This window comes from Cloacibacillus sp., from assembly GCF_020860125.1.
GTDB lineage: Bacteria > Synergistota > Synergistia > Synergistales > Synergistaceae > Cloacibacillus.
In genome coordinates, this window is sequence record NZ_JAJBUX010000002.1 from 1 (window position 1) to 40,570 (window position 40,570).

Sequence of the window (40,570 nt, forward strand, 5' to 3'; positions counted from 1 at the left end):
GCGCTACTACCGAGGCCATCTCATAACGGGTCGCGGGCTGTGCACCTTTGAATGCTAAATATTTATTTTAAGTTATTAGTTTCCTTTTATTCTATCTAATTGTAGTCTAATGTGATTATTATTTGTATCTTTATGTATGTTTACATATCTGAATAAGCTGCTTCTTCTACCACTTGTTACACAGCAACTATACCCCGCCGCCGAATTTAATCGGTTACCCCCACGACTATACAACGGATATCACCCGAGGTATCTTTTATCGCTCTCAGGCTCTTTGTATAGGTATAAGCGGCGTTTTTGTTTTCAGCTGGTGTTACGGTGACTTTTTGTATGTAGGCTCTCTCTATGGCGCCGCCTGGCGTCTCTGTCGGCGGGATGCGCGGAACGCGCAGTTTGTCGGCGGAGGCGGTGAATTTATCGGCATAGTGAAGGTCTATTGTCTGACAGGAAAAGTTATAGTTCGGATATTCCTCCGTCATTATTTGAAAGAAACCCTTAGGGATATCCAAGACGGGGATCTCCGCCGGCTCGGCGGAGATGGCGAAATAGTTTCCTTTGGCGATATCTTTTATATTTACCCGCAGCCATTCTTCGGCCAGCGCCGAAGCTTGCGCGGTAGCGTTTTCAATTCTCGACCGTCCGGCAACAGAGGCATTTTCCTCAAACATTGCCGTTGCCGCTTGGAAGGCAAGCGACGCGCAGATCATAAGTACGCCGCCGAAGATAAGCACGGTGACGATTACGAAGCCTCGTTTTCCGTTAGCTGACTTTTTAACCTCCGTCACTGGATATCGACCATACGGGATATCCCCTACTCGTGTATTTTTTCCAGCGCGATTTCCGCGGCTTTGAATTCGGCCTCTTTGGTCGACGCGCCCCAGGCTTCGGCGAGGATTTTATCTCCCGCCATGAGCCGCACTTTGAAGTTTGAGGCATGGTCCGGACCGACGCGCTCCAGCATTTCGTAGCGCGGCACGTCCATCCCCTGCTGCTGAAAGTATTCCTGGAGTTCGGTCTTGGGGTCTTTGACGACGGCGGCCCCAGATATCTCCGGCTTGGTTTGCAGGAAGTTTGAGACGGCTTCAGCGGCATTCTGAAATCCGCCGTCGATAAATATCGCCCCAAAGAGCGCCTCGACGCAGTCGGCGGCAATGGAATCCGTCGGTCCCGACTTTACGAGGCTTTTGCCTATCCTAATGAGGCCTTTGACGCCCATCTCGGCGGCCCAGAGGCTCAGGCTGTTTTTACAGACTATCTGAGCGCGCAGGCGCGTGAGCTGGCCTTCGTCGTAGTCGGGATAGGAAAGGAAAAGTCTGTTTGAGGTAACGAGCTCTAGAACGGCGTCGCCGAGAAATTCCAGACGCTCGTTGAATTTGACGCCGTTTTCATTCGCGTAGGAGGAATGGGTCAGCGCCTCTTGAAGGAGGTCTATATCGCTGAATTGGTAGCGCAGTTTTTTTTGAAAGGCGCGAAGAAGTTCTTCGCGCCCTTTGTCTGTCTTCATTATCAGTCTTTGCAGCTCTGGATGGCAAGTACTCCGTTATGTCCGCCGAAGCCGAAATTATTTATTATCGCCCGGTCGACCCTGGTCTCTACCGCTTTGTTGGGAACGGTGTTGAGGTCGCAGTCAGGGTCGGGCGTTATCTGGTTTATCGTCGGATGGACTATGCCTTTGTCTATCGCAAGGAGCGTGGCAATCGTCTCAATGGCGCCGGCGGCGCCAAGCGCGTGGCCGACCATCGATTTCGTAGAGTGGACGAGAACTTTTTTCGCGTTATCTTCGCCCAGCAGGCGCTTGATCGCCATCGTCTCCATTTTGTCGTTGAGCGGCGTCGAGGTGCCGTGAGCGTTTATGAGATCTATTTCCTCAGGCTGCCAGCCCGACTTTCTGACGGCCATCGCCATCGCGCGGTATGCTCCGTCGCCGTCGGGATCTGGAGCGGTGATGTGGTGCGCGTCGCATGAGAGGCCGTAGCCGGTCACTTCGGCGTATATATGCGCGCCGCGGGCCTTGGCGTGCTCATATTCTTCAAACACGAGTATTCCCGCGCCCTCGCCGATCACAAAGCCGTCGCGTTCGGCGTCGAAGGGGCGCGAGGCATGCTTGGGGTCATCGTTTCTGTTCGAGAGAGCTTTAAGCGAGGCAAATCCGGCTGTGGCAAGCGGCGATACGGCCGCCTCAGCGCCGCCGGTGAGCATCACGTCGGCGTCGCCGCGCGCGATGCAGTTGTAGGCCTCGCCCATGCTGTTTATCGAGCTCGCGCAGGCTGTTACAACCGCCATGTTCGGCCCTTTAGCGCCAAAGCGGATGGCGATGTAGGCGGCGGGCATGTTGGTGATCATCATCGGCACCATGAAGGGGCTGACCCTGTTGGGGCCTTTTTCGTAGAGTACGCGGGAGTTTTCTTCGAGCGTATGAATGCCGCCCTCTCCGCTGCCCACATAGACGCCGAATAGGTTCTTATCAAGTTTCTCTATGTCAAGTCCTGAATCTTCCACCGCCAGGTCTGCCGCCGCCGCCGCGAAATGGATGATGCGGTCAGTACGGCGAACCTCTTTTTTATCCAGCCAGTTTTCCGGATTGAACTCTTTTACTTCGGCGGCTATTTTCGTAGTATGCTGGGCTGTATCGAATAATGTTATGAAATCGGCGCCGTTTTCCCCGCGCTCAAGGGCGTTCCAGAATGCTTCTTTTCCGATTCCGATTGGGGTGACAGCACCGCAACCTGTGATTACCACTCTTCTGTTGTTCATTGGCGTCATAGGCTCCCTCCTGAGTAAGAGGGGGGACTACAGAGCAGTCCCCCAATGCTTTTCTTAGTCTTCGACTGCAAGCTTCGTCTTAACGTATTCCATCGCCTCGCCGACGGTCGTCAGCTTTTCGGCGTCTTCATCGGGGATCTCGATGTCAAATTCTTCTTCGATTCCCATGATGAGCTCGACGATATCGAGCGAGTCGGCGCCGAGGTCTTCAACAAACGAGGCTTCCGGCTTGATCTGATCCTCTTCCGCGTTAAGGCGGTCCATTACGATTTCCTTAAGTTTGCTCTGTACTTCTTCCATTTTCATAGCATATCTCTCCTTTACGAGTATTCGTTCTCTGATTTTTTTGTTTATGTCAAAAGCCTATTATGGCTTTATAACCGTTTTACTACATTGTAATGCCGCCGTCAACCGCTATGACCTGTCCCTGTATGTATGAGGCGTTTTCAGAGGCAAGGAAGGCGACGGCTCCGGCCACGTCCTGCGGAGTTCCCACACGGCCCGCCGGTATCGATTCGACAAATTTTTCTTTTAGTTCGTCAGAGAGCATGGAGGTCATATCCGTATCGATGAACCCCGGCGCGATCGCGTTGGCGGTGATGCCTTTCGCGGCAACTTCGCGCGCAAGGCTCTTTACGAAGCCGATCATGCCGGCCTTCGCCGCCGCGTAGTTGCACTGCCCCGCGCTTCCGCGCAGCGCGTTTACGGAGGTAATGGCGATGATGCGCCCCCAGCGCCCCTTGAGCATTGGACGCACCGCCTCTTTAGCGCAGTAGAATAGCGAGTTGAGGTCGGTGTCTATCACGTCATCCCATTCGGCCTCCTTCATGCGCATGAGGAGGTTGTCCCTCGTAATGCCCGCGTTGCAGACCAGGATGTTTACGGCGCCCAGCTGTTCCGACACCGTCTTGAACATCTCTTTCACCTCGGCGGCGTCGCCGACGTTGGCCTTGACGGCCACAGCCTCGCATCCCATCGCCCTTATTTCAGCGGCGACTTCGTTCGCGGGGCCTTCGGAATGGCTGTAGTTGGCGGCCACGGAACAGCCGTTCTTAGCAAGCTCCAGGGCGATGGCACGGCCTATGCCGCGTCCCGCTCCGGTCACCAGCGCTACTTTCTTATCCATTGTTCATGCCTCTAAGGTAGTCGGCGGCGATCATGAGCTCTTCCGAGGTTGACACCGCATAGGGACGCTTGCCTTTGCATATCTTTCTCACAAGCCCCGAGAGGACGCTGCCGGGGCCTAGTTCGATATATCCCTCGACACCCTCGCCCTCCATCTCAAGAACAGACTGAGACCACATTACGGGCGAGAAGGTCTGGTTGTAAAGGGCCTCGCGCACCGCGGGGATCTTCTGAACAGGGCGGGCGTTCACGTTCGCGATAATGGGGAATTTTGGTTCGTGCCACTCAATACTCTTGAACGCCTCTTTGAGCTTATCCGCCACCGGACGCATCAGGTCGCAGTGGAAGGGCGCGCTTACCCGCAGCGGCACCACTTTAGCGGTGTATTTCTGCTCGATGAGGGAGACTGCGCGTGCTACCGCTCCGGCATGTCCGGAGATAACGATCTGCGTAGGCGCGTTGATGTTAGCCGCCTGACATACCTCTCCCTTCGCCGCCTCGGCGCAGATGGCGCTGACGTCGGAGAGTTCCATTCCGATGATGGCCGCCATCGACCCCACTCCAAGCGGGACGGCGTCCTGCATGAGGCCTCCGCGCTTGTGTACGAGACGCACGCCGTCAGCCAGCGACAGCGCGCCGGAGGCTACGAGCGCCGTGTATTCGCCCAGGCTGTGCCCCGCCATGCAGTAGGGTTCTACGGCTGTACCGAACTCCTGCTCAAGCGCCCTGAACATCGCTACGCTGACGGTGAGGATCGCCGGCTGGGTGATCTCCGTGTGGGCCAGCTCCTCAGGAGTTCCGTTGAAGATGATGTCGCTGAGCGAAAATCCAAGTGCCTCGTCGGCTTCGTCGAAGATCCTCTTCGCCGAGATGTATCGTTCGTAAATGTCCTTTCCCATTCCGGGACGCTGTGCGCCCTGGCCGGGAAATATCATGGCATATTTCATCTGTTATACCTCGCCATTTCTGAAAGAATGTTGTTCATCTGAGAGATAACGCTCTCTATAATGACGGCCGCCGGTTCAATGGCATGGACGAGTCCCGCGGACTGTCCCGCCATCAGGGAACCCATCTCGGTATCCCCATCAACGACGGCAAGGCGCAGCTTTCCAGCTCCGAGAGCCTCCAGCTCCTCAGCAGAAGCGCCCCTCTTTTCAAGTTCTTCGTACTGTTTGATGAATTTATTTTTTATCGCGCGCACCGGATGCCCAAGAGAGCGTCCCGTCACCGCGGTGGCGCGGTCGTTGGCCTTGACTATTTTTTGTTTATAATTTATGTGTACGTTACACTCTTCGGCGCAGACAAAGCGCGTACCCATCTGAACGCCCGCAGCCCCGAGCACAAATGCCGCCGCCGCGCCGCGTCCGTCAGCGATGCCGCCCGCGGCGATCACGGGGAGATTTACGGCGTCCGCAATTTGCGGCACGAGGTTCATGGTCGTGATCTCTCCTATATGTCCGCCCGCCTCCATGCCTTCGGCGATCACCGCGTCCGCGCCCTGCTTGGCGATGCGCTCGGCATGCGAAACGGAGGCGACGACGGGAATGACGGTCGTGCCGAGCGGCTTGAGCTTGTCAAGCACTTTGCCGGGCATACCCGCGCCTGTCGTCACTACGGGGACACTATGCTTCGCGGCAAGCTCCAGCGCGTCGTCGGCCGTCGGCGACAGCAGCATTATATTAAGCCCGAAGGGCTTATCGGTCAGAGTCCTGATCTTTATCAGCTGTTGCTCCAGAAGGTCGGCGGGCATGTTAGCCGCGGCGATTATTCCAAGACCGCCGCCGTTGCTGACCGCCGCCGCGAGGTCCGCGTCCGCGACCCAAGCCATTCCGCCCTGTATGATGGGATATTTGATTTTCAGCAGGTTCGTTACCGGATTTTGTTCAAACATCGTATCTCTCCTTACGCCTCGTAGAGCAGCGCTCCAAGGGTCATACCCGCGCCGAAAGCAGTGAACATTACCTTCTCCCCTCTCTTTAAGCGGCCCTCTTTCATCGATTCGTCGAGGGTCACTACCAGAGATGCGGCGGATGTATTTCCATAATTTTCCAGATTGACGAGGGTACGGTCGGTGGAGACGCCGAGACGCTTGAAGAGGCCGTCAATGATTCGCGTGTTGGCCTGATGCAGCACCCAGAAATCCACCTCCGCCGGAGTTATCCCCGATTTTTCACAGAAATTCTTGAGGAAAGGAGGCAGGTGCGTATTGACGAAACGGAACACTTCAGAGCCTTTCATACGCAGAACCGGCGAGGGAATGCCCTCTTCTTTGTCTATCGTTATCAGGTCATATTTGTTGCCGTCAGCCACTATTTCGCCGGAGACAAAGCGGGGGCCGCCCTCCTCCGAACGCGTAAGGATGCACGCGCCCGCGCCGTCGCCGAAGAGAATGCAGGTCGAACGGTCATTCCAGTCAAGAACGCTCGTGAAATCCTCCGCGCCAATGACAAGCACGTTGTTCCAAACGCCGCTCGCAACGCCGCCGATCGCCGTCAGCATCGCGGTGAGGCTTCCCGTACATCCAGCCAGGACGTCATAGGCACCGGCGTTATTAGCGCCCAGCTTGCCCTGCACCTTCGCCGAGGTACATGGACAATAGGTGTCGGGAGTATCCGTAGCGACAATTATAAGGTCCAGATCGTCCGGCTGCAGCCCGGCGTCCGCCAGCGCCGCCAACCCCGCCTTGTAGGCCAGGTCGCTGCATCTTTCGTCATCCGCGGCGATGTGGCGCTTTTTGATGCCGGTGCGGCTCTGTATCCATTCGTCGCTGGTGTCAAGAAACTTCTCAAAATCAAAATTAGTCATTACCTTTTCCGGGATATATTTCCCGGTTCCCGCGATTTTCACGGGGTATCCATTAATTATTGCCATTTTGTACTCCTCGCGCTATTTCTTCTCTTATTCTGTCAACACCGTTACGTTCTATAAAATTGGCCGCTCCCGTAAGGGCGTGCGCTATGGCGTTTGCCTTGGAGCGTCCGTGTACCTTGACAACGCTTCCGTTTACGCCGAGCACGGGGGAGCCGCCGTATTTCTCCCAGTCAAAACGGCCCATCACCCGTTTCATCGCGGGCCACATAAAGAAAAGTCCAATCTTCGGCAGTGTGTGGTGTATATATTCCTCTTTAAACTGGCTCTTCAACAGCTCTCCAAGCCCCTCGCCGAATTTGATTATCACGTTGCCGGTGAAACCGTCGCAGATGACGACGTCGGATACGCCGTTGGGAATATCCTTGCCCTCCGCGTATCCCTGGAAGTTAAGGCTGCTGGCCTCTATCAGCTCCCGCGCCGCGGAGATCACGTCGTCCCCCTTCGTCATCTCCTCGCCGTTGCTGAGCAGACGGATAGAGGGATTTTCAACATTCTGAAAAAGCTTCATATATATAGAACCCATCTGCGCGAAATGCAGCAGGTTGATCGGCTTGCAGCGTACCGTTCCGCCTACGTCCATAAGCAGCGTTGAGCGGTTGAGCACCGGCAGCACCGCGCCAAGCCCGGGGCGGTCTATTCCAGGAATGCGTCCGAGAAGGAGCACCGCGCCCGCCGCGATCGCTCCGGTATTGCCGGAGGAGACGATGCCGTCTGCCTCCTTGGAGCGGACCATTTCAAACCCTACTACGAGACTGGAGTTTTTCTTCCTCCTGATCGAAAGAGAGGGAGAATCACTGCCGCTTATCACCTCGTCGGTATGAACTATATTAAGCCTGGAACGTACGTTTCTCTCCGCCTTTTCAATGAGCGGCTTTATCTTTTCGCTGTCGCCTACAAGCGCGATCGAGAGGTGAGGCTTTTCTCTGCAGGCAAGAATCGCGCCTTTGCACGGTTCCTCGGGCGCGTGGTCTCCGCCCATTGCATCCAGTGCTATCAGCATATTTCGTCCCCCAATTTTTCGTTATTGTGAGCGTCTATCGCGGCGACCACAAAGCGTCCGACAAATATCTCCCTGTCGCCGCTGCGCGAATGGACGCTGACGACATATTTGTTTCCCTTATGCGTGCCGACCTTCGAACGGGCGATGATTTTGTCTCCCAAATAGGCGGGCTGGCAATATTTGAGGCGCGCCGTCGCAATTACCACCATTTCGGCATCTATCGTCGCGATCGCCAGCAGCGCGGCCTGCGCGTAGATATAATAATCGCTGACCATTTCCGTCTGCCGAAAGGCCATCTCCGGATTTGTCGAAAGCATCGAAAGGGCCCATTTATTTGGCTCAAGCCCCACAAGCTCCCCGACGACCTCATCCGCGCAGAGCGATTTCAGGCGGCTCGTGGCGTGCTCCGCCATCGAGCGCATCCGCTCGCGCAGCTCGGGAATCGCAAGCAGCACCCGGTCGAGGCGCACAGTACTCAGGCTGACGCCAAGCGCCGAGGATATCTCCTCGTCCGTCATCAGAGGATTTGACTCTATCAGTTTTATAAGCTGCCTGTGCCTCTGTTTTCTGCCTTCCGAACGCATTTGCTTCTCCTTAAAGAAACAGCCTTGATCAATAAACTTATAAAATCTACCGCTCAATTAAGAGCTGATCATAACACCAGACAAGATATTATATCTTAGGATTGTTGTCAATAGGAAATTTTATAATTTACTGAGTATGAGGCATTTCTTTTATGAAAGTTTTCTATATTTTCGTTAACGGCGAAAACCATTGTACTTCCTAGTAAAAACAGGAGGGCGTGACAAATAGAAAGCGGCTATTCCGCCACCCGCAGTTTTTAGTTTGGCGCTGCAGGCATGGCGAAAAGGATTGATTTCGTAATCCGATCCGGCCATCGTTTCGCGGCTGCGCTTACGGCCGAAGGAAAACCGTACAAAAATCGGGACGACTGACCGCCGTCCCGTCTGGCTGCCAAACAGAAAGCCACCTCTCCGCCGCGCTAAAACACGGCGACAGGCGCTCCTTAATCTGTTGTCTTTTCTTCAGCGATCTTAACGACCTGGCGGCCTTTGTAGTAGCCGCACGCCGGGCAGGCGCGGTAGGTCTGGATCATTTCGCCGCAATGCTTGCAGGCCGTAAGGCTGGGGGCCTCGAGCTCACCGAGCCAATGGGCCTTGCGGTTGTGTGTGCGGGCATGGGATACTCGCCTCTTAGGTGTTGCCATCTTCTATTCCCCCCTTAAAATAAGCCACTGTTTATATACGCCCTTGATGAACAAACTAAGTTCAATATATGAAAATCAAAGATTTTCTATCTCACTTACCGCGTCACAGGCAATTCCGCCGGTGGCTACAACGTAATTGATTATACGCTTCGCCCAACCGGAACCTTAACGGCAACAACGTCTAACTCAGCGAAATAAGCGCCGGACATCAGACGAGACGAAAGCGGTTTAACCAGTAAACACTAAAAACTCCGTCGGAACACTTTTCCAATTGAATAATTTTATCACTAATTTCGTTTTTTTGCAGTACTATTTGCCGCTATCTTCCACAAAATTTCTCAGAACATCGAAACGCGGGTCACGGCTCTCCTTTTTGCATCCGCAGGGACCCAAGTTGAGGTTGGCGCCGCACTGGGGACATAACCCCAAGCAGTCCGGCGAGCAGAGTACCGCGCCGGGCAGCGCGGTGATAAGGACCTCCCAGATGAGCTGTCCCAGATCGATCTCATCCTCCCATGAATCAAGGATGATGATCTCCTCTTCTCCGTCTTTGTTTTCCTCAGCCTTTTCCCGCTGCTGCTCGTCACGGCGCAGAGAGAAAATGTACCGCAGCTCTCCGCCAACCTCAGCGCGGGCGGGCTCCAGGCAGCGCGCGCAGGGCACGCTGACCTCCGTCCGAAGGGAGACGGTGACAAGCACGCGCCCCTCCGAACGGTAAGCCTCCACCCGCACCTTCGGGTCGGAGAGGAATGTGTATATCTGGTCCCAGTAGCTCACCGGCCTGTCAATGTGCACAGAAAAGCTGTCCTCGTACGGAGCGCCGTCCTTGGGAACGGCGGCGAGCACGAGCCGGTACTTCCAGCTTTTGGGAGCCTCTTCCAGATATTTTTCCATTATTTTCTTACTTCGCTTCCTCCGCGCATCTCTTGGTATCGCGCGCGATCGCCATCTCTTCGTCCGTCGGGACGACCATCACAGTGACCTTTGAATCGGGGGTGCTGAAGACGACCTCTTTGCCGCGGCAGTTATTCTTCTCGGGATCGATCTTGATGCCCATGAATTCCATCTGCTCGCAGACCTCTTTACGGAAGCCGATGCCGTTCTCGCCAATGCCGGCGGTGAAGACAACTACATCCACGCCGCCCATCTCAGCCGCGAAGGAACCGATATACTTTTTCACGCCGGTGATGAGGATATCCTGCGCGATCTTCGCGCGCTCGTTGCCGTTGGCCGCCGCCTCTTCAACGTCGCGCAGGTCGCTGGAGATACCGGAGACGCCGAGGAGCCCGGCCTGCTTGTGGACGATGTCGCTGACCTTCTGCGCGTCGCCGTAACGCTCCATGAGGTATATCATGACCGAGGGGTCGATATTGCCGCTTCTGGTGCCCATCAGGACGCCCTCCGCCGTACCGTAGCCCATCGAGGTGTCGACCGATTTGCCGCCGTCCACCGCAGTGATCGAGCTGCCGTTGCCGAGATGGCAGGTGATTATCTTAAGGTCTTTGATGTCCTTGCCGAGGATCTCCGCGGCGCGGTGCGCCACATAGCCATGGCTGGTGCCGTGGAAGCCGTAGCGGCGGACGCGGTCTTTCTCATAGCAGTCATAGGGAGTGCCGTAGATGAAGGCCTTCGGCGGCATCGTCTGATGGAAGGCGGTGTCGAAGACGACGACGTTCGGCTTTCCGGGAAGGACATCCATGACGGCCTTGAGTCCCTGAAGGTTGGCGGGATTGTGAAGCGGCGCGAGGGGGATGACCTCTTCGATGCCCTTGACGACTTCGGGCGTGACAAGCACCGACTTGGTGAATTTTTCGCCGCCGTGAACTATACGGTGGCCGGTGGCGTAAAGCTCGTCGAGGTTCTTGAGCACGCCGAGCTCAGGATCGACGAGAATGTCGAGGACGTATTTGATGGCCGCCGAGTGGTTGGGGAACGGAACTTCGCGCGTTACCGCGTCCATACCGGTCTTGGTGTGCTTGATGCGCGAGCCTTCGATGCCGATACGCTCGACGAGCCCCTTCGCAAGGACCTTTTCGCCGTCCATTTCGATGAGCTGATACTTCAAAGACGAGCTGCCGCAATTGAGAACAAGAATTTTCATTAGAACCGAATTGCCTCCCTTAATCTGATTGTACCGCCCCTTTATGGTATCCTAATGCACAGTAAAGGACGGTGAATCTCTATGCTCTACCCCGTCGCCGGGATTGTTGCCGAATATAACCCGCTCCACAAGAGGCACCTCTATCACATACAAAAGGCCCGCGAGCTCTGCTCCGCCGAGGCCGTGGCCGCCGTTCTCTCCTCCGATTTCGTTCAGCGCGGCGAACCGGCCCTGCTGGATAAATGGACAAGAGCGGAGGCCGCCCTCCGCTGCGGCGTCGATCTCGTTATCGAGCTGCCCGTGATATTCTCCTCGCACAACGCCGGCGTATTCGCAAACGCCGCCGTGGACATACTCGCCGCGACCGGCGTGGTGACGCACCTCTCATTCGGCGTGGAGAATCCAGACTGCCTTGTGGATAGTATTGTTGATATTCTACTAAAAGAACCCGAACCTTTCAAGCCGTTACTGAAAAAACATCTGGCGTGCGGCCTCTCCTATGTCGAGGCGCGCGCGCGCGCGGCGGAAGAGATGCTCCCCGGAAGCGCCGCGCTGCTTGCGGGCAGCAACAACACGCTGGCGCTCTCGTATATAAAGAGGATAAAGGAAAAAAGCTACGACATGCGAGCCGTGCCGGTCAAACGCCTCGGCGCGGCCTACAACAGCACGGAGCTCGAAGAGTTTGCCAGCGCCACGGCAATACGCGCGGCGCTGAGAGCCGGAGAAAAAGAGGCGGCGCTTTCACAAATGCCGACGGCGGCGAAGGATATTCTCGCAGACGCGCTGAAAGATGGCCGCGCCTGCGTCGGCCATAACACATTATGGAGGCTGCTGCGCGCCCTGCTGCTGCGGACGGCCCCCGAAGAGCTGGCAAAATACGCGGAGATCAGCGAGGGGCTCGAATACAGAATGCGCGAGGCGGCAAGAGAGGCGGCGAGTTTCGCCGAATGGTGCTGTGCCTGCACCTCCAAACGTTACCCCGCGGGACGCATCCGGCGCTCGGCGATACATACGCTGTTGGGACTCAGCCACTGGACGAACCGCGCCGCCCAGCGCCTGGGACCGCCGTACATCCGCGTGCTCGGCATGAACGAAACGGGCCGGCGTCTGCTCCACAAGATGCGGGATGGCGCGGCGCTGCCCGTCGTGACGACATACGGCAAGGCGGCGCGGCTTTCGCGGTACACCGCGGAGACCGCGCGCTACGAGGCGCTGGCCTGCGAATTATGGGAAGAGCTGATACCTAACGGACGTTTCGGAGAGGAGCATAAAAGAAAGGTAATAATGGTATAAACGACCGGAGCAAGGATAAAACAGGGCTAAAAATATAGGCGCCTGCCCCCAGCAAATTTACCTCCGCAGCATACGGGCTAAATCACGGCACTTAATCATGGAGCGCCACGGCAAAAAACAAACAGACGAGTCCGCGCACAGCGCGGGCTCAGTCTGTAGTTTTTTATTTTTAAATGTTCATTACAAATTCCGCGGCGGTATCCTCTCGCGCAGGCGGCGGTAGACCCCAGGAGGAACCATGTCGCGCACCGCGCCGCCGAACTGGAAGGCGTCTTTGATCGCGCGGCTGGAGAGGTAGGAGTATTTCGCGTCGGTGACGATGAAGAAAGTCTCTATCTCGGGAGCGAGCTGCCGGTTCATCTGCGCTAGCTGGAATTCGTACTCAAAGTCGGAGAGGGCGCGCAGACCACGGATGATGATACGGCTCTGCTGCTGGCGCATAAAGTCGACGAGCAGGCCGTTGAAGTATTTGACCTTGACGTTCGGCAGATGCACAAGCGCCTCGCGCGCCATGATCTGCCGCTCCTCCTCGCTGAAGGTGGAGCGTTTCTCCGGGTTCACGAGCACGGCGACGATGAGTTCGTCGAAGAGAGCCGCGGCCCGTTCGGAGATGTATATGTGACCATTGGTTATCGGGTCGAAGGACCCGGGATATACTGCCCTAATCATCGTTATTCCTCCTGCTGTAGAAGCTGAGCACGGTGCCGCCGTATCTTCTGTCCTCGCGCTCCCACTTTGTCTCGTCCATCGCGGCGGGCTCTTCCTCTTCGGAATGTTCAAAGATTATAACGCCGCCGGACGCTAAGATACTCTCGTTCGCCGCCATCAGTTTGGGAAATTCCTCTCCCCAGCCCAAATTGTAAGGCGGGTCGGCGAATATTATATCGAATTCTTCGCCGTTTTTCGCAAAGCGCGCGACGGCGCGCCGTACGTCAAAGCAGAGGCATTTCACGGAGGACGGCGCCTTTTTCACGATCTCCGCGTGGCGCTTCCGTTCAGATTCGACGGAGACCACCGACCCCGCACCCTTTTTCGCCGCCATCAGCGCTATCTGGCCGCTGCCGGAGAAGAGGTCGAGAAAGCTCCTGCCGTGAATGTTTCCCAGTATATTGAAGAGCGCCAGCATCACCTTGCCGGTCGTCGGTCTCATTTCTTTCACGGTCATCCCCCCACAACGGCTCATGCAAAGAGTATAATAGTGAACATGTTCACTGTACATAGAGATATTGGAGGAAATTTTACATTATGAGCACCGCACGGACAAACACTTCCATTTCGGACCAGAATAAGAGAACGCTTTTCGGCGTGATTTTCCTGTACGGCCTGAACGATATGCATTCTACGGCCCTGCCCACGGTGATCCCGATGCTCGCTAAGTCTATCTCCCTGACGATGAGCCAGGCCGGCTTTCTCAACGCCCTCTTCGGCCTCACGAATATATTCGGGCAGCCGATGTTCGGCTTTATCGCGGATAAGCTGCGGCGTCCCTGGCTCGCAGTATGGGGGCCGCTGCTCTCTGTGGCCGGCGCCTCATTGCTGCCTCTGGCTCCGAGTTACGGTACGGCCTTTATCTTCGTAGGCATGATGAGCGTGGGAACGGCGCTCTTTCACCCCCAGGGTACCGGCAGGTGCGGCGCGGCGGCAGGAGGTAACGCCCTCGCCTTTTACCTCTCGCTCTTTCAGGCCAGCGGCAGCTTCGGCAGCGCCGTCGGGCCGATATATGTCGTCTTCATGATCTCAATGCTGGGCAAGCCTCTTTTCCCCCTTACAATCATTCCCGCGGTGGCGCTTATCTGCCTCTATATCTGGCGGCACATGGAGGCGCGCACGGAGGACGAGATACGGGAGATGAGCGCCAGACCACGCCAGCATTTTTTTGAAAATCTGCGCTATCTGATCTCCAAGGTAGGATGGATCGTCTCAATAACGAGCATGCGCGACGCCGTTTTCCAGTCGATCAAAATATTCCTGCCGACGCTTCTCATTACACGCGGCAGCAGCATCGCGATGGGCGGCATGACGCTTTTCGCCGCCACTCTTTCGGCCACGCTAGCGGGCGTGGTGGGAGGAAAGCTCGCCGATGTGATCGGCGACGAAAGGGTGCTATTGGGGGCGCTTGCCATTTCTCCCGTCTTTCTCATCGTCGGCCTTCATGACTCAAGCCTCCTCTGCCTGATTTCGTTGATGGTGGGATTCGCCTTTTTGCAGGCCAGTACGCCTGTCACGACCGCGATGGCCCAGAGGCGCTGTCCCGACTCCCGCAGCATGGTAAGTTCGCTTTCCAACGGAGTCTCATGGGGTATCGCGAATCTCTTCGTCACTCCCGTAGGCATCATCGCCGATATCGTCGGGCTGCAGGCTACGCTGAACGTCGTCGCCTTCCTGCCGTGGATCGTCACCATCCTGTACACAGGCAGGCGGCTGCTCAAAAAATAGAAGAATGATGATAATAATAAGAAAAAGATAGGGCGCGGCCTTGGTGCCGCGCCCTATCTTTTTTGATATGCCAATAAACTGGGAAAAGGTTACTGCTGCTCCGCGGCGGCTAACGCCTTAAGCAGCGCCGCCCTCATCGCGGGCGTCCGATAGGGATGCCCTACCGAGTCGACCTTTATCGTAACGCCGCGCGGGTTCGGGATCACCTTGAGGTAGAAGTGCTGTTCAAATCCCTCGTCAGACGTAATCACCAGCAGCAGGCCGACGCCTCCGTCGGAGAGAAAGGCGTCGCGGAAGACCCAGTGGCCCCTGCCGCCGACGCCTTCGCCCTCGCGGTCTTTCAGCGAATCTATAACTTCCTTCACGCTTTTTTTTGTCGACGCTTCACATTCCATCGGCCAGTCATCCTCTCCCTCGGGCTTTTCCGTAATTTCCGTATCCTTGTATATCGTCAGATGCCAGGTATCTTTTCCCATCGCCTTCCACTTCCGCTCGTACTTGGTCACGTAGGGGCGGAGTGGATTTATCTCCACCGGGTCGGCGCGGAAGGCCGGATTGACTGAGAACACTTCGGCCGTCTCCTGCGCGTACCAGTCAACGTCGGTGGCAAGCTCAAAGCTCCCGCCGGGGCAGATGAGGTAGTTCATCAGGTCGGAAAATGAGGGCACCGTGACGCGGCGCGAGGCGTGCCTCGTCTTCGGCCAGGGGCAGGGGAAATTCATGTAGACGCGCTCCACGCTCTCCGGCGCAAAACAGTGCCTCAACAGGAAGCGGGCGTCCCCGTGCATCACGCGCGCGTTTTCGTATCCGGCGGCGAGTATCCGGCGCGCGCCCTTCGCGGCGCACCACTGAGAGACCTCGATGCCGACGATGAGCACTTCAGGGTTGCTGCGGGAAAGATATTCGAGGAACTCTCCGTTGCCAAAACCGATCTCGACAAATATGCGCCCGGAGGGTGACATTTCGCGCCAGTCGACGGGCAGTCCGTCGTTTTGGCTGACGATGACTTTGCTAAGATTCCATGACATATTTACACACCTATTCTCCGCTGTTTTTGTTTTTCAGGCGAAAATCAGGGACCTCCGCCAGCTCGAACCACTTATCGAGAGGAAGCTCCTCCGCGCGCGTCGTCGGCTTCAGGCCGTGCGCCGCCAGTATCTCGAAGGCCCTTTCGCGCGTCACGCCGCTTCCGCTGTAACCGACCGCCCAGTTGTTCGCGAGCGTCTTGCGGCGCTGGGTGAAGGAGCGCGAGAGCAGCCCGCGCCAAGTCCTGTCGTTCGCCAGCTCCCTGTTTTTCTCTATTTTTATTTCGATGAGCGCGGAGTTCACACGCGGCTGTGGGTTGAAGGCCGTGGGGGGGATCTTTCTCACGACCTCGGCGCTGCCCATCGCCTCGACGGTGATCCCCAGCGGCGAACGTTCGCGGTGCCCGGCGGGCGATACGATGCGCTCCGCCGATTCGAGCTGCACCATCAGCAGCATGTAATCCGTCTTCGCGGGAACCAGCTGTTCGAGGAAGGCCCACATCAGCGGCGTCGTTATATGATAGGGCAGGTTCGCGATGATCTTGGTCGGCGGCTCCGGCAACTCGCGCACGTAGTCGAACTGCACCGCGTCGCCCCAAAAACAGGTGCAGCGCCCGTCGCGCGCGGCGATCTTATCGAGCCCCTCGCGCAGCCGTTCGTCCACCTCGACGGAATAGAGCGCCTTAAGCGGCGTTGAAAGCAGGCCGCGCGTGAGGACGCCGTCGCCGGGTCCGATCTCCAGCGCCACATCTTCCGCCGTCGGCTCCGACCGCTTCAATATAAATTCGACCACGCCTCTGTCGATCAAAAAATTCTGTCCAATATCGGTGTTATGTATAAAGTGCCGTTTATCCGTCATCTGCAGTCCATGCTTTCGTAGGAAATTTCGCGGTACGGGAAAATGCTGATCCAGTCACAGATGTTCAGCAAAACCAGAACGTATGTTCCGCCGATCAGACGTGCCAGGGACGCGGTAAATAAGATGGAAAATACCTGTTTTTCATTATTGAACTTAGTTTGTCCATCAACGGCGCGCACGACCAGCGGCTCCCTCATGCCGCCTTTGTATTTTATCATCTATGTTGAGAAAATTATACATTGCCCTGCACCGCCATTATCGGATAAAATACAGTGTGAATTTGAGGGAGTGAATTTACGCGAATGAAATTGGAAAATATCAGGAACTTCAGCATCATCGCCCACGTCGACCACGGGAAGTCCACGCTTTCGGACCGGCTGCTCGAGGCGACGGGCACGATAGAAAAACGCAACATGAAGGCGCAGCTGCTTGACAGGCTCGACATCGAACGCGAACGCGGCATTACGATAAAGTCCGTTCCCGTGCGAATGAACTACAGGGTGCAGGACGGCGGCGAATATATCATGAACCTTATCGATACTCCGGGACACGTCGACTTCTCCTACGAGGTCTCACGCTCTCTCGCAGCTTGCGAAGGGGCGATACTGGTGGTCGACGCGGCGCAGGGCGTAGAGGCCCAGACGGTGGCCAACAGCTACCTTGCCACGGACCTTGACCTCGAGCTGGTACCGATACTAAACAAGATAGACCTGCCGTCGGCCCACCCCGAACAGGTGAAGCGCGAGCTGGAAGAGATCATCGGCATCAACGCCGACGACGCGATCCCCGTCTCCGCCAAGACCGGCGAGGGCATCCCCGAGCTGCTGGAGCGGATCGTGCGCGACGTGCCGCCGCCCTCCGGCGAGGCCGGAGCTCCGCTGCAGGCGCTCATCTTCGACTCCGTCTATGACAACTATAAGGGCGTCATCTGCTACGTGCGCGTGATGAATGGCACGCTGGAGGCGGGGAAAAACGTCCGCTTCATGGCGACCGGGCGCGATTATCAGATCGACGAGGTCGGCGTATTCAAACCAGATATGGTAAAGGTCGAACGGCTCGGCCCCGGAGAGGTCGGCTTCATCTGCGCAAGCATCAAGACCATCGACGAGGCGCACGTGGGCGACACGATAACCGACAGCGCGAAGCCCGCCGCCACGCCGCTCGCGGGATACAAAAAGGTCAAGCCCGTCGTATTCTGCGGCTTCTACCCCGTAGAGCGTGAGGACATCAACCAGCTCCGCGAGGCACTGGAAAAATTACAGATAAACGATTCTGCGATCAGCTTTGAGCCGGAAAACTCCGCGGCGCTCGGCTTCGGCTTCCGCTGCGGCTTCCTCGGACTGCTGCACATGGAGATCGCGAAGGAACGGCTGAACCGCGAGTTCGGCGTCGACCTTGTGGCGACCGCGCCTAACGTCGTCTACCAGATCGTACAGACGGACGGCTCGATCATTGAGGCGCACCGCCCCTCCGACTTTCCGGACCCCGTCCGCATCGAGGAGATACGCGAGCCATATATAAAACTTTCGATCTTCATGCCGGAGCAGTTCGTCGGCGCGGCTATGCAGCTCTGCCAGGACAAGCGCGGCACCTATGTGTCGATGGATTACATCACGCCGGAGCGCGTGCGACTCACCTACGACATGCCGCTCGCGGAATTCATCCTCGACTTCCACGACCGCCTCAAGTCCTGCACGCGCGGCTATGCCTCGCTGGATTACGACCATACCGGCTTCCGCGCCGCGAATCTCGTCAAGGTGGACGTGCTGCTCCAGGAGGAGCCGGTCGACGCCTTCTCCTTCATCTGCCACGCCGATCAGGCCTACCACCGCGGACACGCGGTTGTTGGCAAGCTCAAAGAGCTGATCCCGCGCCAGCTGTTCGAGGTGCCCGTGCAGGCGGCGGTCGGTAAAAAGGTCATCGTCCGCATGAACATCAAAGCGGTGCGTAAGGACGTCCTCGCGAAATGCTACGGCGGCGACATCACCCGCAAACGCAAATTGCTCGAGAAGCAAAAAGAGGGAAAGAAGCGCATGAAGCAGGTGGGACGCGTCTCAATACCGCAGGAGGCCTTCCTCGCCTTCATGGACGTCACCAAGGCGGAAGACAAATAGGGCGGCTCCGTGCCTGTTTTCAGCGAAAGATGCCGCCTTCCTCTCTTTATATACACGTACCCTTCTGCGAGCGCAAGTGCAACTACTGCGCCTTTGAGAGCGCCGTGCCGCGGGAGGGTGAGGCAGATCTCTGGCTGGAGATGCTGGAACGCGAATTCGCGATCCGACTCTCGGCGGCGGGACGACCGCGGCTTGCGATCTGCTACTTCGGCGGCGGCACCCCGACGGTGCTCAGCGGTCCGCAGTGGCTTTCGCTCACAAAGCTCATCGAGAGATACTTTGACTTCCTGCCGGAGGCGGAGGTCACCGTGGAGGCGAACCCCAATTCACTAGCGGCGGAACACCTGCTCACTTGGCGCGACTGGCGCGTGACGCGCGTCAGCATCGGCGTACAGAGCTTTGACGACGCCGAGCTCTCGCAGATGGGACGGCTCCACAGCGCGCGTCAGGCGTACGGTGCGGTTTCGGCGGCGCTCGCCGCGGGATTTTCGGTGAGCGCGGACTTCATCTTCGGGCTGCCGCACCAGGGCTTCGCCAACTGGGGGCGCACACTGCGGGAGGCGGTGCGCTGCGGCCTCAGCCACATTTCGCTCTACCAACTGTCGCTGGAAGAGGGCACGCCGTGGGCCTCGCTCGATAAAGACACCCTCGGAGACGGCTACGCCGCCTACCGTTGGGCGCAGTGGTATCTGCCGCGCAAGGGCTACCGTCAGTATGAGGTCGCCAACTTCGCAAAGCCGGGACGCGAGAGCCGTCATAACATCAATTACTGGCGCGAGGGCGAATACCTCGGCGCGGGGCCGGGAGCCGCCGGTTACCTGGCAGGGCTGCGCTACAAGAACTTCGGCAGCCTGCGGCGCTGGGCGGCGGCGCTGGCAAATGGTGAGCAGCCGGTCGCGGAGAGCGAACGGCTGCCCTTTGAGCGCAGCGCCCGCGAAGCGGCTGTGTTGGCGCTGAGAATGACCCGCGGCCTTGACCGGAGAGAGTTCGCCGAACGGTACGGGCGGCAGGCTCTTGACTCCCTGAGCGCGTCGCTGCAAAAATTTCCAAGAGATCTCTACGAAGACGACGAGCGGGGAATCCGGCTGACGAAAAAGGGCATGAGGGTCGCAAACCTAATTTGGGCGGAATTGGTATAACTTTTCCCTGATTTTCATATACAATTATAAGGTCAGTATCAATATAATAATAATAGGGAGGACTTCCCTTGGACGCGAACATTCAGAAGATAATGAGAAACATCCCCTCCATGGACAAGCTGTTGGCTCTGCCGTGGGTAGCGGCCTATGAGGAAAAACTCGGCCGCGAGACTGTGAAGCTGCTGCTGACGGAGCTGCTCGCCGCGCAGCGCGCTAAAATATTGAAAGACCCGGACACCGCCTTTGACTTTGAATCCATAGAAAACGACGCCCGTCGGCTGCTGGCGAAAAAATCGACCCCCAGCCTGCGCCGCGTCGTCAACGCTACGGGCGTCGTCATCCACACGAACCTCGGACGCTCCCTGCTCGCAAAAGAGGCGGTAAAAGAGGTCCTCGACATCGCCGGCTCATATAACACTCTCGAATATTCGCTGGAGGAGGGCGCGCGCGGCCACCGCAACAACCATGTCGAATGGCTGCTCTGCCGCCTAACCGGCGCCGAGGCTGCGCTTGTCGTCAACAATAACGCGGCGGCGGTGATCCTCGCTCTTTCGGCGCTCGCGAAGGACAAAGAATCCATCGTCTCGCGCGGCGAGCTCGTGGAGATCGGCGGCTCCTTCCGTATCCCGGACATCATGGCCCTCTCGGGCACAAAAATGGTCGAGGTCGGCACGACAAACCGTACACACCTTAAAGACTATGAGGAGGCAGTCACCGAAGAGTGCGCGATGCTCCTCAAGATACATCCATCCAACTACCGCATCACTGGATTCCATTCCGCGGTGCCGCGTGAGGAACTCGCGGCGCTCGCCCACTCCAGGGGGCTCATCTTCATGGAGAACCTCGGCAGCGGCATGCTGATCGACACCTCCGCAGCCGGGCTCTCAAGCGAAAACGACCCCACCGTCGCGGATTCGCTCCGCGCCGGCTGCGACATCGTCACCTTCTCTGGAGATAAACTGCTCGGCGGGCCGCAGATAGGGGCGATCGTCGGCAAGAAAGAACTGATAGAAAAGCTCAAATCCCACCAGCTGCTGCGCGCGCTGCGCGTCGACAAGATGACGCTCGCCGCCTGCGAGGCGACGCTGCGCCTCTATCTGCGCGGCGACGTCCGCGCCATACCGACGATCGACATGATATTCAAGACAAAAGAGGAGCTGCTCGAAGAGGCGAAGAGATTCAGCCGCAGGCTCAAAACATACTTCAAAGGCACGAGGATACAGCGGCTGACGATCGAGGTCGTACCCGTGAACGATACCGTAGGCGGCGGCACCTTCCCCCAGTCGGTGCTCGCGGGATACGCCGTAGCGCTGCGCCTGCCCGAGATGGGAAGCGCGGGTAAACTCGCGGAAAAGCTGCGGCGAGGAAGTTTCCCCGTGATCACCGGCGCCGCGGATGACAAAATACTTTTTCATCTGCGTACCATGCGAGACGGCGACGACAGGCGCATAATCAGCGCCCTTGACGAAATACTGCGCATGCCGGCGGAGCGCATATATTAAAATGGCAAACAACGAATACCCCTTTGTAATCGGCACCGCCGGACACATAGACCATGGAAAGACGACGCTCGTCAAGCGCCTGACGGACGTCGACTGCGACCGTCTCGTCGAGGAAAAGAAACGCGGCATGACGATCGAGCTCGGATTCGCCCCCTTTACCCTGCCCTCGGGGCAGACGATAAGCATCGTAGACGTGCCTGGACACGAAAAATTTATTCGCCAGATGGTCGCCGGCGCGGCCGGCGTCGACGCGGTAATGCTCGTCATCGCCGCGGACGACGGCGTAATGCCTCAGACGCACGAACACCTTGCCATCCTTTCGCTGCTCGGCATCAAAAACGGCCTGACGGTGATAAACAAGATAGACCTTGTCGACGAAGAGATGCTTGAAATGGCGGTCGACGACGCCAAGTCGCTGCTCGCCGGCACCTTCCTCTCGGACAAACCCGTCATTCCCGTCTCGGCCTTAACTGGTAAGGGTATCGATGAACTCAAAAGGGCTTTGCAGCAGATGACGGAAAAGGCCGGCGCCAAGAGCCGCAGGGGAGCCTTCTTCCTGCCGGTTGACAGGGCCTTTCACATCTCCGGCTTCGGCACCGTCGTCACCGGCACGGCGATCAACGGCGAGATACATGAGGGCGACGAGGTCGAGGTCATGCCGCGCGGCATCCTCTCGAAGGTGCGCTCCATACAGGTACACGGCGCGCCGGTCTCCACCGCCACGGCAGGCCAGCGCGTCGCGGCCAACCTCGCGGGCATATCGCTGGACGACGTAAAACGCGGGGACGTCGTGACCGCTAAAGACTGCTTCACCGCCTCTAAATGCCTTGACGTCAACGTCAGGCTCCTGCCGGGAGCGGAGCCGCTCAAACATTGGCAGCGCCTCCGGCTGCACGTGGGGACTACCGATACCGTGGCCCGCGTCTCGCTTCTCGACCGTGAACAGGTGCTGCCGGGAGAGAGCTCCGCGGCGCAGCTGATAACGGAAGACCCCGTGGTCGCCTCGGTTGACAGCTGCTTCATCCTGAGGACCTACAGTCCGCTGGTGACGGTGGCCGGCGGAAAGATACTGATGCCGGCTGGAGAGCGTCCAAAAAACAGACAGACAAAAGCCGCCCTGCTGGAATACCTCGATAAACTCTCCGAAGAGCCGCCGCTTAAAGAGCGGCTGCTCGCGCTGATAAATTACAGGGGGATCATAACCGCCGCGGACGCCGCGAGGATGAACGAGGTCAGCCTCGTCGAACTCATGCGCGCCGTCTCGCCCTTTGAGGCGCGGGCCGAGGTCGGCGTGATCCGCGGCGGCGAGGCCGTCCTGCTCTCAAAAAGAAAGATAGAGGAACTTGGAGAGACGCTTACGAAAGCCCTCGCCCTATTCCACGGAGAACACCCGGAGAGAAAGGGAATGCCGGCCGAAGAATGCGCCAAGGCTCTCGACTTACAGGAGACTAAATTCACCCGGGAACTGCTCTCGCTATTTGAAAAACAGGGAATAATAAAATTTGCCGACGACCGGGCTCGGCTCGCCGACTTTGAACCATTTGACGAGGAACTCTTCTCCGCCAACGTCGCGGCTCTCAAAAAATACACCCTCCAGCTTGGCTACTCCATGCCGAGCATCGAGGAGGCGCAGGCCGCTTTGGGATTCACCGCGGAGGAGATGAAACGCATCATCGCCTACCTCAAAGAAAAAAAAGAGCTGGCGCTGATAACGGGCGCCTTCCTCCTCTTCCCTGAAATTGAGGCTGATTTCAAAGAAAAGTTAGCTAATATTTCAGGCGACATTACGCTCGCCGCCGTGCGGGACGCCACCGGCAGCAGCAGAAAATACGCTCTGCCGCTGCTTGAATACTTTGACAGCAAAGGCGTCACCAGGAGGGTTGGAGACAAGCGCATTTTGATAAAGAAATAAATGTTTGCATAAAATACGGTAATTGCACCCCTATTGCATAGATTGTATTGCAAACTCGTCAATTTTGATGTACAATTATTTAATGACTTGTGGAGGTGTTGTGTAATGGCGTATACTTTAGAATCAATTCGTGAGATAGTGTCTCTCCACAAAGGGTCCAAAATCTCATACCGCGCGGCCAACGGCAGGCGCAAAATTGAGGAGCGCACAGGGATAATAAAAGAGACATATCCGAGCCTTTTTACGGTGTTCATAGAATCTCAGCAGAGCACAATCTCATTCAGCTACACGGATCTCCTTACAAGAGAAGTTGAATTGCAGCTGGAACCCAGTGGAGAAAATCTCTTTTAGAAGTTCTTTGACTGACTACGCCCCGGCAGACGAGCCGGGGCGTTTTAGTATACACGCAGGAGGATAAAAGTGCGAAGCATAATAGACTCCCCCATCAAAATAAACCTCATATTACGGATACTATCCCGGCGCAGCGACGGATATCATGAAATATACTCCCTATTTTGGCAAAAAAAGGCGATAGAGAGGTTGACAATTCAGGTAAATTGCGATGAAATTATGGGAGATTCTCTGGACGTAGAGGGCATGCCGATAATGGGAGAAAATCTTGTAACTAAGGCTCTCCTGACGGCAAGAAAATATACTGCGGGTATCCCTCCCCTAAAAATAAGGCTCGAGAAATTTTTCCCTGCCGGCAGCGGGATCGGGGCGGGAAGCGGCAATGCCGCCGCACTGCTGGGGTGGCTTAGGGAAAATTTCGCCCTAAAAATGACGGCGGAACAGATTGGAAAGCTCGGCGCGGATGTCGCCTTCCTCGCGTCAGGCAGTGAAATCGCCGAAGCGCGCGGCGTGGGAGAGCTGCTGACTCCAGCCGGGGAGGCGCCAAAGCTCGGTTGGATACTGGCCTTTCCCAAATGGGGGTCAAACACCAAAGAGGCCTACGCGAAGCTTGACGCCATGCGCGATGACGCCGGCGGCTATTATGCGCCGACAGCCGAAGAAATCGCGAAAGAGTCCGCCGAGTACTTGGAAAAACTGCAAAACAGGCGCTGCAACGGCAGGCTGCCCAACGACTTCTTTCCAGTGCTTGCGGCGGAACACCGGGAGTATGGCATCGCGGAGGAGATAGCCGCGGCGACGGGAGCCTGCGGCTGGGGCCTATGCGGCAGTGGCAGTGCCTTCTTCGGCCTCTATGACAGCTCCGAAGCGGCCCGCGGCGCGGAAAAAATATACGACAACGAAAACTGGATCTTAAAAACATTTTATTTGGAGTGATTATCATGAGGGGTCAAAGAACAGAAAGGCTGGTCAGGTTAGCGGCGAAATTCATGCTCTGTCCGTCAAAGCTCATCTCCCTGACAGATCTTGCAAGCAAATTTAACGTCTCAAAGACCGTAATTAGCGACGATGTGGAGGTAATCAACTCGGCTATGGGAGCGGAGGGCTTCGGACAGATGCAGGTCGACCGCGGACGCAGCGGCGGCGCGCGCTTCGTGCCCATATGCACCCCGGAATACCGCCAGACGCTGCTCTCAGAAATCGCGGAAAAGCTGACCGATCCGGAGAGAAACCTCCCCGGCGGGCTAATCTACTACAGCGACCTGATATTCAATCCGGAGACGGCGCTCTCCCTCGGCTACTGCATGGCCTCGCTCTTCACCGACGCCGAGCCCGACGTCGTCATGACCTCAGAGGTCAAGGGCATCCCCATCGCGATGTTCGCCGCCTATGCTCTTGGCGTGCCTCTCGCCGTCTGCCGCTTCCGCAACCGCCCCAGCGACGGCGCCGCCGTCGGCGTACACTACCCCACCGCGAGCGGAGACGTAAAGACAATGTACATCGGCACGCGCCAGATGCGGCGCGGCTGCCGCGTCCTCATCGTCGATGACTTCATGCACGGCGGCAGCACCGCCTCCGGCATGCTCCTCATGGCAAAGCAGTTCGACGCCGAGGTCGCCGGCATCGGCGTCTTCATCGCCTACGATGAACCCAAAGAAAAATCCGTGCCTAACTATCACTCGCTGCTGACCCTGAAACACAACGCTGAGGGACAGAACCGCCTCGTAGTCACCCCCGGCAAAGAATAGGAGCGGCGCTGAGCCGTTTATAAAAAAGTGTTTGACGTATCACCAAAAATGTCGTAGAATCTTACCTCGTGGAAGGGAGGTGACCCGCCATGGGTATTAAAGTGAACCTTGATGATTGCATCGGCTGTGGTGTGTGCTCTGAGCTCTGTCCGCAGAATTTCAAGCTGGACGAAGATGAAGGCAAGTGCATGGTCATCGACCAGGAGGTAAGTTCTCTGGCAAAAGAGGCGGCCGACAGCTGCCCGGTATCGGCGATAACGATAGACTAGCCGCCGTACCCTTACATTGGGGCCCATAGCTCAATTGGTTAGAGCTCCCGGCTCATAACCGGATGGTTTCAGGTTCGATTCCTGATGGGCCCACCATTTTTGATAATCACTGATTAGCAAATGTATAAAAATTCCTGTCATAGACAGGGATTTTTCTTTTTGTTCTCATGCTTTGATTATCATTGATAAGCAATCTACTCCCTCATTACCGTATAATAAACCGTATAAAAAAGTACCGCAAAATATCTTTTATACGGTCGGTGATTTGTAATGTTACAAGGCTTAACAGAATACATGTTGAAAAATGCTCCAATAAAAGATAAAAAGTACACTTTATCAGATGGCAGAGGTCTTCTTATCGAAGTCAATCCAAATGGCTCAAAATATTGAATTGTCCGAATATATGAAAATAACCGCGAATACAGTAGGAGCCTTGGGCCACCACCGACAAAACTCCCGGTTCCTGATTGTAGCTGGGTTTATTTTTTCCCTTGCCGATACTGCGGTCCTGCCGGACGATAAGTACACGTCAAAGACAAAACGTGGCTGACAAGTTCGATGTCAGCCGCGTTCGTTATGTTAATATCGGGAAAATATCTTCTAGCAGGTGGCTCCGCCTACCGTGTGGAGATTGGCTTCGAGGATATCATTTTTTCTCTCAAGGATGTCGCCGTCGAGCAGCTCTTTTTCGACGTACTCAAAGCCGAGGCGAGAAATGGTGGAGGCAAAGCGCTCTCCCGTCTTTCCCTGTTCGCGGAACAGCAGGATCGCCCGCTCGATCGCCGCGAGAGCCTCTTCCTTATCAGTGAAGATTTTACTAAGGGGCCTGCCGACGGCGGTGGACTTTCCCCATCTGCCGCCGATATATATCTTGTAGCCCAGCGTCCCATCCGCGATGGCGTCAAAGTTGCACACGCCGATGCAGCGCCCGCAGTTGTTGCATTTTTCTTCATCTATCTCCAGCAGGCCGTCTTTCATCTTCGCCGCGCCTACCGGACAGAATTTTTCTACGGCGCACTTTTTACAGCCGCTGCAGCTGTCCTCGTCGAAGTTAGGGATCAGCTGACCGATGATACCAACGTCGTTAAGGTCCGGCTTGACGCAGTTATTCGGGCAGCCTCCGACTGCGATCTTGAACTTATGCGGCAGTTTTACCGACCTGTAGCCGTTGTAGAAGCGCTCGTGGATCTCCTCCGAGAGTTCAAAGGTATCGATAAGGCCATACTGGCATGTCGTCCCCTTGCAGGAGACGACAGGGTGTACCTTGGAGCCGGTGCCTCCCGTCGTGAGCCCCGCCTTAGCGATATAAGCGCGGAAGTCCTCTATCTTATCGAACGGTATACCCTGACATTCGATAGTGAGGCGCGTCGTCATCATAACGACGCCGTTTCCGTGGAGCTTCGCCGCCTCCGACAGGCAGATCATCTGATCGGCGCTTATCTTGCCGTTCACCGTGATGATCCTCCCAGAGAAGTTGTTCGTTCCCCTGTTTCTCAGAAAGCCAAGCGCCTTTACCGATTTTTCTTCCTCCGGCGTAACAGAACCGTTTACCATAACTGATTTCTCTCCCTTAAGCCCTTTGATTTCTTACTCTTCCGTCTCTATTTCATTGAACGTGTGCCCGGCCTCGAGCACCTTGGTGTTATTATAACCATAAAATTTCATTCTGTTTTGCGTCATGTAGGCGCGTTTGCCCTTCGCGCAGACGAGAAGCAGTTTTTCGTCCGTTCCGTATTCCGGCAGCGTGCCGTTTATCTTTGTGATGTCGATATAGGGCACGCCCTCCAGAGTGGGGTTTATCGAAACGTCAACGATCTTATATCCCTCAGCTTTGCCCTCCATATACTCCGCCGGGGTTATGGAATCCATCTCGCCGCTGATCTTGTTGAGAAGGACGTTGAGAGTATGCGCGAAGGGATGTATCGCCGTTGAGAATGGCGGCGCGTAAGCGAGGTCCATGTTCTCAAGATCGTGCAGCGTGGCCCCCATTGTCAGCGCGACCACGGCGATGTCGACCATCTTGTCAACCGCGCCCTTGCCAAGCACCTGCAAACCGAGAAACTTACCGCTCTTCCTATCCGCGATCATTTTAACGATGAAGTTGGAGGCGCCGGGATAGTAGTGAGCCTTGTCGTCAACGACAGCCGTAACCGCCGCAACGTCATAGCCGGCATCCCGCGCCGCCGCCTCTGTGAGACCGGTCCGCCCGACGTTGAGCTCGGGCAGCATGCAGACGCCGGTGCCGAGAACGCCGGGATAGGTGGGCTGTTCTCCCGCGAGCACCCTCGCGGCGAGACGGCCCTCGATATTGGCTGAAGAGCCCATCGGCGACCAGGCGGGAGCGCCGGTTATACGGTTCGTCACCGTAACGCAGTCACCGACGGCGTAGACGTCGGGATCGTTGGTCCGCATCTGCCCGTCGACCTTGATCGTCCCACCGGAGGTAAGTTCTATACCGCTGCCGGCGAGGAATGCGGTGTTAGGCCGAATCCCGAGCGAGAGCACTACCGCGTCGGCTTTTATAGCACGCCTGTCGGTCTTGATCTTCTCCACTCTTTCATCGCCGATGATCCCCTCAAGCTTGGTCCCCGTGAAGCAGACGATGCCGCGGTCGGCAAGGTGTCTCTCAACATAGGCAGCCACCTCAGGGTCAAAACCAGGGAGTATCTGACTGGCCATATCAATGACCGAGACCCTGATATCCGTCGCTGAGAGGTTCTCCGCAACCTCAAGGCCGATGAAGCCGCCGCCGGCTACGACGACGCGCTTGACCTCTCCCGATTCGATCGCCGCGCGCAGAGCGACGGCGTCCTCAGGTTTTCTCATAAAAAAGACGTTTTTAAGTTCGATTCCGGGCAGACGGGGCGCCACCGGGCTCGCGCCGGTCGCGATTACAAGCTTATCGTAGGAATAAACCTCGCGCTCTTTCGTCCCAGTATCGACGACAGTCACCGTTTTAGCCGTCCTATCAAGCGAAACGGCCTCTTTGCCGGTTATAACGTCGGCCCCTGTAAGCGCGGAGAACTTTTTCGGGGTATTGACGATAAGCGCCCCTTTGTCGGCAATGACGCCGCCGACATAATAAGGCAGGCCGCAGCCCGCGTAAGAGATATCTTTATCCTTAGCCAGTATCCGCACCTCAGCGCCGCGGTTCTCTCTTTTGAGTTTCGCCGCTACCTTTGTGCCCGCCGCTACGCCGCCGATCACAAGAATCTTCAAAATTTCACGCCCTTTGGAATTATTTATTTGCTGCCGCTTATTATAGGACTATCTTTCAATTATTAATAATAATAAAATATAATCTAACTCATAGGTAAAACCTATATGCGGAGGGGAGACCATGACACTTCATCATCTGAGAATTTTTATCTCCGTAGCGGAGAGCGGTAAGATGAGCGCCGCCGCGCACGGCCATCATCTATCGCAGCCGACCGTGAGCCAGATCATCAGGGAGCTGGAGGAATACTATTCTGTCAAGCTCTTTGAACGGCTCTCAAAAAAGCTTCATATTACAGAGGAGGGTAAACGGCTCCTGGGATACGTGAAAGAAGTGGTAAACGCCTACGAAAACCTAGAATACAACATGTCCCCCGCCGTGCGCCGCGACACGCTCCGCATCGGCTCCTCCGTCACCGTGGGAATGTGCGTTATGCCCGGCCTCGTCAGAAATTTTTCCGCGGCGCGCCCCGGCACCGATATCTACAGCTATGTCAACAATACGCAGACGATAGAGGAGATGCTGCTGCGCTCCGAACTGGATGTCGCGGTGGTCGAGGGAAAGATACGGAACCCGGATATAATCTGCTCTCACCTGATGGACGATTATGTGACCCTCTTCTGCGCCTCGGACCACCGCTTCGCCGTGAAAAAATATATCAGCCTCGACGAACTCTGCCGTGAAAGCTTCGTAATGCGCGAACATGGCAGCGGAACACGCGAGATATTCGAGAATTTTATCACCGAACAGAAAAGAAAGCTCAGGATAAAATGGGAGGTGGCCTGCTTTGACTCGACGCTGCGGGCCGTGCGGGAAGAGGGCTGCGTCGGCGTCGCCTCCGTCCGCCTGCTGATCCCCCACCTCGACGCCGGAAATATCCGCGCGATTTGCTGCGCCGGCGGCGAATGGGACCGGACCTTTTCTCTCGTCCACCACAAAAATAAATATATGACGGAGTCGATGATGGCTTTCATCGAAGCCGCTCACACAATAAAGGACGCCCCTCTGCCCGACAGGACAAAGATGGGACGCCTGGTGGCGTAGGATGGCTGCGGCATAAATAAAAAAACCGCTCCCGCCATACGGCGAATGGGCGGCAATTAATTACAAATGACAAAATATCGGCAAAAAACGGAGAATTATCCCCCCGCCGCCCTTGTCAGGCGGTCTTTTAGGGCGCGGCCGATGCCGTTTTCTTCGGGGAGTTCGGCGTAGATGATCTGCGCGCCGCTCTTTTCGAGGGTGCGCAGCGCGCGGAAGAGCTCCCTCGCGTATTCAGCGTCGTCCTTGAAGATTATCTTTATACGCGGCGCGCCGTTGGGGATCTCCGTGCCGAGCCAGGCCCAGTTTTCGGCCTCCGCCGGTATCGCGTGCGGGGCCGTCAGCCTCAGCGGTATCGACGGCGCGTAGTGGCGGTACCTTGTACCGGGGGAACGCCGGATCATCTTCTGGTCCTGCGGCAGCAGCACCTCCATATTAAGAGCCGCCTCGACCGCCTCTTTCGGCAGGCCTCCGGGGCGCAGCAACACGGGGTGCTCTCCCGTCATATCAATTACCGTCGACTCAAGGCCAAGGCGCGTGTCACCGCCGTCAATGATGAGGGGAATGATATCCCCTATCTCCTGCCGCACCGTCGCGGCGTCAGTCGGGCTGGGGCGGCCGCTGATGTTGGCACTCGGGGCGGCGATCGGCAGGCCGGATTTTTCTATCAGCGCAAGCGCCACGGTGGTATCAGGCATACGCACCGCCGCCGTCGAAAGGCCGCCGCGCGTGCGCGCAGGGACGATCTCCTTCGCCGGCAGCACTATCGAAAGCGGGCCCGGCCAGAATTTCTCCATCAGCAGGCGCGCGCGCCAGTTTATTTCGACAAGACTTTCCGTCATCGCGATCGAGGAGACGTGAAGAATCAGCGGGTTGTCCGAGGGGCGGCCCTTCGTTTCATATATCCTCTTCACCGCCTCCGCGTCAAGCGCGTTCGCGCCGAGGCCATATACGGTCTCCGTCGGGAAGGCGACGAGCCCACCCGCCCTTATTATCTCCGCCCCCCGCTCCATCAGCTCCCGCTGTTCGGGAGAGAGCGAGGCCATTCTCGCCGCCGCGCGCTCCGCGACAGATACGCAATCCGGCGTGAGCTTGGAAGCGATCATCCCTTCACCGCGCCCCAGATCATTCATTGAGATAGGCGCCCTCCATAAAGTTTTCCATAAAATTGCGGCGGAAGGCCGGGAAGCGGCCCTCGATTATCGCCTGCCGCGCGCCGTTCACCAGATTCACAAGGAAATAAAGGTTGTGCCAGCTGCAAAGGCGCGCCGCCAAAATCTCTCCCGCCGTGTAAAGGTGGCGCAGATAGGCGCGTGTGAAATTACGGCAGACATAACAGCCGCAGTTCGGGTCCACCGGCGTGTAGTCGCGCGCGAAGGCGAGATTCTTGATATTCATCTTGCCAAAGCTCGTAAGCAGCTGCCCGTTGCGTCCGTTGCGCGTCGGCAGCACGCAGTCGAACATGTCGATTCCGCGCGCGATGCCCTCCACGAGGTTCGTCGGAAAGCCGACGCCCATAAGATAACGCGGCTTGTCCTGCGGCATATGCGGCGAGAGCGCGTCAAGGACGCGGTACATCTCCGCGTGGCTCTCGCCGACGGAGAGGCCACCGATACCGTAGCCGGGGAAGCCGATCTCTTCCAGCCGTTCGATACACTCAATGCGCTGGCTCTCGTAGAGTGCCCCCTGGACGATGCCAAAGAGCGCCTGATCCGGGCGGCTGTGATATTCGCGGCAGCGCCCCGCCCAGCGTATCGTGCGTTCCATCGCCTCGTGCGAATATTCGGGCGTCGTCGGCAAAGAGACACATTCGTCAAAGGCCATCGCGATATCGCTGCCGAGCTTCTGCTGTATCGCCATCGAATCCTCGGGACGCATAAAGTGCCGGCTGCCGTCGATATGCGAACGGAACTCGACGCCGTCCTCTTTTATCTTATTTATATTGGCGAGCGAAAAGACTTGAAAACCGCCGCTGTCCGTCAGGATCGGATGATCCCAGCCCATAAAGCGGTGCAGCCCGCCCGCCTCTTCGACGATATCCTCGCCAGGACGCATATGGAGATGATAGGTATTGCCGAGAATTATCTGCGCGCCCAGCCCCTCCAGCTCGGGCGGCGTCATCGCCTTGACGGTGGCCTGCGTCCCCACCGGCATAAAGACCGGCGTCTTTATCACTCCGTGCGGCGTCGTAAACTCCCCGGCGCGCGCGCCGGTCTCCGGACACTGCGCCGTCAGCTTATATTCAAACATCCTATCTACCTGCCCCATCCGAATATTCTTTCGCCGTTCTCCTTAACCGCCAACGCGAACTCCTCAAGCGGAAGCCCCATGAGCATCGAAAGATACTCATAGACCGAACGTACATGCCACGGCTCGTTCTGCCTGCCGCGGAAGCCCTGCGGCGCGAGATAGGGCGAATCTGTCTCGCAGAGGATGCGGTCCAGCGGCACCGTCATCGCGATCTCGCGCAGCGCCTGGTTCTTCGGGTAGGTGACGGGACCGGCGAAGGAGATGTAAAAGCCGAGCTCGAGCGCCGCCTTCGCGTCCTCCGCGCGGCCGGAGAAACAGTGAATGACGCCGCCTACCGCATCTGCTCCCTGCTCGCGGAGCATCGCGTATACCTCGTCGTTGGCGTCGCCCTCCGCCCTGTTCTGCGCGTCGCGCACATGGATGACAATCGGTTTGCCGATCCTCTTCGCAAGCTCTATCTGCTCGGAAAATACGCGGCGCTGTATCTCGCGCGGCGAATGGTCGTAAAAATAATCAAGGCCTATCTCTCCGACGGCGCAGACCCGCTTGTCCGCGGCAATCGCCTCAAGCTCCGCGATATAAGAGGGGGAGACATTCTCCGCCTCGTGCGGATGTACGCCGGCAAGCGCGTATATCTCCGGCGAATCCGTCTGCGAGGAGGCAAGCGCCGCCGCCTCGCGGCTCGTCGCGACGTCCGCGGAGGCGAACACCATGCGCCGCACATCGTTATCGGCGGCGTGCGTAAAAACCTCCGCCAGACCGTCGGGGTAGTATTCTCTATTCAAATGACAATGCGTATCCACCAAAAACATCATAAATTCCTCTCAAAGCAAAAGATAAACCACAGCCCGACTATTATACAATAAAAGAGGGAGCTGCCGCTGCGCCTTCGGCAGATCGCGGCACGGGTACAAAAAACTTCGCCGCCTGTTTTTACACCATTTTAACAATACAAGACCGCCGCGCCGGCATCCCGCATACAGGCGCCGCCAAAGGGGCGCGCCACGCGGCAGCCCCGTTACACAACTTTTACCATTCAGAGGCAGAGGGCTTTACATTCTATTTATATAATCCAAACAGTAAAATCAGCTTTTAGGGAGGGTGTCTATGAACAAGGTCTATGTGCTCGACACGAATGTGATGATCCAGTCGCCGCTGGCTCTCCTGTCTTTTGAAGAGAACGACGTGGTGCTGCCGATCGTCTGTCTGGAGGAGCTCGACAGGCTCAAAAGCGACGAGGGAGAACGCGGGGCCAACGCGCGGGAGACCATCCGCATCCTCGAAAAGCTGCGGCTCACGGGCAACCTGCTCGCGGGCGTGAAGCTGCCTGACGGGGGAACTCTGCGGGTGGAGGCCAATTTTGTAAATGTCACGCTCCCCGAGGGACTTCCCGAGGTAAAAAACGACAACCGCATCCTAAAGATATGCAAGGGGCTCGCGGACGGCGGAGAGCGAATCATCCTCGTCAGCAAAGATATCCTCGTGCGGCTCAAGGCGCAGATGATGGGGCTCACGGCGGAGGACTTCACCACCGAACAGTCCCCCAGACTTACCGAACAGTACACGGGACGCGCGGTAGTTTATACCGCCGACGAAAACATGAGCGGCTTCAAGAAAAAGGGGCTCCCCGTCGAAGAGGTCTACCTTATAAGAGGAGATGAGAAAACGCCCTTCCTTCCGGTGGTAAATCAGTTTGTGATCATACGCTCCGAACTCTCGGATAAAAAGACTCTGCTCGGACGCTTCAACGGAAAGTGCATCGTGCCGCTGGAGAGCCTGAAAAAAGAGCCCTTCGGCATCAAGCCGAAGAACGTCGGGCAGCGCTTCATGCAGGAGGCGCTGATGCAGGACGCCGAGACCGCGCCGCTCGTGATAATAAAGGGCCCCGCGGGGATGGCGAAGACCTTCTATTCTCTCGCGGTGGGGCTGGAAAAGATCATGAACGGCCCGGAGAGGGAGTACCGCCGGATACTGGTCACGCGCCCCAACGTGCAGTTCGATTCCGATATCGGCTTCCTGCCGGGCAGCGAGCAGGAGAAAATCGCCCCCTTCCTGCGCCCCGTCATCGACAACCTCAAGGTGCTCGTCGACCGCGACGAGAAAGAGCGTTACAAAGACGAATATGAGCTCGCGGGCAAAATAGAGGAACTTTTCGCGCGCGACTATATCGCCACAGAGGCGCTCAACTTCGTGCGCGGACGCACCATCACCAAAACATACCTGATAATCGACGAGGCGCAGAATCTCACGCCCAAACAGGCGAAGGGCATCATTACGCGCGTCGGCAAAGGCACAAAAATCGTCATGGTCGGCGACCCGGAGCAGATAGACCATCCCTTCCTCGACGAACGCACAAACGGCCTCTCCTACGCCAGCGAGAGGATGAAGGGCAGTTCCCTCTGCTTCCAGCTGTCGATGGAGCCCGACGAATGCGAACGCTCGCCGCTGGCCTTCGACGCCGCCTCCCGTATGTAAAAACGAATTAAAACCATACGAAAGCGGCAAACCCCAAACAGCGCCGCCATAAAACTCCCGCCGCCGGTTCCCACGACGGCGGCTTTACCTGCGGTTGGCAATCCGTCAGGGCAGCCTCACCACCTGACGCCATAACTTTCCGCATACCTTCTGAGATACCTTCCCGTTAAACTCACCTCGCTGCCGCATATATCCCTCGCGCCGCCCGAGGCGATGATCCGTCCGCCCTCCTCCCCGCCGCCGGGGCCCATATCGACGATAAAATCCGCGTTGGCGATCATATCAAGGTCATGTTCAATGACCACGACCGTGCCCCCCGCCCCGATCAGCCGGTCAAATATCTGCAGGAGTCTGCGGATGTCCTGCGGGTGAAGCCCCGTCGTCGGCTCGTCAAAGACGAAAAGAGTCCCCCGCTGGTCACGCCCCAGCTCCGATACGAGCTTCATCCGCTGTGCCTCGCCGCCGGAGAGCGCGGAGGTCGCCTCTCCCAGCTTCAGATAACCGAGGCCAAGCCCCTCGAGCGACTCCAGCTTTTCGCGGATGAGGCCGTTATCTTTGAATACCCCGCAGGCCTCGTCCACGGAGAGGTCGAGCACATCGGCGACGCTCATCCCCTGCCACCTGACCTCAAGCGTCTCCGGCGAATACCTCCGGCCGCCGCAGTCGGGACAGACCAGATCCATATCGGGCAGATACTGGATATCAAGAGATACGATCCCCGTACCGCCGCAGGTCCCGCAGGCGCCGCTTTTCAGATTATAAGAAAAATGCCCCGCCTCCCAGCCCCTTTTTTGCGCCTCCTCCGTCGCCGCGAACAGGGCCCTCACCCCGTCCATGATGCCGGAATAGGTCGCCAGCGTCGAACGTGTATTCTGCCCCACAGGGACAGCGTCGACCATGACGACGCGGCGGATGCCGGCCGTCTCCGCCCTCACGACGTGAGAGGGCAGGGGCTGCCTCCTCACCGCCGCCCGCACCGCGGGGACTAGGCAGTCGAGAATCAGCGTCGACTTGCCGGAGCCGGAGACGCCGGTCACCGCCGTAAGCTTCCCTGTCGGAATCCGCACCGTTACATCCTTTAAAGTATAAATTTCGTCAACCTCGACGGATATCACGCCCTTATCCTTTGCCGCTTCGCCGCCTTCGCGGACCAGCAGCCTCTCCGCGCCCGAGAGATACCCGCCGATAACGGAACGGGGATCTCCTTCGACAGACGCCACCGTCCCCTCGGCGATCACCCGCCCGCCGTTTTCTCCGGCCCCCACGCCCATTTCGATCAGCCAATCGGCCTGGCGCAGAATATCTATGTCATGATCGACCACGACGAGAGAATTGCCCTGCTCCCGCAGCCTGCTGAATACATCCGTCAGCCCCTCCGCGTTTTGTGGGTGCAGGCCGATGGAGGGTTCGTCCAGCACATAAAGCACGCCCGTCGTTTCGCTGCGCAGCGTCCGCGCGAGCTGCACGCGCTGCAGCTCGCCCGTTGACAAAGTGCCGCCTCCTCGGTCGAGCGACAGATAAGAGAGACCCAGGGCAAGCAGCGGCGCGATCCCCTCGGCCAGCTCCCCCATGAGCTTCCGCGCCATCGGGCGCATCACCTCCGGCAGCGTCTCCGGCACGGAACCCGCGTAAGCCTCCAAAGCGGCGAGGGAAAGAGCCGAGACCTCGGCGATATTTTTCCCCGCGAGAAGCGTCGTGAGAAGCTTCGGCGCGAAACGGCCGCCGTGGCAGCTCCGGCAGATCCCGATATGATAAAACTGCTCCGCGAGCCTCGTCCTGATCTTTTCGCTCTCCGTGCCGTTATAGGCGTGCGCCACCGCATCCGCCGCGTTCAGATACTGCGCCTTCATCTCGTAGACCTTGCCCGCGCCGGTCATTACGGAGACCGGAGTCTTACAGCTCATCTTCCCATGAAGGACAAAATCCTTCTGCTCCTCCGTCAAATCCTTAAAGGGGATATCAATGGGAATACCGATCGCCTCCGCCGTGGGAACATAAAAAAATGAACCCGGAACCCGCCAGCCGGCGACCGCCCCCTCGTTGATACTCTTATTGGGATCGGCGATAAGCCTGCTCTCATCGATCTCCTCCACGACGCCGGTGCCGCGGCATTCGGGGCAGGCACCCAGCGAATTGAAGGCAAAATCCTCGGCGGAAAAGGGGGCGAACTCCACGCCGCACTCCGGACATACGCTCCTTCCCAGCCGCGCCGTATCAAGAGAGGGGGGAAGCCTGTGCCCGTTCGGGCAAAGATGTGAGCCCAGCCGCGAAAACGAGAGGCGCAGAATATTGAGAAGCTCGCTCATCGTTCCCAGCGTGCTCCTGATACCGGGAACGACTGGGCGCTGGCGCAGCGCCACGGCGCTCGGCAGATAACGGATACGCTCCACGTCGGGGCGCGCCGACTGCCCGATGCGGCGGCGCGTGTACGTAGACAGCGCCTGCAAATACCGCCGCGCCCCCTCCGCGTAAAGGACATCCGTCGCGAGCGTGCTCTTTCCCGAACCGGAGACGCCGCAGACCGCTACAAAACGGTTCAGCGGGATATCCACGTCAATATCCTTTAAATTGTTTGCCCTCGCCCCGCGCACCTCTATATGTGTGGGAGCCGTATTCTCTCTTTTCATATCCTTTTACCTCTTTACCTGTTATCTCTTACGCGAACCGCAGCGCCGTTCACTATCTCTGATTTATGATTATCTTCCCGGCAGACAGCCGCCGCGATACATCTATTATAAAGTGTGAAAAGACAATCAAATGCGCGGAAAATCTGCGCACAATACGCTTTTCCATACCGGGAGGAGGAAGCGGGCAAGAAAGCCGCCGATACAAACAAAGACGTGAGCCACACCAGCCTCCGCGTCCCCCGCGTCCCGTAAGGCAAAAACACAAAACCCCATGCCGCTGGATTCCGGGTCAAGCCCGGCATGACTGAACAAAGATAAATCACCATTTATCTCTTTTCCCACCCGAAGGAAATCGGCGTTTAGACGTGTCGATGACGACGCGAAATAAGGCCGGAAAACCGCAGGCGCACTTTCGTGCGTCGAGGATTTTCCGACCTTGTTGAGCTAAGTCAGCGGCGCGTATAAACGCCGATTTTAGCCGATTTACGTGAAAAGAGTACCCGGTTCGGGTACTATCGCTCAAGAATAATCCGTATTAATATGCTACACAGGACGGTTTACACACCGGCACGCCGCGGCTTCAATATATCAGGATGAAAAGGAGAGACAGCAAAATGTAGAAAAAAACGCGCAAACGGCAAAATCAAACTATGATCATCCCCCGGAAAAGTAATCATCGGTTACTTTATCTTCTAGCCACGCTCTTATTTATACTCGCCGCCGCGCTCGCGGCCCCCATGACGGCGCGGGCGGCGGGGACGGAACCAGCCACAAAAGACAACGTATATCAGATAGGGACGGCCGACGAGCTCATCTGGTTCCGCGACAGCGTCAACAGTGGAGATATCCCCGCCTCTTCCGACGCAAAGCTCACGTCGGACATCGTCCTCAGCGGCGAGTGGGGGCCGATCGGCAAATATACCGATAAGACCCCGAACGGCTACACCGGGACCTTCAACGGCGGCGGCTTCACGGTGAGCGGATATGAGATAACCTCCGCAAGCCTCGTCGTCGTACCAAAAATCTACAGAGACACAGACAGCAAGGCCGCCGGATTTTTCGGATACATCGGCGCGGATGGCAAGGTTATCAACCTTACCCTGGACGGGGAGATTGACATTACGTCTACGGGTGAAGACCATGAACAACTCTGTGTGGGCGGCTTCGCGGGATACAATATGGGCACGCTGCGAAACTGCACGAACACGAGCGGCGTAAAGACTCTCTATACGTGCGCCAAACCTAACACGGACGTAAACAGCCACACAGGCGGCGTCATCGGCTACAATATGAACGGGACGCTGGCAAACTGCGTCAACAACGGCAGGGTCGATGCCTCCGGTTACTACTGCCTCACTGGCGGCATCGCTGCAACTGCGGACGGCAGTTCTGTAATATCGGGCTGCGTCAATACCAATTCTGTCTGCTCGGCTGCCGGTGGAGAATTTCCTTCAGAACAGTTCGCCGGTGGGATCACCGGACGCAACCCATTTAACGGCGCTAATGTTAAACTGTCAAACTGCGTCAACTCCGGAGAGATAACGGCGACAGGTACAATAAACAACTTTGCCGGCGGCATATCGGCGCGTGACAACACCGGCATAATAGCGAACTGCACAAACACCGGCGATGTCACAGCTTCGGGCAACAATGCAAGAAACTATGCAGGCGGAATCGTCGGATACAGTGAGTATTCAAAAATGTCAGACTGCGTTAGCAGCGGTACAATCACCGCGGACGGGACTATACCTTTGGCTGGTGGAATCACAGGAAAAACTTCAGACCTTACAACGAGAAACTGCGGCTGGATGGGAGCCGATAAGGGCACCGGCGACGATAATAGCACATCGTTGGACATCCATAAGATCTCCGGAGAGACCGGCGTCGTCACGACCCTGACCGCCACGCTTGACAAGAGCCTCATATCTGTCGGCGAGCAGGGAACGATCACGCTGAAGACGCTGCTGGATAACGCCGGCTTCGCCGCCCATGTGACAAATGTAAAAGCGGCGGCCTCCGACAACAGCGTTCTTAAAGTTGAAGAGACGACCGGCAGCGCGGTGGCCTTCACCGCCGCAGGCAGAGGCGAAAGCACGATAACGGTCACCGCGACGCTCACGCCGACAGACTTCGGCGGCGGCAAAGCCTCCGCTAAAAACGTGACCTTCACCTTTTATATCGAAGTGCGGGATGACGCCCCCAAGCCGATATCCGTCGAAAATGTGACCCTTTCCAGCCGCGACCTCACGCTGAACGTCGGCGAAAGCGCGCAGCTCACGGCGACGGTGTCCCCAATCAACGCGACGGATAAGAGCGTCACGTGGTCAAGCAGCGCGCCGGAAACCGTCTCCACAGATCAGTCCGGCAAACTTACGGCGCTCAAGGCCGGAAAAGCGACGGTCACCGTCACCACAAACAACGGCGGTGAAACCGACTCCTGCGCCGTAACGGTGAACTCTCCCGCAAAGCCACAGCCCAAACAGCCGGACGTCGACAACTCCGTGGAGATATCAAAGGACATAGACATATCGGAGACCCCGGCGGTATATGACAACATGGAAGCCGCGGCAAAGGATATCTCCTCGGATATCAAAGCGGAGGAGCTTGAGGTATCCGATGGCTCCGTCTCTCTGAAGGATACCAGGGCGAAGGAGATCATTAAGGCGAACCTTGAAGATGGCGCGGCGCTCGAATCCATCCTCACGCTGCCGCTGTTCTCCGTAAGGACGGAGAAAGGAAAAACGGCTGTCTCCGCCTGGGTGGTAAAGGGCTCCGACCTGCTCTCCGATACGATAGAAAAGGTGGACGTGCGCAAAATCGTCTCCACCACAGAGATGCTCAAATTCCGGTATAAAGCCTCCGGCTTTACGGACGGCAGCTTCACCGTGCTCGGCATGGACGGAAAGCTCGCCGCGGGAGCGGTGGATAAGGACAAAAAATACCAACTGCTGCTCTTCATCGCCGACGGCGGCAAATATGACCTGAATGACGCGGTCGGAGTGATAACCGACCCGGCGGCCATCGTAAAGACCGGCGGCGCCCCGGCGCCGAAGCCCTCCGGCGGTTCGTCGGGCGGATGCAGCGCGGGATTCGGCGCGCTCGCCCTGCTGGCGCTCGTACCGCCGGCGCTGAAAAAGAAAAGGTAAGGGATAGGCGGGAGTGCGCGGTATTTCACTCCCGCCTTTTTATCGTCCGCCGGTCACAGGTGGATTAAGTGATAAATT

At 57.2% G+C, this 40,570-nt stretch carries 38 protein-coding genes and 1 tRNA gene; 14 read left to right on the top strand and 25 right to left on the bottom strand.

Going from position 1 to position 40,570, the window contains the following annotated elements; translation table 11 throughout:
• Positions 1 to 206 precede the first annotated feature (206 nt).
• The 13 genes from LIO98_RS00205 to LIO98_RS00265 form a co-directional block, all read right to left on the bottom strand.
• Positions 207 to 785, bottom strand: coding sequence for a hypothetical protein (locus tag LIO98_RS00205; RefSeq protein WP_291952300.1), 579 nt, complete (start codon positions 783 to 785; stop codon positions 207 to 209).
• Between the two features lie 26 nt (positions 786 to 811).
• A complete protein-coding gene (gene rnc / locus LIO98_RS00210; protein WP_291952301.1) occupies positions 812 to 1,504 on the bottom strand; it encodes a ribonuclease III in 693 nt (230 codons plus the stop codon).
• A gap of 2 nt (positions 1,505 to 1,506) precedes the next feature.
• The gene (gene fabF, locus LIO98_RS00215; RefSeq protein WP_291952302.1) at positions 1,507 to 2,763 is read right to left on the bottom strand and encodes a beta-ketoacyl-ACP synthase II; all 1,257 of its coding nucleotides are present in this window, start codon (positions 2,761 to 2,763) and stop codon (positions 1,507 to 1,509) included.
• A gap of 54 nt (positions 2,764 to 2,817) precedes the next feature.
• Positions 2,818 to 3,069 carry an acyl carrier protein gene (acpP, locus tag LIO98_RS00220; RefSeq protein WP_008711266.1) on the bottom strand — a complete coding sequence of 84 codons (252 nt, stop codon included), beginning with the start codon at positions 3,067 to 3,069 and terminating at the stop codon, positions 2,818 to 2,820.
• 82 nt (positions 3,070 to 3,151) lie between these two features.
• Entirely contained in the window at positions 3,152 to 3,889 is a 738-nt protein-coding gene (fabG, locus tag LIO98_RS00225; RefSeq protein WP_291952303.1) for a 3-oxoacyl-[acyl-carrier-protein] reductase, read from the bottom strand.
• The gene (fabD, locus tag LIO98_RS00230) at positions 3,882 to 4,835 is read right to left on the bottom strand and encodes an ACP S-malonyltransferase (protein ID WP_291952304.1); all 954 of its coding nucleotides are present in this window, start codon (positions 4,833 to 4,835) and stop codon (positions 3,882 to 3,884) included. Before fabD ends, fabG begins: the two co-directional genes overlap by 8 nt.
• Entirely contained in the window at positions 4,832 to 5,779 is a 948-nt protein-coding gene (gene fabK, locus LIO98_RS00235; protein WP_291952305.1) for an enoyl-[acyl-carrier-protein] reductase FabK, read from the bottom strand. Before fabK ends, fabD begins: the two co-directional genes overlap by 4 nt.
• Before the next feature lie 11 nt (positions 5,780 to 5,790).
• On the bottom strand, positions 5,791 to 6,759 hold the full coding sequence (locus tag LIO98_RS00240) for a beta-ketoacyl-ACP synthase III (protein WP_291952306.1): 969 nt from the start codon (positions 6,757 to 6,759) through the stop codon (positions 5,791 to 5,793).
• Positions 6,746 to 7,759: a phosphate acyltransferase PlsX gene (plsX, locus tag LIO98_RS00245; protein WP_291952307.1), complete on the bottom strand. Its 1,014-nt coding sequence runs from the start codon at positions 7,757 to 7,759 to the stop codon at positions 6,746 to 6,748. The genes LIO98_RS00240 and plsX overlap by 14 nt, the downstream gene beginning before the upstream one ends.
• Positions 7,753 to 8,343: a transcription factor FapR gene (gene fapR, locus LIO98_RS00250; RefSeq protein ID WP_066744114.1), complete on the bottom strand. Its 591-nt coding sequence runs from the start codon at positions 8,341 to 8,343 to the stop codon at positions 7,753 to 7,755. The genes plsX and fapR overlap by 7 nt, the downstream gene beginning before the upstream one ends.
• A gap of 443 nt (positions 8,344 to 8,786) precedes the next feature.
• A complete protein-coding gene (rpmF, locus tag LIO98_RS00255) occupies positions 8,787 to 8,987 on the bottom strand; it encodes a 50S ribosomal protein L32 (protein WP_066744112.1) in 201 nt (66 codons plus the stop codon).
• Between the two features lie 309 nt (positions 8,988 to 9,296).
• Positions 9,297 to 9,881 (bottom strand): DUF177 domain-containing protein, encoded by a 585-nt coding sequence (locus LIO98_RS00260; RefSeq protein ID WP_291952308.1) that lies wholly within the window; start codon positions 9,879 to 9,881, stop codon positions 9,297 to 9,299.
• Positions 9,882 to 9,888: 7 nt separating this feature from the next.
• A complete protein-coding gene (locus tag LIO98_RS00265) occupies positions 9,889 to 11,088 on the bottom strand; it encodes an acetate kinase (RefSeq protein WP_291952309.1) in 1,200 nt (399 codons plus the stop codon).
• 81 nt (positions 11,089 to 11,169) lie between these two features.
• Here LIO98_RS00265 and LIO98_RS00270 point away from each other — a divergent pair, with 81 nt between their 5' ends.
• The gene (locus tag LIO98_RS00270) at positions 11,170 to 12,381 is read left to right on the top strand and encodes a nucleotidyltransferase family protein (RefSeq protein WP_291952310.1); all 1,212 of its coding nucleotides are present in this window, start codon (positions 11,170 to 11,172) and stop codon (positions 12,379 to 12,381) included.
• Between the two features lie 180 nt (positions 12,382 to 12,561).
• Here the strand turns inward: LIO98_RS00270 and coaD are convergent, their stop codons facing one another.
• A complete protein-coding gene (coaD, locus tag LIO98_RS00275; protein ID WP_066744103.1) occupies positions 12,562 to 13,050 on the bottom strand; it encodes a pantetheine-phosphate adenylyltransferase in 489 nt (162 codons plus the stop codon).
• Positions 13,043 to 13,531 carry an RsmD family RNA methyltransferase gene (locus LIO98_RS00280; protein ID WP_291952331.1) on the bottom strand — a complete coding sequence of 163 codons (489 nt, stop codon included), beginning with the start codon at positions 13,529 to 13,531 and terminating at the stop codon, positions 13,043 to 13,045. The genes coaD and LIO98_RS00280 overlap by 8 nt, the downstream gene beginning before the upstream one ends.
• Before the next feature lie 95 nt (positions 13,532 to 13,626).
• Here LIO98_RS00280 and LIO98_RS00285 point away from each other — a divergent pair, with 95 nt between their 5' ends.
• Complete coding sequence (locus LIO98_RS00285) at positions 13,627 to 14,817, top strand: MFS transporter (protein ID WP_291952311.1); 1,191 nt, start codon at positions 13,627 to 13,629, stop codon at positions 14,815 to 14,817.
• A gap of 89 nt (positions 14,818 to 14,906) precedes the next feature.
• Here the strand turns inward: LIO98_RS00285 and trmB are convergent, their stop codons facing one another.
• From trmB to LIO98_RS00300, 3 genes are read right to left on the bottom strand one after another with little or no spacing between them, the layout of a single operon-like run.
• A complete protein-coding gene (gene trmB / locus LIO98_RS00290; RefSeq protein WP_291952312.1) occupies positions 14,907 to 15,845 on the bottom strand; it encodes a tRNA (guanosine(46)-N7)-methyltransferase TrmB in 939 nt (312 codons plus the stop codon).
• A gap of 10 nt (positions 15,846 to 15,855) precedes the next feature.
• A complete protein-coding gene (gene rsmA / locus LIO98_RS00295) occupies positions 15,856 to 16,701 on the bottom strand; it encodes a 16S rRNA (adenine(1518)-N(6)/adenine(1519)-N(6))-dimethyltransferase RsmA (RefSeq protein WP_291952313.1) in 846 nt (281 codons plus the stop codon).
• Complete coding sequence (locus tag LIO98_RS00300; RefSeq protein WP_291952314.1) at positions 16,698 to 16,919, bottom strand: hypothetical protein; 222 nt, start codon at positions 16,917 to 16,919, stop codon at positions 16,698 to 16,700. Before LIO98_RS00300 ends, rsmA begins: the two co-directional genes overlap by 4 nt.
• Positions 16,920 to 17,003: 84 nt before the next feature.
• Here LIO98_RS00300 and lepA point away from each other — a divergent pair, with 84 nt between their 5' ends.
• From lepA to LIO98_RS00345, 9 genes are all read left to right on the top strand, one after another.
• The gene (gene lepA, locus LIO98_RS00305; RefSeq protein WP_291952315.1) at positions 17,004 to 18,815 is read left to right on the top strand and encodes a translation elongation factor 4; all 1,812 of its coding nucleotides are present in this window, start codon (positions 17,004 to 17,006) and stop codon (positions 18,813 to 18,815) included.
• Positions 18,816 to 18,844: 29 nt separating this feature from the next.
• Positions 18,845 to 19,954, top strand: coding sequence for a radical SAM family heme chaperone HemW (gene hemW / locus LIO98_RS00310; protein ID WP_291952316.1), 1,110 nt, complete (start codon positions 18,845 to 18,847; stop codon positions 19,952 to 19,954).
• A 68-nt stretch (positions 19,955 to 20,022) separates the two neighbouring features.
• Positions 20,023 to 21,456, top strand: coding sequence for an L-seryl-tRNA(Sec) selenium transferase (gene selA, locus LIO98_RS00315; RefSeq protein WP_291952317.1), 1,434 nt, complete (start codon positions 20,023 to 20,025; stop codon positions 21,454 to 21,456).
• Between the two features lies 1 nt (position 21,457).
• Positions 21,458 to 23,368: a selenocysteine-specific translation elongation factor gene (gene selB / locus LIO98_RS00320; protein ID WP_291952318.1), complete on the top strand. Its 1,911-nt coding sequence runs from the start codon at positions 21,458 to 21,460 to the stop codon at positions 23,366 to 23,368.
• Between the two features lie 105 nt (positions 23,369 to 23,473).
• Complete coding sequence (locus LIO98_RS00325; RefSeq protein ID WP_066744090.1) at positions 23,474 to 23,719, top strand: Veg family protein; 246 nt, start codon at positions 23,474 to 23,476, stop codon at positions 23,717 to 23,719.
• Between the two features lie 219 nt (positions 23,720 to 23,938).
• Positions 23,939 to 24,655 carry a hypothetical protein gene (locus tag LIO98_RS00330; protein ID WP_291952319.1) on the top strand — a complete coding sequence of 239 codons (717 nt, stop codon included), beginning with the start codon at positions 23,939 to 23,941 and terminating at the stop codon, positions 24,653 to 24,655.
• Positions 24,656 to 24,660: 5 nt separating this feature from the next.
• Positions 24,661 to 25,467, top strand: a complete 807-nt coding sequence (locus tag LIO98_RS00335; protein ID WP_291952320.1) for a phosphoribosyltransferase family protein — start codon at positions 24,661 to 24,663, stop codon at positions 25,465 to 25,467.
• An 89-nt stretch (positions 25,468 to 25,556) separates the two neighbouring features.
• Positions 25,557 to 25,736 (top strand): ferredoxin, encoded by a 180-nt coding sequence (locus LIO98_RS00340; protein WP_066744086.1) that lies wholly within the window; start codon positions 25,557 to 25,559, stop codon positions 25,734 to 25,736.
• A 19-nt stretch (positions 25,737 to 25,755) separates the two neighbouring features.
• A tRNA-Ile gene (locus LIO98_RS00345) sits at positions 25,756 to 25,832 on the top strand.
• A gap of 504 nt (positions 25,833 to 26,336) precedes the next feature.
• Here LIO98_RS00345 and LIO98_RS00350 read toward each other — a convergent pair.
• Both LIO98_RS00350 and LIO98_RS00355 read right to left on the bottom strand, forming a co-directional pair.
• Positions 26,337 to 27,290 (bottom strand): 4Fe-4S binding protein, encoded by a 954-nt coding sequence (locus LIO98_RS00350; protein ID WP_291952321.1) that lies wholly within the window; start codon positions 27,288 to 27,290, stop codon positions 26,337 to 26,339.
• Between the two features lie 33 nt (positions 27,291 to 27,323).
• The gene (locus LIO98_RS00355; protein WP_291952322.1) at positions 27,324 to 28,955 is read right to left on the bottom strand and encodes an FAD-dependent oxidoreductase; all 1,632 of its coding nucleotides are present in this window, start codon (positions 28,953 to 28,955) and stop codon (positions 27,324 to 27,326) included.
• Between the two features lie 121 nt (positions 28,956 to 29,076).
• Here LIO98_RS00355 and LIO98_RS00360 point away from each other — a divergent pair, with 121 nt between their 5' ends.
• On the top strand, positions 29,077 to 29,997 hold the full coding sequence (locus LIO98_RS00360; RefSeq protein ID WP_291952323.1) for a LysR family transcriptional regulator: 921 nt from the start codon (positions 29,077 to 29,079) through the stop codon (positions 29,995 to 29,997).
• Between the two features lie 95 nt (positions 29,998 to 30,092).
• Here the strand turns inward: LIO98_RS00360 and LIO98_RS00365 are convergent, their stop codons facing one another.
• From LIO98_RS00365 to LIO98_RS00375, 3 genes are read right to left on the bottom strand one after another with little or no spacing between them, the layout of a single operon-like run.
• Positions 30,093 to 31,127, bottom strand: a complete 1,035-nt coding sequence (locus tag LIO98_RS00365) for an L-threonylcarbamoyladenylate synthase (RefSeq protein ID WP_291952324.1) — start codon at positions 31,125 to 31,127, stop codon at positions 30,093 to 30,095.
• The gene (tgt, locus tag LIO98_RS00370) at positions 31,120 to 32,244 is read right to left on the bottom strand and encodes a tRNA guanosine(34) transglycosylase Tgt (RefSeq protein WP_291952325.1); all 1,125 of its coding nucleotides are present in this window, start codon (positions 32,242 to 32,244) and stop codon (positions 31,120 to 31,122) included. Before tgt ends, LIO98_RS00365 begins: the two co-directional genes overlap by 8 nt.
• A gap of 5 nt (positions 32,245 to 32,249) precedes the next feature.
• Positions 32,250 to 33,059, bottom strand: a complete 810-nt coding sequence (locus LIO98_RS00375) for a TatD family hydrolase (protein WP_363303751.1) — start codon at positions 33,057 to 33,059, stop codon at positions 32,250 to 32,252.
• A gap of 292 nt (positions 33,060 to 33,351) precedes the next feature.
• Between LIO98_RS00375 and LIO98_RS00380 the strand changes: the two genes are divergently transcribed.
• Positions 33,352 to 34,719, top strand: coding sequence for a PhoH family protein (locus tag LIO98_RS00380; protein ID WP_291952327.1), 1,368 nt, complete (start codon positions 33,352 to 33,354; stop codon positions 34,717 to 34,719).
• A 116-nt stretch (positions 34,720 to 34,835) separates the two neighbouring features.
• On the opposite strand, the gene LIO98_RS00385 is transcribed toward LIO98_RS00380, so the two are convergent.
• Entirely contained in the window at positions 34,836 to 37,346 is a 2,511-nt protein-coding gene (locus tag LIO98_RS00385; protein ID WP_291952328.1) for an excinuclease ABC subunit UvrA, read from the bottom strand.
• A 126-nt stretch (positions 37,347 to 37,472) separates the two neighbouring features.
• The gene (locus LIO98_RS00390) at positions 37,473 to 37,688 is read right to left on the bottom strand and encodes a hypothetical protein (protein ID WP_291952329.1); all 216 of its coding nucleotides are present in this window, start codon (positions 37,686 to 37,688) and stop codon (positions 37,473 to 37,475) included.
• A 308-nt stretch (positions 37,689 to 37,996) separates the two neighbouring features.
• Between LIO98_RS00390 and LIO98_RS00395 the strand changes: the two genes are divergently transcribed.
• A complete protein-coding gene (locus LIO98_RS00395) occupies positions 37,997 to 40,492 on the top strand; it encodes an Ig-like domain-containing protein (protein WP_291952330.1) in 2,496 nt (831 codons plus the stop codon).
• Positions 40,493 to 40,570: the final 78 nt, after the last annotated feature.

Bases quoted from the DNA above. Each gene is read 5' to 3' on its own strand.
- rnc (WP_291952301.1), bottom strand. From the start codon at position 1,504: ATGAAGACAGACAAAGGGCGCGAAGAACTTCTTCGCGCCTTTCAAAAA.
- fabF (WP_291952302.1), bottom strand. From the start codon at position 2,763: ATGACGCCAATGAACAACAGAAGAGTGGTAATCACAGGTTGCGGTGCT.
- acpP (WP_008711266.1), bottom strand. From the start codon at position 3,069: ATGAAAATGGAAGAAGTACAGAGCAAACTTAAGGAAATCGTAATGGAC.
- fabG (WP_291952303.1), bottom strand. From the start codon at position 3,889: ATGGATAAGAAAGTAGCGCTGGTGACCGGAGCGGGACGCGGCATAGGC.
- fabD (WP_291952304.1), bottom strand. From the start codon at position 4,835: ATGAAATATGCCATGATATTTCCCGGCCAGGGCGCACAGCGTCCCGGA.
- fabK (WP_291952305.1), bottom strand. From the start codon at position 5,779: ATGTTTGAACAAAATCCGGTAACGAACCTGCTGAAAATCAAATATCCC.
- LIO98_RS00240 (WP_291952306.1), bottom strand. From the start codon at position 6,759: ATGGCAATAATTAATGGATACCCCGTGAAAATCGCGGGAACCGGGAAA.
- plsX (WP_291952307.1), bottom strand. From the start codon at position 7,759: ATGCTGATAGCACTGGATGCAATGGGCGGAGACCACGCGCCCGAGGAA.
- fapR (WP_066744114.1), bottom strand. From the start codon at position 8,343: ATGCGTTCGGAAGGCAGAAAACAGAGGCACAGGCAGCTTATAAAACTG.
- rpmF (WP_066744112.1), bottom strand. From the start codon at position 8,987: ATGGCAACACCTAAGAGGCGAGTATCCCATGCCCGCACACACAACCGC.
- LIO98_RS00260 (WP_291952308.1), bottom strand. From the start codon at position 9,881: ATGGAAAAATATCTGGAAGAGGCTCCCAAAAGCTGGAAGTACCGGCTC.
- LIO98_RS00265 (WP_291952309.1), bottom strand. From the start codon at position 11,088: ATGAAAATTCTTGTTCTCAATTGCGGCAGCTCGTCTTTGAAGTATCAG.
- LIO98_RS00270 (WP_291952310.1), top strand. From the start codon at position 11,170: ATGCTCTACCCCGTCGCCGGGATTGTTGCCGAATATAACCCGCTCCAC.
- coaD (WP_066744103.1), bottom strand. From the start codon at position 13,050: ATGATTAGGGCAGTATATCCCGGGTCCTTCGACCCGATAACCAATGGT.
- LIO98_RS00280 (WP_291952331.1), bottom strand. From the start codon at position 13,531: ATGAGACCGACGACCGGCAAGGTGATGCTGGCGCTCTTCAATATACTG.
- LIO98_RS00285 (WP_291952311.1), top strand. From the start codon at position 13,627: ATGAGCACCGCACGGACAAACACTTCCATTTCGGACCAGAATAAGAGA.
- trmB (WP_291952312.1), bottom strand. From the start codon at position 15,845: ATGTCATGGAATCTTAGCAAAGTCATCGTCAGCCAAAACGACGGACTG.
- rsmA (WP_291952313.1), bottom strand. From the start codon at position 16,701: ATGACGGATAAACGGCACTTTATACATAACACCGATATTGGACAGAAT.
- LIO98_RS00300 (WP_291952314.1), bottom strand. From the start codon at position 16,919: ATGATAAAATACAAAGGCGGCATGAGGGAGCCGCTGGTCGTGCGCGCC.
- lepA (WP_291952315.1), top strand. From the start codon at position 17,004: ATGAAATTGGAAAATATCAGGAACTTCAGCATCATCGCCCACGTCGAC.
- hemW (WP_291952316.1), top strand. From the start codon at position 18,845: ATGCCGCCTTCCTCTCTTTATATACACGTACCCTTCTGCGAGCGCAAG.
- selB (WP_291952318.1), top strand. From the start codon at position 21,458: ATGGCAAACAACGAATACCCCTTTGTAATCGGCACCGCCGGACACATA.
- LIO98_RS00325 (WP_066744090.1), top strand. From the start codon at position 23,474: ATGGCGTATACTTTAGAATCAATTCGTGAGATAGTGTCTCTCCACAAA.
- LIO98_RS00330 (WP_291952319.1), top strand. From the start codon at position 23,939: ATGGGAGATTCTCTGGACGTAGAGGGCATGCCGATAATGGGAGAAAAT.
- LIO98_RS00335 (WP_291952320.1), top strand. From the start codon at position 24,661: ATGAGGGGTCAAAGAACAGAAAGGCTGGTCAGGTTAGCGGCGAAATTC.
- LIO98_RS00340 (WP_066744086.1), top strand. From the start codon at position 25,557: ATGGGTATTAAAGTGAACCTTGATGATTGCATCGGCTGTGGTGTGTGC.
- LIO98_RS00350 (WP_291952321.1), bottom strand. From the start codon at position 27,290: ATGGTAAACGGTTCTGTTACGCCGGAGGAAGAAAAATCGGTAAAGGCG.
- LIO98_RS00360 (WP_291952323.1), top strand. From the start codon at position 29,077: ATGACACTTCATCATCTGAGAATTTTTATCTCCGTAGCGGAGAGCGGT.
- LIO98_RS00365 (WP_291952324.1), bottom strand. From the start codon at position 31,127: ATGAATGATCTGGGGCGCGGTGAAGGGATGATCGCTTCCAAGCTCACG.
- tgt (WP_291952325.1), bottom strand. From the start codon at position 32,244: ATGTTTGAATATAAGCTGACGGCGCAGTGTCCGGAGACCGGCGCGCGC.
- LIO98_RS00375 (WP_363303751.1), bottom strand. From the start codon at position 33,059: ATGATGTTTTTGGTGGATACGCATTGTCATTTGAATAGAGAATACTAC.
- LIO98_RS00380 (WP_291952327.1), top strand. From the start codon at position 33,352: ATGAACAAGGTCTATGTGCTCGACACGAATGTGATGATCCAGTCGCCG.
- LIO98_RS00385 (WP_291952328.1), bottom strand. From the start codon at position 37,346: ATGAAAAGAGAGAATACGGCTCCCACACATATAGAGGTGCGCGGGGCG.
- LIO98_RS00395 (WP_291952330.1), top strand. From the start codon at position 37,997: ATGATCATCCCCCGGAAAAGTAATCATCGGTTACTTTATCTTCTAGCC.